General features: G+C 66.4%; 56 protein-coding genes, 3 tRNA genes and 1 pseudogene (2 of these 60 cut by a window edge). 26 read left to right on the top strand and 34 right to left on the bottom strand.

Annotation, left to right across the window (positions count from 1 at the left end; translation table 11 throughout):
• Together hemL and hemB are read right to left on the bottom strand one after the other, a co-directional pair.
• Positions 1-453: the 5' portion of a glutamate-1-semialdehyde 2,1-aminomutase gene (gene hemL, locus B7R24_RS00925; RefSeq protein WP_116417095.1), read on the bottom strand. It extends 888 nt beyond the left edge of the window; the window shows 453 of its 1,341 coding nt (coding positions 1-453); the start codon lies at positions 451-453; its stop codon lies beyond the left edge, outside the window.
• A gap of 32 nt (positions 454-485) precedes the next feature.
• Positions 486-1,418 carry a porphobilinogen synthase gene (hemB, locus tag B7R24_RS00920; RefSeq protein WP_253259214.1) on the bottom strand — a complete coding sequence of 311 codons (933 nt, stop codon included), beginning with the start codon at positions 1,416-1,418 and terminating at the stop codon, positions 486-488.
• 260 nt (positions 1,419-1,678) lie between these two features.
• Here hemB and B7R24_RS00915 point away from each other — a divergent pair, with 260 nt between their 5' ends.
• Positions 1,679-2,107 (top strand): VOC family protein, encoded by a 429-nt coding sequence (locus B7R24_RS00915; protein ID WP_116417093.1) that lies wholly within the window; start codon positions 1,679-1,681, stop codon positions 2,105-2,107.
• Positions 2,108-2,257: 150 nt separating this feature from the next.
• Here the strand turns inward: B7R24_RS00915 and B7R24_RS00910 are convergent, their stop codons facing one another.
• From B7R24_RS00910 to hemE, 9 genes are all read right to left on the bottom strand, one after another.
• Positions 2,258-3,043, bottom strand: coding sequence for a uroporphyrinogen-III synthase (locus B7R24_RS00910; RefSeq protein ID WP_116417092.1), 786 nt, complete (start codon positions 3,041-3,043; stop codon positions 2,258-2,260).
• Complete coding sequence (hemC, locus tag B7R24_RS00905) at positions 3,043-4,014, bottom strand: hydroxymethylbilane synthase (protein WP_116417091.1); 972 nt, start codon at positions 4,012-4,014, stop codon at positions 3,043-3,045. The genes B7R24_RS00910 and hemC overlap by 1 nt, the downstream gene beginning before the upstream one ends.
• Positions 4,011-5,180 (bottom strand): ferrochelatase, encoded by a 1,170-nt coding sequence (locus B7R24_RS00900; RefSeq protein WP_253259213.1) that lies wholly within the window; start codon positions 5,178-5,180, stop codon positions 4,011-4,013. The genes hemC and B7R24_RS00900 overlap by 4 nt, the downstream gene beginning before the upstream one ends.
• 89 nt (positions 5,181-5,269) lie before the next feature.
• Positions 5,270-6,064: a hydrogen peroxide-dependent heme synthase gene (gene hemQ, locus B7R24_RS00895; RefSeq protein ID WP_172582650.1), complete on the bottom strand. Its 795-nt coding sequence runs from the start codon at positions 6,062-6,064 to the stop codon at positions 5,270-5,272.
• 170 nt (positions 6,065-6,234) lie between these two features.
• Entirely contained in the window at positions 6,235-6,594 is a 360-nt protein-coding gene (locus B7R24_RS00890; protein ID WP_116417090.1) for a DUF3618 domain-containing protein, read from the bottom strand.
• Positions 6,587-7,021, bottom strand: coding sequence for a phage holin family protein (locus B7R24_RS00885; RefSeq protein WP_116417089.1), 435 nt, complete (start codon positions 7,019-7,021; stop codon positions 6,587-6,589). The genes B7R24_RS00890 and B7R24_RS00885 overlap by 8 nt, the downstream gene beginning before the upstream one ends.
• Positions 7,022-7,029: 8 nt before the next feature.
• A complete protein-coding gene (locus B7R24_RS17910; RefSeq protein WP_253259188.1) occupies positions 7,030-7,392 on the bottom strand; it encodes a YtxH domain-containing protein in 363 nt (120 codons plus the stop codon).
• Between the two features lie 46 nt (positions 7,393-7,438).
• On the bottom strand, positions 7,439-9,154 hold the full coding sequence (locus B7R24_RS00875; RefSeq protein ID WP_116417299.1) for a protoporphyrinogen/coproporphyrinogen oxidase: 1,716 nt from the start codon (positions 9,152-9,154) through the stop codon (positions 7,439-7,441).
• Between the two features lie 4 nt (positions 9,155-9,158).
• Positions 9,159-10,346: a uroporphyrinogen decarboxylase gene (gene hemE / locus B7R24_RS00870; protein WP_437123490.1), complete on the bottom strand. Its 1,188-nt coding sequence runs from the start codon at positions 10,344-10,346 to the stop codon at positions 9,159-9,161.
• Between the two features lie 94 nt (positions 10,347-10,440).
• On the opposite strand from hemE, the gene B7R24_RS00865 reads away from it, so the two are divergent.
• From B7R24_RS00865 to B7R24_RS00855, 3 genes are read left to right on the top strand one after another with little or no spacing between them, the layout of a single operon-like run.
• Positions 10,441-11,757: a glutamyl-tRNA reductase gene (locus B7R24_RS00865; RefSeq protein ID WP_116417088.1), complete on the top strand. Its 1,317-nt coding sequence runs from the start codon at positions 10,441-10,443 to the stop codon at positions 11,755-11,757.
• A 22-nt stretch (positions 11,758-11,779) separates the two neighbouring features.
• Complete coding sequence (locus tag B7R24_RS00860) at positions 11,780-12,520, top strand: GNAT family N-acetyltransferase (RefSeq protein WP_116417087.1); 741 nt, start codon at positions 11,780-11,782, stop codon at positions 12,518-12,520.
• Positions 12,517-12,924, top strand: a complete 408-nt coding sequence (locus tag B7R24_RS00855) for an NUDIX hydrolase (protein WP_253259187.1) — start codon at positions 12,517-12,519, stop codon at positions 12,922-12,924. Before B7R24_RS00860 ends, B7R24_RS00855 begins: the two co-directional genes overlap by 4 nt.
• A gap of 130 nt (positions 12,925-13,054) precedes the next feature.
• Here B7R24_RS00855 and B7R24_RS00850 read toward each other — a convergent pair whose 3' ends face one another.
• Entirely contained in the window at positions 13,055-13,963 is a 909-nt protein-coding gene (locus tag B7R24_RS00850; RefSeq protein WP_253259186.1) for a serine hydrolase, read from the bottom strand.
• Positions 13,964-14,051: 88 nt separating this feature from the next.
• Positions 14,052-16,037 (bottom strand): M13 family metallopeptidase, encoded by a 1,986-nt coding sequence (locus tag B7R24_RS00845; protein ID WP_116417085.1) that lies wholly within the window; start codon positions 16,035-16,037, stop codon positions 14,052-14,054.
• Between the two features lie 105 nt (positions 16,038-16,142).
• Here B7R24_RS00845 and B7R24_RS00840 point away from each other — a divergent pair, with 105 nt between their 5' ends.
• Positions 16,143-17,474 (top strand): MATE family efflux transporter, encoded by a 1,332-nt coding sequence (locus B7R24_RS00840; RefSeq protein WP_116417084.1) that lies wholly within the window; start codon positions 16,143-16,145, stop codon positions 17,472-17,474.
• A gap of 149 nt (positions 17,475-17,623) precedes the next feature.
• Here B7R24_RS00840 and B7R24_RS00835 read toward each other — a convergent pair whose 3' ends face one another.
• The 3 genes from B7R24_RS00835 to B7R24_RS00830 form a co-directional block, all read right to left on the bottom strand.
• Positions 17,624-18,448 carry an MBL fold metallo-hydrolase gene (locus B7R24_RS00835; protein WP_116417083.1) on the bottom strand — a complete coding sequence of 275 codons (825 nt, stop codon included), beginning with the start codon at positions 18,446-18,448 and terminating at the stop codon, positions 17,624-17,626.
• A 62-nt stretch (positions 18,449-18,510) separates the two neighbouring features.
• On the bottom strand, positions 18,511-18,669 hold the full coding sequence (locus B7R24_RS17465) for a hypothetical protein (protein ID WP_172582649.1): 159 nt from the start codon (positions 18,667-18,669) through the stop codon (positions 18,511-18,513).
• Positions 18,670-18,884: 215 nt separating this feature from the next.
• Entirely contained in the window at positions 18,885-19,985 is a 1,101-nt protein-coding gene (locus B7R24_RS00830; RefSeq protein ID WP_253259185.1) for a LacI family DNA-binding transcriptional regulator, read from the bottom strand.
• Positions 19,986-20,086: 101 nt separating this feature from the next.
• On the opposite strand from B7R24_RS00830, the gene B7R24_RS00820 reads away from it, so the two are divergent.
• Both B7R24_RS00820 and nucS read left to right on the top strand, forming a co-directional pair.
• Entirely contained in the window at positions 20,087-21,442 is a 1,356-nt protein-coding gene (locus B7R24_RS00820; protein ID WP_216363582.1) for an MFS transporter, read from the top strand.
• A gap of 21 nt (positions 21,443-21,463) precedes the next feature.
• Positions 21,464-22,159, top strand: a complete 696-nt coding sequence (gene nucS, locus B7R24_RS00815; protein ID WP_116417081.1) for an endonuclease NucS — start codon at positions 21,464-21,466, stop codon at positions 22,157-22,159.
• On the opposite strand, the gene B7R24_RS00810 is transcribed toward nucS, so the two are convergent.
• Together B7R24_RS00810 and B7R24_RS00805 are read right to left on the bottom strand one after the other, a co-directional pair.
• Positions 22,151-22,531 carry a hypothetical protein gene (locus B7R24_RS00810; protein WP_116417080.1) on the bottom strand — a complete coding sequence of 127 codons (381 nt, stop codon included), beginning with the start codon at positions 22,529-22,531 and terminating at the stop codon, positions 22,151-22,153. The genes nucS and B7R24_RS00810 overlap by 9 nt on opposite strands.
• Positions 22,532-22,554: 23 nt before the next feature.
• Positions 22,555-23,805, bottom strand: coding sequence for an SLC13 family permease (locus tag B7R24_RS00805; protein WP_253259184.1), 1,251 nt, complete (start codon positions 23,803-23,805; stop codon positions 22,555-22,557).
• Positions 23,806-23,883: 78 nt separating this feature from the next.
• Here B7R24_RS00805 and B7R24_RS00800 point away from each other — a divergent pair, with 78 nt between their 5' ends.
• Positions 23,884-24,561 carry an HAD hydrolase-like protein gene (locus B7R24_RS00800; protein WP_116417079.1) on the top strand — a complete coding sequence of 226 codons (678 nt, stop codon included), beginning with the start codon at positions 23,884-23,886 and terminating at the stop codon, positions 24,559-24,561.
• A 243-nt stretch (positions 24,562-24,804) separates the two neighbouring features.
• Positions 24,805-25,473: a peroxiredoxin-like family protein gene (locus tag B7R24_RS00795; RefSeq protein ID WP_116417078.1), complete on the top strand. Its 669-nt coding sequence runs from the start codon at positions 24,805-24,807 to the stop codon at positions 25,471-25,473.
• A gap of 21 nt (positions 25,474-25,494) precedes the next feature.
• Here B7R24_RS00795 and B7R24_RS00790 read toward each other — a convergent pair whose 3' ends face one another.
• A complete protein-coding gene (locus B7R24_RS00790; RefSeq protein ID WP_116417077.1) occupies positions 25,495-25,797 on the bottom strand; it encodes a helix-turn-helix domain-containing protein in 303 nt (100 codons plus the stop codon).
• A gap of 184 nt (positions 25,798-25,981) precedes the next feature.
• A tRNA-Leu gene (locus B7R24_RS00785) sits at positions 25,982-26,065 on the bottom strand.
• Positions 26,066-26,263: 198 nt separating this feature from the next.
• Here B7R24_RS00785 and B7R24_RS18495 point away from each other — a divergent pair.
• The 7 genes and pseudogenes from B7R24_RS18495 to pknB form a co-directional block, all read left to right on the top strand.
• A pseudogene (locus B7R24_RS18495) lies at positions 26,264-26,932 on the top strand (FhaA domain-containing protein); the annotation flags it as partial.
• Positions 26,933-27,291: 359 nt separating this feature from the next.
• On the top strand, positions 27,292-27,954 hold the full coding sequence (locus tag B7R24_RS00775) for an FHA domain-containing protein FhaB/FipA (protein WP_116417075.1): 663 nt from the start codon (positions 27,292-27,294) through the stop codon (positions 27,952-27,954).
• 12 nt (positions 27,955-27,966) lie between these two features.
• Positions 27,967-29,214 carry a Stp1/IreP family PP2C-type Ser/Thr phosphatase gene (locus tag B7R24_RS00770; RefSeq protein WP_116417074.1) on the top strand — a complete coding sequence of 416 codons (1,248 nt, stop codon included), beginning with the start codon at positions 27,967-27,969 and terminating at the stop codon, positions 29,212-29,214.
• 28 nt (positions 29,215-29,242) lie between these two features.
• Complete coding sequence (locus B7R24_RS00765; RefSeq protein ID WP_253259183.1) at positions 29,243-30,613, top strand: FtsW/RodA/SpoVE family cell cycle protein; 1,371 nt, start codon at positions 29,243-29,245, stop codon at positions 30,611-30,613.
• A 4-nt stretch (positions 30,614-30,617) separates the two neighbouring features.
• Positions 30,618-32,072 carry a penicillin-binding transpeptidase domain-containing protein gene (locus B7R24_RS00760; protein ID WP_116417073.1) on the top strand — a complete coding sequence of 485 codons (1,455 nt, stop codon included), beginning with the start codon at positions 30,618-30,620 and terminating at the stop codon, positions 32,070-32,072.
• Positions 32,069-33,901, top strand: coding sequence for a serine/threonine-protein kinase (locus B7R24_RS00755; RefSeq protein WP_116417072.1), 1,833 nt, complete (start codon positions 32,069-32,071; stop codon positions 33,899-33,901). The genes B7R24_RS00760 and B7R24_RS00755 overlap by 4 nt, the downstream gene beginning before the upstream one ends.
• 106 nt (positions 33,902-34,007) lie before the next feature.
• A complete protein-coding gene (gene pknB, locus B7R24_RS00750) occupies positions 34,008-35,777 on the top strand; it encodes a Stk1 family PASTA domain-containing Ser/Thr kinase (RefSeq protein WP_116417071.1) in 1,770 nt (589 codons plus the stop codon).
• Here the strand turns inward: pknB and B7R24_RS00745 are convergent.
• Together B7R24_RS00745 and B7R24_RS00740 are read right to left on the bottom strand one after the other, a co-directional pair.
• On the bottom strand, positions 35,774-36,412 hold the full coding sequence (locus B7R24_RS00745; RefSeq protein WP_116417070.1) for an anthranilate synthase component II: 639 nt from the start codon (positions 36,410-36,412) through the stop codon (positions 35,774-35,776). The two genes, pknB and B7R24_RS00745, sit on opposite strands and share 4 nt — an antisense overlap.
• Positions 36,413-36,573: 161 nt before the next feature.
• Positions 36,574-37,473, bottom strand: a complete 900-nt coding sequence (locus tag B7R24_RS00740; protein WP_253259182.1) for a class E sortase — start codon at positions 37,471-37,473, stop codon at positions 36,574-36,576.
• 104 nt (positions 37,474-37,577) lie between these two features.
• Here B7R24_RS00740 and B7R24_RS00735 point away from each other — a divergent pair, with 104 nt between their 5' ends.
• Positions 37,578-37,817, top strand: a complete 240-nt coding sequence (locus B7R24_RS00735) for a cell division protein CrgA (RefSeq protein ID WP_116417068.1) — start codon at positions 37,578-37,580, stop codon at positions 37,815-37,817.
• Positions 37,818-37,975: 158 nt separating this feature from the next.
• On the opposite strand, the gene B7R24_RS00730 is transcribed toward B7R24_RS00735, so the two are convergent.
• On the bottom strand, positions 37,976-38,860 hold the full coding sequence (locus B7R24_RS00730) for a rhomboid family intramembrane serine protease (RefSeq protein ID WP_116417067.1): 885 nt from the start codon (positions 38,858-38,860) through the stop codon (positions 37,976-37,978).
• A 44-nt stretch (positions 38,861-38,904) separates the two neighbouring features.
• On the bottom strand, positions 38,905-39,444 hold the full coding sequence (locus B7R24_RS00725; RefSeq protein WP_116417066.1) for a peptidylprolyl isomerase: 540 nt from the start codon (positions 39,442-39,444) through the stop codon (positions 38,905-38,907).
• 142 nt (positions 39,445-39,586) lie between these two features.
• On the opposite strand from B7R24_RS00725, the gene B7R24_RS00720 reads away from it, so the two are divergent.
• Positions 39,587-40,117, top strand: coding sequence for a hypothetical protein (locus B7R24_RS00720; RefSeq protein WP_147303926.1), 531 nt, complete (start codon positions 39,587-39,589; stop codon positions 40,115-40,117).
• 264 nt (positions 40,118-40,381) lie between these two features.
• Here the strand turns inward: B7R24_RS00720 and B7R24_RS00715 are convergent.
• From B7R24_RS00715 to dnaA, 10 genes are all read right to left on the bottom strand, one after another.
• Positions 40,382-40,454: transfer RNA gene (locus B7R24_RS00715), tRNA-Ala, on the bottom strand.
• Between the two features lie 11 nt (positions 40,455-40,465).
• Positions 40,466-40,542, bottom strand: a tRNA-Ile gene (locus tag B7R24_RS00710).
• 52 nt (positions 40,543-40,594) lie between these two features.
• The gene (locus B7R24_RS00705) at positions 40,595-41,005 is read right to left on the bottom strand and encodes a DUF3566 domain-containing protein (protein ID WP_116417064.1); all 411 of its coding nucleotides are present in this window, start codon (positions 41,003-41,005) and stop codon (positions 40,595-40,597) included.
• A complete protein-coding gene (gene gyrA, locus B7R24_RS00700; protein WP_116417063.1) occupies positions 41,002-43,581 on the bottom strand; it encodes a DNA gyrase subunit A in 2,580 nt (859 codons plus the stop codon). Before gyrA ends, B7R24_RS00705 begins: the two co-directional genes overlap by 4 nt.
• Positions 43,582-43,590: 9 nt before the next feature.
• Positions 43,591-45,552, bottom strand: a complete 1,962-nt coding sequence (gyrB, locus tag B7R24_RS00695) for a DNA topoisomerase (ATP-hydrolyzing) subunit B (protein WP_116417062.1) — start codon at positions 45,550-45,552, stop codon at positions 43,591-43,593.
• Between the two features lie 121 nt (positions 45,553-45,673).
• A complete protein-coding gene (locus tag B7R24_RS17900) occupies positions 45,674-46,000 on the bottom strand; it encodes a DUF721 domain-containing protein (protein ID WP_253259181.1) in 327 nt (108 codons plus the stop codon).
• Positions 46,001-46,184: 184 nt separating this feature from the next.
• Positions 46,185-47,372, bottom strand: coding sequence for a DNA replication/repair protein RecF (gene recF, locus B7R24_RS00685; protein ID WP_116417060.1), 1,188 nt, complete (start codon positions 47,370-47,372; stop codon positions 46,185-46,187).
• 58 nt (positions 47,373-47,430) lie between these two features.
• Complete coding sequence (gene gnd / locus B7R24_RS00680) at positions 47,431-48,318, bottom strand: phosphogluconate dehydrogenase (NAD(+)-dependent, decarboxylating) (RefSeq protein ID WP_116417059.1); 888 nt, start codon at positions 48,316-48,318, stop codon at positions 47,431-47,433.
• 9 nt (positions 48,319-48,327) lie between these two features.
• Positions 48,328-49,473 carry a DNA polymerase III subunit beta gene (dnaN, locus tag B7R24_RS00675; RefSeq protein WP_116417058.1) on the bottom strand — a complete coding sequence of 382 codons (1,146 nt, stop codon included), beginning with the start codon at positions 49,471-49,473 and terminating at the stop codon, positions 48,328-48,330.
• 384 nt (positions 49,474-49,857) lie between these two features.
• Entirely contained in the window at positions 49,858-51,288 is a 1,431-nt protein-coding gene (gene dnaA, locus B7R24_RS00670) for a chromosomal replication initiator protein DnaA (protein WP_116417057.1), read from the bottom strand.
• A 323-nt stretch (positions 51,289-51,611) separates the two neighbouring features.
• Here dnaA and rpmH point away from each other — a divergent pair, with 323 nt between their 5' ends.
• From rpmH to B7R24_RS00630, 8 genes are all read left to right on the top strand, one after another.
• Positions 51,612-51,749, top strand: coding sequence for a 50S ribosomal protein L34 (rpmH, locus tag B7R24_RS00665; protein WP_055810406.1), 138 nt, complete (start codon positions 51,612-51,614; stop codon positions 51,747-51,749).
• A 34-nt stretch (positions 51,750-51,783) separates the two neighbouring features.
• Positions 51,784-52,122, top strand: coding sequence for a ribonuclease P protein component (rnpA, locus tag B7R24_RS00660; protein ID WP_116417056.1), 339 nt, complete (start codon positions 51,784-51,786; stop codon positions 52,120-52,122).
• 5 nt (positions 52,123-52,127) lie between these two features.
• Positions 52,128-52,475, top strand: a complete 348-nt coding sequence (gene yidD / locus B7R24_RS00655; RefSeq protein ID WP_116417293.1) for a membrane protein insertion efficiency factor YidD — start codon at positions 52,128-52,130, stop codon at positions 52,473-52,475.
• 8 nt (positions 52,476-52,483) lie between these two features.
• Complete coding sequence (yidC, locus tag B7R24_RS00650; RefSeq protein ID WP_116417055.1) at positions 52,484-53,458, top strand: membrane protein insertase YidC; 975 nt, start codon at positions 52,484-52,486, stop codon at positions 53,456-53,458.
• Between the two features lie 14 nt (positions 53,459-53,472).
• Complete coding sequence (locus B7R24_RS00645) at positions 53,473-54,165, top strand: protein jag (RefSeq protein WP_437123497.1); 693 nt, start codon at positions 53,473-53,475, stop codon at positions 54,163-54,165.
• A 9-nt stretch (positions 54,166-54,174) separates the two neighbouring features.
• Positions 54,175-54,810: a 16S rRNA (guanine(527)-N(7))-methyltransferase RsmG gene (gene rsmG / locus B7R24_RS00640; protein ID WP_116417054.1), complete on the top strand. Its 636-nt coding sequence runs from the start codon at positions 54,175-54,177 to the stop codon at positions 54,808-54,810.
• A gap of 125 nt (positions 54,811-54,935) precedes the next feature.
• Positions 54,936-55,847 carry a ParA family protein gene (locus B7R24_RS00635; RefSeq protein WP_116417053.1) on the top strand — a complete coding sequence of 304 codons (912 nt, stop codon included), beginning with the start codon at positions 54,936-54,938 and terminating at the stop codon, positions 55,845-55,847.
• Positions 55,840-56,595 carry the 5' portion of a ParB/RepB/Spo0J family partition protein gene (locus B7R24_RS00630; RefSeq protein WP_116417052.1) on the top strand. The gene runs 213 nt beyond the window's last position, so 756 of the gene's 969 nt are visible here — the first part of the coding sequence; the start codon lies at positions 55,840-55,842; its stop codon lies off the right edge, out of view. Before B7R24_RS00635 ends, B7R24_RS00630 begins: the two co-directional genes overlap by 8 nt.

The raw sequence follows: 56,595 nt of genomic DNA, 5'->3' as shown, positions 1-56,595 counted from the left end.
CGAATGACCGTGGTAGTGCCCGGCGAACTTGACGAGCAGATCGCGACCGGTGAAACCCCGTGCCAGACGGATGGCCGTCATCGTCGCTTCGGTACCGGTCGACACAAGCCGGACCTTCTCGACGGGCGAGAGGCCCGCCGCAGAGATCCGCGCCCGCACCGCCTCGGCCAGTTCGGTCTCGCCGGGGGTCGACGCACCGAACGACAGACCGCGGGCGGCAGCATCCTGAACTGCTGTGACAACCTCCGGATGCGCGTGCCCCAGGATCGCCGGGCCCCACGAGTTCACGAGGTCGACGTATTCGATCCCGTCGGCGTCGGTCACATGGGCGCCTTTGGCCGCGACCAGGAAACGCGGCGTACCTCCTACCGAACGGAACGCCCTCACCGGGGAATTGACCCCACCCGGAATGGAAACGCTCGCACGGGCGAACAGAACGTCGGACTCGGACACGTCAGGCCTTTCAAAAACGGTTGGGGAATATGTCACTGCTGCTCGCGCAGCGTGCGCGCGATCTCGGGCGCGTAATACGTCAGCACCGCGTCGGCGCCGGCACGGCGAATGCCGGTCACCGATTCGAGGATCGCCCGTTCGCGGTCGATCCAGCCATTGGCCGAGGCCGCCTCGATCATCGCGTACTCGCCTGACACCTGGTAGGCCCACACCGGAACAGGAGACATGGCCGCCACGTCGGCAAGCACGTCGAGGTAACTCATGGCAGGTTTCACCATGACGATGTCAGCACCCTCCTCCAGATCGAGCAGGGTCTCGCGCATGCCCTCGCGCCGGTTGGCCGGGTCTTGCTGATAGGTCTTGCGGTCGCCGCGCAGTGTGGATCCGACGGCCTCGCGGAACGGGCCGTAGAACGCCGACGCATACTTCGCCGTATACGCCAGAATCGCGGTGTTCTGAAAGCCGTGGGCGTCGAGCTCGTCGCGAACGGCAGCGACCTGGCCGTCCATCATTCCCGACAGGCCCAGCAACTCGCTCCCGGCCGAGGCCTGCGCCACCGCCATGTCGCGATACCTCAGCAGTGTCGCGTCGTTGTCGACGCGCCCGTCAGCGTCGAGCACACCGCAGTGACCGTGGTCGGTGAACTCGTCGAGGCAGAGGTCGGTCTGCACCACCAGCGCATCGCCCACCTCGGCGACCACGACGCGCGTCGCCTGGTTCAGGATGCCGTCTGGGTCTGTGGCCCCCGACCCGATCGCATCCTTCGCGTCGGGAACACCGAAGAGCATCACCCCACCCAGCCCGAGGTCAGCCGCCTCGTTCACGGCGGCACGCACGCTCTCGGTCGTGTGCTGCATGATGCCGGGCATGGAGTTCAGGGCACGCGGCTCGGCACCCTCCTTGACGAAGATCGGAAGGATGAGGTCGGCCGGGTGCAGACGCGTCTCGGAGACGAGCCGCCGCATCGCGGGCGTCGCACGCAGGCGCCGGGGTCGAACAGTCAGACCGGCCGAGGGGCCGTTCCCGTGAGAAGTCATACCGCAAGCCTACGCTTCGTCGCTGGGAATGCTTCCGCGGGGCTGCCAGGGCTCAGGATGCCCGTTCCAGGGGTCATGCGCAAGGGTCTGGTCGCTCCCAGCCTCCGCTGGCATAGTCGGTCGAACGAGGCCGGGGCGCAGCCCGACGCCCACGATCATCCATCGCCCACCCCAAGGAGCACCCCACTATGCCCGTCGCCGCCGTGGACTATGCCCACCTCCGTCTCACTGTCACCGACATCGCCGTCTCCCGCAGGTTCTACGACGCGGTGTTCGGGTTCGATGTGCTCGTCGAGGCACCTCCCGCCGACGCGGACCAGGCCACGAAAGACCAGCTTGCCTTCGTCTTCGGCGGGGTGATCTACCAGTTCGGCGGCGGGGTTCTGGGTCTTCGCCCCGTCGCGCCCGCGGGTGACCGCTACGACGAAGACCGGGTCGGGCTCGACCACCTCAGTTTCGCCGTGCCGGCCCGCTCCGACCTCGACGATGCAGCCGGGCTGCTCGATGGGCTCGGCATCGAGCACGGGGGAGTGAAGGACATCGGATCGGGCTTCATCCTCGAGTTCCGCGACCCCGATAACATCGCCCTCGAGCTGTTCGCCCCCGCCGCGAACTGACCCCGAACCCGAGCCTCGAACACCTCGGCAGACGCACCCCGGCACGCCGAACGGATACGGTCTGGGCGATCCGCACCCCTATGCGGCTCGGACCCCGGAAACTGTGTCCGTTCCTGCGGTGCCAGACGAAACGGCGTCAGCACGGCCGCGTCAGCGCAGGGCGGCCGCCGCGCCGATGAGGGACTCGATGAGCGACTCGGCCGAGCGCTTCGCCGCGATGAGGTCGACGCGCAGACCGTAGCTGCGGGCATCCTGTGCCGTCACCGGGCCGATGCACGCCACGATCGTCGACTCGGGGATGGGCCCGAGCTGAAGCTGGACCTGCTCCGCGACGCTGCCCGACGTGACGAGGATGGCGCGGATCAGGCCCGCCTCGACCTCTTCGCGGAGGGCCGGGTCGACGGCGACCCCGATGGTGCGGTAGGCCACGACCGACTCGACGGCGTGCCCGCGCTGCGCGAGCCCGAGGCTGAGAACCGGCTTCGCGATCTCGCTGCGGAGGGTCAGGATGCGAAGGGACGCACCCGCCTCCTCGAACTGCTTCATCTCGCTGAGCAGGCCCTTCGCCGAGTTGTCTTCGAGCGGCACGAGATCGACCCGGTAGCCCGCCGACGACAGCGCTGCTGCCGTCGTCTCGCCGACCGCGGCAATCCGCGTGGATGCGGGCACCTCGGCCTGGTGCGCCGAGAGCACGTCGACCGTCGTGGCGCTGGTCACCGTGAGCCAGTCGAAGTCACCGGCCGCCAGACGTTCGAGCGCACTCTCGAGCGCCGCCGAATCCGCCGTCGGGGCGAAGTTGATGAGGGGCGCCACGATGGGCACGGCCCCGACGGTTCGGAGGTCGGAGGCGACTCCGTGGCCCCAGGGCCCGCCGCGCGGAACGAGGACGCGCCAACCGGCGAGGGGTTTGGGGGTCGAGCCGGTCGAGACGCCCATCAGGATGCCGCCCCCAGCGCCGCGAGCTCGCCAGCGCCGCCGTCGAGAAGCTGCCGCGCGACCGCCGAGCCGAGCTCTGCCGCGGCGGCCTCGCCCGCCGAGCGCGAAAGGCCAGACGAAGAGACGCCCGCCGACACCCCGGAAGGCAGAACGGCACTGCGGTTGCTTTCCAGCTCCGAAGATCCATCCGCCGCGTACACGACGGCCGAAAGATTCAGCGACGAGCCCTCCAGCACTGCGGAAGCTCCGACCGGCGCACTGCAGCCAGCCTCGAGGGCGGCCAGCACGGCGCGCTCCGCAGCGATCGACAGGCCTGTGTTCGCGTCGTGGATCGTCATCAACTCGGGAATGCTGTCCTCCTCGCGCGCTTCGATGGCCAGAGCCCCCTGACCGGGTGCGGTGGGCCAGATGGCGAGATCGAAGAACTCAGACACGGCGTCAAGCCTCTGAAGCCTCGTCAGACCGGCGGCAGCAAGCACCACAGCGTCCAATTCCCCGCTCGACACCTTTGCCAACCTGGTGTCGACATTACCTCTAATGTCGACCACCGTGACATCCGGGCGCAGACTAAGCAGCTGGGCGACTCGCCGGGGCGAGCCCGTTCCGATGCGCGCGCCCGGTGGGAGCTCCGCAAGTGTGAGGCCGTCGCGGGCGCACAGCGCGTCGCGCGGATCTTCGCGCCGCGGAATCGCTCCGAGCACGAGACCCGGATAGTTCGCCGTCGGCAGGTCTTTCAGCGAATGCACGACGAGGTCGCACGACCCCTCGACCAGCGCCGCGCGCAGCGCACTCGCGAAGACTCCGGTACCGCCGATGCTCGCGAGCGAGGCCCGCGACGTGTCACCCTCGGTCGTGATGACGGTGATCGTCACGTCGACACCGGTGAGTCGTGTGAGCTCGGCCCCGATCATCCCGGTCTGGGCCAGAGCGAGAGCGCTGCCCCTCGTCGCGATCCTGAGCTTTCGGGTCATGGGGCCAAACCGGCGAGGGCAGGCCTGAACCCGAGTCGCACGTTCTCGCAGCAGCCGGTGCGGCACACGTCGTACCAGGGCCCGAGCTCGGTCAACGATGGCCGGTCGGCGGTCTTCACGCCATTGACACGCTCGAGAACGAGGTCGATGAGGCCGCTGACGTACTTCTGGTGAACACCCGGCGTCGGAACGCGAACACTGTACAGCGCGTTCTCATTGGCCGTGTCGGTGGCCTCCTTGTCTAGGTCCCACTTCACCTCCATGTGGTCGCTGACGAAGCCGAGTGGAACGATCACGACGGCCCTGATGCCCCGCGCGGGCAGCTCGCCGATCGCGTCGTTCACGTCGGGCTCGAGCCACGGCTGGGTGGGCGGGCCACTGCGGCTCTGGAAGACCAGCTGCCACTGCGGCATGGATGACCGGCCGACGCCGACCGCCTCCATGACCACTTCGGCCACGGCACGGTGCTGAGCCTGGTATGCACCGCCCGGACCGAAGCCACGTTCGGGCGGGCCCGAGCGGTCGGCATCCGTCGACGGAATGGAATGCGTCGAGAACAGCACCTCGACCTCGGAGCCCAGGTCGATGCCGGGCAGCGCCGCCTCGATCTGGTCGAACGCTGCGGCGACGCCGTCGATGAACGGCGCCACGAAACCGGGGTGGTCGAAGAACTGGCGCACCTTGTCGATCTGCAGGGTGCCCTCGAGCCCGGTCTCGGTGAGGGCCTTCGCGTAGTCCTCGCGGTACTGGCGGCAACTCGAGTAGGAGCTGTAGGCGCTGGTACCGATGGCGATGAGCTTGGTGAACCCGCGCTCGTTCGCCTCGCGAAGAGCTTCGGGCAGGTAGGGCGCCCAGTTACGGTTGCCCCAGAGCACGGGCAGGTCGATGCCGCGACGGGCGAGTTCGGCCTCGAGGGCCGCCTTCAGCTCACGGTTCTGCTCGTTGATCGGGCTGATGCCGCCGAACGCGCGGTAGTGGTGCGCGACCTCTTCTAGGCGCTCGTCGGGGATACCCCGGCCGCGCGTGACGTTGCGGAGGAACGGGATGACGTCGTCCTGCCCCTCAGGCCCGCCGAACGACGCGAGCAGGATGGCGTCGTAGGCGACGGCCTCCTCGACGTGCTCTGCTCCGGATGCTGCGGCCGGGGTCGCTGCGCGAACGAGCACGCCCTCGGGGAAGGCGTTCGGGTCTGCGGCAGGGGCCGCATCCGTCGCCGGGGCGACGGGCACGGCCGCGTCTACTGCTGTTGCGTCGCTCACTGTAAAACCTCCACGATCTCGGCGCTCGTGATACGGCGCCCGGTGTAGAACGGAACTTCTTCGCGTACGTGCCGCCGGGCGTCTGTCTGCCGGAGGTCTCGCATCATGTCGACCAGGTTGAGCAGCTCGTCGTCTTCGAGCGCAAGGATCCACTCGTAGTCGCCGAGCGCGAAGCTCGCGACAGTGTTGGCGAGTGTGGTGCGGAAGGCCGAACCCTTGATGCCGTGGTCGCGCAGCATGGCGCTGCGCTCCTCTTCGGGCAACAGGTACCACTCGTAGGAGCGCACGAACGGGTAGACCGTGACCCAGCCCTGCGGCGGCTTGCCGAGCATGAACGAGGGCATGTGGCGCTTGTTGAACTCTGCGTCGCGGTGCACGCCGAGCGCGTTCCAGACCGGCAGGAGCCCCTTCAGCAGAGTGGAGCGACGCAGCTGCCGGAGGCCCCACTGCAGTGTCTCGGGCGTCTCGCCGTGGATCCAGACCATCACATCGGCGTCGGAACGGAGGCCCGAGACGTCGTAGAAGCCGCGCACGGTGACGTCTTCGGCCTCGAGGCTGAGCACCGCATCATCCAGTTCGGCGACGGCGGAGGGAACGTCATAGCCGTCGAGTTCGAAGGGCGACGCGGGATTTCGACGAAAGACCGCCCACAGGGCGTACGCCGTCACCATGACGGGTTCGGTTGTCGATTCGATGGTGCTGGGCGCAGGGCCCGTCTGGGTGGGTGATTCCGCTCCGGGAGCGGCGGACTCGGCCGGGCTGTCAGCCCGATCGGATGTCGGGATTGTCATTGTCTTCTTTCGTAAGCGGGCCACCCCGGCCCGCTGATTCGGTGGGAGGTCTCCCCCGCTTGGTGCGGTCGTGCTTTCGTGCTGTCGTGCTGTCGTGTTGTCTGTCGCCGGTCGTTCGGGTCGGTGGTCGTGCGGGCCGGTGGTCGTGCGGGCCGGTCGTGCGGGGGGTGTCAGTCTCGCCGGGCTGCACGGATGCCGAGGAAAACGCCCGTGCCGAGCAGCGCCACGACTCCCGCTGCCCCGGCAACCAGAACAGCAGGCTGTTCGTCGCGAAGCGTCACGAGCCGGGCCTTGACCCTGTCGACCCTGAACCGCACCTGCCTGGGCACATTCAGCTTGAACTCGATGGCGTCGAGGGTCATAGCCAGATCGTCGCGGTTCTTGACGACCGCGTTCTTGATCTCGTCGTGCGAACGTGTGTCCTCCGGTTTCTCGACGGCGTCGGGAGCGTTCTTACGGATGCTCTTCGACGCGGCCTTCGACGCCTTCATCGTTCGTGCGCCGGCGCTGGGGGCCTTCTTGTCACTCATGGGTCTCACCCAGTCCCTTCACGGCGTTTACGTCTTTCTTGAGGCTTTCGATCGACTCGGCGGGCACGGGAGGCACGCCCTTCTTGATCGATCTGATGCCGATGAGAATCAGGATGATCGCGACGATCAGCAGCGCACCCGCGACGATCAGCGCCGAGAGCCAGGCCGGCAGCGCCGTGGCGATGCCGAGCACCGCGGCCGCGACCAGCACGGCGAACACGAAGAACAGCAGGAAGAGGGCCGCAGCGATGAGCCCGGCACCGATACCCAGCTTCGAGACGCGGCTGATGACCTCGGACTTGAGCAGGGTGATTTCGTCTTTGACGAGGGTGGTCAACAGGCTCGGAAGCGCGCTGATGAGTTCGGGCAGGGACTGTTTCGTCTTGGGGTTGCTCGGTTTCGTGAGCGAAGCGCCGGGTTCAGCCATGGTGTCGACTACTCGACGAAGCCGGTCAGCGGGGGAATGACAGCGTCGGAGTCGGGCGACGCGGCACCCGATCGCGTGGGAGCCTTCGTCGACGGGGAGCTCGCCGAACGCTTCGACGCGCTTGCCGCGTTCTTGTCGAGCCGGAGAACAGCACCGAGACCCTTCCGAACCTGGTCGGCGATCTTGCCCGACGCGGCGTCGAGACGCTGGTTCGCGAAGCCGTGAACCTGGGTGACACCCGCCTGCACCGGCTGGGACTGCCATACTCTGTCGGCACCCGCCTTGATCTGCTCGTACCGCTGGCGGCCGGCTCGTGAGCCGAGAACGTAGCCCGCACCGATGCCGACCACGAAAAGCAGCTTTCCGCGCATGATTACTCCGATCAGTCGTGAATTGCCTGTGGTGTAAATCGTAGACCTATGAACTGAGCAGGCTGACAGCAAGCTCCGAGGCCTTGACGCTTGATCCGTCGATGACGTAGGCCAGGCCGGTTCCCGAGATCCAGGCACCCACGACTTCGAGCCCCGGATGCTCGTGCACCGCTTCGACGAGAGCGTCGACCCGCGCGCGGTGGCCGCCGGTCGCGAACGCCAGCGAATCGCGCCATTCAAACAGAGCGAACCCCTCCACCTGCTCGGGGCGGAGTGGGATGCCGAGCAGGATGCTCGCATCCCGGAGCGCCTGGGCCTCGGAGACGGTGGGCGCGGGGGCGTCGTGCGGGGCAGCGGCGGTTGTCGCGCCGGCAGCCGCGACGCGCCGACCGGTGGCGGCGGGCGCACCGCGCCCATAGGAGAGGCGCACGACGTGCCGGCCCGGGCCGGCGGCCGAAGCCAGCCACGACCACTTCGCGGTGGCGTGCGTCAGAGCCTTCGCCCCGACCGTCCGGACGTCTTCGGCGACCAGAACGCCGGTTCCGCGCGGGGCGGCATCGAGCTCCGGGGCGGCCAGCACCAGAGTCGCGAGTGTGACGGCCGAGGAACCGGGCCAGGCCGCATCCGTGCTCTGATCGCGCAGGCCGTCGAAACCCTGCAGCAGCGTCAGCGCTGCGCGGAACCCGGCCGCGACGATCACCCCGTTCGACCCCAGCACCTGGCCATCGTCGAGCACGGTCATCCACTCGGCCGGCCTGCCCTCGCCCGCACTGCCCTCGCCCGCACCCGCACCGTCACTTTCGAGCCCTTCGAGTCCTCTCGCGGGCCCGAGTGCGTCAGCGTCAGCGTCAGCGGACGCCGGCGCACCAGCAGAGGAGTGCGACATGTCGACGCGGCGGATGCTCCGCACTTCGACCCCGAACCGCAGGTCGACGCCGAGCCGCTCGCAGTCTGCCACGAGAGCCTCGACGAGGCGGAACATGCCCCCGTCGATCCCGCCCACCGCGGAGCCGGCCCTCGCACCCTCTGTCCCGGCGGCATGCGGGCGCCCGCCACTCGTCTCAGATCCGCGCACTGTCTCGGCGTCGCTCGGGCTGCCCCCGGGTGCCTTCGAGGCGGCCGGGCGAACGCCATGCGTACCGCGACGTGCGATGAGCGACATCACAGCGCCCGAGAGAGAGCCCTGCACGCCCATCGCAGCGGTCAGTCCGGGTGCGACGGCGTCGGTGTCGATCAGGTCGGGATGCGCCGAGTGCACGCCGGAGACGATGGGCGCGACGAGACGGTCGAGCACCTTCTGGCCCATGCGGCGACGGACGAGGTCGCCGAGATCGGTCGACTTCTTCACCCGCACGAGCGGGATGTAGCGGTCGAGCTGCGCGCGCAGTGCACCCGACCAGCCGATGATGCGGCGCACGTCATCGGCGAGCGGAACGCCGGGGATGCCCAGCACCGTGTTCTTCGGAAGCGGTGCGGCATCGCCGTCGAGCTGTACCCACGCGCCCTTCGGGTTGGGGGTGACGACCGCCCCGCCGAGCCCCAGGCCGGCCAGGTAGGCTGCCACAGTTCCGCCCCGGGTCGCGAAACTCTCGGCCCCCGCATCGAGCCGGATGCCCGCCACAGTGTGGGTGGCGACGCAGCCGCCGGGTGTGGGCGCGGAATCGACCACCGTGACGCGAAAACCTGAGCGCGCGAGCGTTCGAGCGGCCACGAGCCCGGCGACCCCCGCGCCGACCACGACCACGCTCTGCCCTGTCGGCATGGGCTCAGGCGACCGGGCCGGCGAACGCGGGAGCAGACCCACCGGCGGCGGCGCCAGCGGCGGCATGCCCCTCGCCGGCGACGTCGTGTACGAACCGCACGACGCGCGAGAGCACGTCGGGGTCTGCGTCGGGCGGAACCCCGTGCCCCAGGTTGAGCACGTGCGACGGCGCCGCCTTGCCCCGCGCGAGCACGTCGAGCACGTGCGCCTCGAGCACCGACCAGGGTGCCCTGAGGAACGCGGGATCGATGTTGCCCTGCAGCGGAACCGTGCCGCCGAGACGACGCGATGCCTCGTCCAGGGGGATGCGCCAGTCGACGCCCATCACGTCAGCGCCGACGTCGTGCATCGCACCGAGCAGCTCGCCCGTTCCCACGCCGAAGTGCACCATCGGAACCGTGCGGGTCGAAGCATCCGGAGCCGTGTACTGCAGACCGTGCACGCGCGAAAGGGCGAGCGCGGAGGCGGGCGCGACATGGGCCGTGTAGTCGGCGAGCGAGAGCGCACCGGCCCAGGAGTCGAAGAGCTGCGCGGCGCTGGCGCCCGCGATGATCTGAGCGCGGAGGAACGCACCGGTGATCGTGGCGGTCCAGCGCATCAGCGCCTGCCAGGTGTCGGGGTCGGAGTGCATCATCGTGCGCGCGGCGAGGTGGTCCTTCGACGGACCGCCCTCGACGAGGTAGGCCGCCAGAGTGAAGGGCGCTCCGGCGAACCCGATCAGCGGGGTCTGTCCCAGAGCCGCGACGGTTAGGGCGACGGCCTCGGAGATGGGAGAGAGTGCGGATTCGTCGAGCTCGGGCAGATTTCGCACGTCGTCGGCCGTGCGCACCGGATGCGGCAGCACCGGGCCCCTGCCGGCGACGATCGAGACATCGACCCCGGCGAGCTTGATCGGTACGACGATGTCGCTGAAGAAGATGCCTGCGTCGACACCGTGGCGCCGCACCGGCTGCAGGGTGATCTCGCTAGCCATCGCAGGGTCGAGGCAGGCGTCGAGCATGTCGGTACCGACTCGCAGCGCGCGGTACTCGGGCAATGAGCGGCCGGCCTGGCGCATCATCCACACCGGCGTCACGGGCCCGCGAACGCCCTGGTAGGTCGACACGAGCGCGCTGCCCGATGTTCGGCCGGCCTGAAGCGGATGCGAGGCCGGCAGCACCCGCAGGTCGGCGTCAATCGTCGGAGAAGTCACGTGCTCCAGTGTCTCACGCGGGCGAAGGGGGGATCCTGTGTGTGAGTTCTACAAGACGTCGTAGTGGGCGGCTTTCGTCGCATACGATGTATTGGTGCTGATCTGCCTGACTGCGAGCCATCGCAACGCCAGCTTCACCCTTCTGGAGAAGTTGTCCATCGGCGCACCGTCCGTGGCTCCGTCGCTCGTCGGTGACAGCGATTTCATCCAGGGCGCCGTCGTGCTGGCGACCTGCAACCGCTTCGAGGCCTACCTCGATGTCGACGAGCCTCTCACCGCCGGCAGTGCCCTCGCGGCCAGCGAGGTCATCGAGGCCGTGAGCCGGGCATCCGGAGTCGAAGCGGCCGACGTGTTCGACGTCGTCACCGTTCTCTCGGGCGACACTGTCGCCGAACACCTCTTCTCGGTATCGAGCGGACTCGAATCGGTCGTCGTCGGCGAAGACGAGATCGCCGGCCAGGTAAGGCGCGCGCTGCAGACCGCCCGCGTCGAGGGCACCACATCGTCGGCTCTCGAGCGCCTGTTCCAGCGCGCCTCACACACCTCCCGCGACGTCAAGACGAAGACCGGCGTCGGTGGAGCGGGCCGATCGCTCGTACGCCTCGCCCTCGAGCTGGCCGAGAGCCGCGTCACCGACTGGTCCCAGACGCGCGTGCTGGTCGTCGGCACCGGCAAGTACGCCCGGGTCAGCCTCACCGCCCTGCAGGAGCGCGGCGCCACCGACTTCACGGTCTACTCACCCTCGGGTCGCACCGCGCCGTTCGCCGCCCGCCTCGGCATTCCACAGGTCTGGGCCGAGGGTCTCGCCGCGGCGATCGGCCGCTCCGACGTGATCGTCACCGCCAGCCAGTCACCCGTCGCGGTTCTCACGGCCGCCCACTTCGTCCGGGCGGCTGCGGCTCCGGATGCCCTGCAGCGCCGCCTCGTCATCGATCTCGGCCTGCCCCGCAACGTCGACGCGGCGGTGGCCTCCCTCGCCGGAGTCGAGCTTCTCGATCTCGAAACAATCAGCCTGCACGCCCCGATCGACGAATTCGCCTCCACCACCAGCGCACGGGCGATGGTGGATGAGGCGGCTGCCGAGTACAGCGCGGCCCGCGTCGAATCCGAGGTCACCCCGGCCGTCGTGGCCCTGCGCTCGCACTTCTTCGACGCCCTCGACGCCGAACTCGCGCGGGCCCACGCCCGCGGAGACCACTCGCCCGAGACCGAGGCGGCGCTCCGCCATCTCGTGGGAGTGCTGCTGCACACCCCCTCGGTACGCGCCCGCGACCTCGCACGCTCCGGCAACGGCCCGGCCTTCGTGGCCGCGCTCGAGTCGCTGTACGGCGTGAAGCCGGCCTCTGCGGTCGCTCCGTTCGCGATCCTTCCCGCAGCGACACCCGCCGACGGGGAATCCGCCGCCTCCTGAACCGGTCTGGCAGGGTGGGGTCATGACCTCCTTCCCGTCGGTGCGCACCGAACGCCTCCTGCTGCGGCCCCTGCGAGCGGACGACGCCGAGGCCATCAACTCCTACCAGAGCCTGCCCGAGGTGGTTCAGTACATGTTCTGGGAGGTGCGCACCCTCGCCGAGACCCGTGAGCATCTCGAAAAGCGTCTGCTCACGACGGCGCTCGAGAACGATGGCGATGTGCTGGTCGTCGGGGTCGAGCTGGCGGGCCCCGAGCATCCGGCCCGCCTGATCGGCGAGATCACCCTCTTCCTGCACAGCGTCGCAAACGGTCAGGCGGAGATCGGCTGGGCGTTCCATCCCGACTTCCAGGGCCACGGGTTCGCCTCCGAGGCGGCGAGCGGGATGCTCGACTGGGCCTTCGCCGAGCTCGACGTTCATCGGATCGAGGCCCACCTCGATCCCCACAACGCGGCCTCGGCGGCGGTGTGCCTGCGGCTCGGGATGCAGCGGGACGCCCTGCTCCGCGAGAACCTCCTGTTCAAGGGTGCCTGGGGTGACACCGCGGTCTACGGCATCCTGCGTCACGAGCGCGCGACACGCGTCGCGGGGCGTTCGCAGGGGGACGCGGGCGCAGGCGGCTCAGGCGGCGCGCCTGGCGCGGGCAGCGTGGATCACGCGGACAACGCAGCTGGCGCGGGCAGCGTGGATCACGCGGACAACGCAGCTGGCGCGGGCAGCGTGGATCACGCGGGCAGCGCAGCGAGCGCGGGCAACACGTGAGCGCCCTGGCGCCGATCCGCGTGGCCGCCGTCGTGCTGCTGCGGGAGCGCTGCGTGCTGATGGTCACCGCCCGCGCCCGCGACGTGCTGTACCTCCCCGGCGGCAAGATCGATCCCGGCGAGACCTCCGCCGCTGCGCTCGTGCGTGAGTGCCGCGAGGAGATCGCGGTCGCACTCGATCAGCCGAGCATCCGGAGCCTCTTCACCGTCACCGTGCAGGCGCACGGCGAACCCGAAGGGAGGATGGTCGAGATGGAACTCTTCGCCGCCACGACACCCGACGAGCCCACCGCGTCGGCGGAGGTCGACTCCGTGCACTGGGTGACCTCCGCCGACGCGCACCGCTGCCCCCCGGCCGGCGTCGAAACCCTGGCCCGCCTGCGCGCCCTCTCCCTGATCGACTGATGAGGGCCGCACCCTGACGCACCGCAATTCAGGCAGAGGGCGACGACGAAGCCACCACGAGCGCCGCAGCGCTGCCTGCCTGCCTGCTTGCCTGCTTGAAGAGAGTGCGCGCGGCGGCCGGGGCGATGCGTCAGTACACGTACTCCAGGATGTCGGTGCCCAGGGTTCGCATGCCCTCGAGCACCGCGAGGCGACCGGTGAGCTCCGAGTCGTTGAACCGCATGGTGATGGCGTAGGCCACGCTCGCGCGCTGGCCGCGGAGAACGCCGACCTCCGAACGGATGCCCTCGCCCGAGCCGGTCTTGTTGATGAGCAGCAACCCGTGATCGGAGTGCTGGTGCGACAGCGGATCGAGCCCGAACGCGCTGGCCACCATCGACAAGTCGCTGCCGAGCCCGAGCCAGGCGAGCACCTGCTGGCTGGTCGCGACATCGACCACGCTGCCCTCGGCGAGGTTGCGGAACAGCGTGGCCAGTTCGCGCGCCGAACCGACAGAGAAGTGCGGGGCGTCGTCGGGGCCACGGAAGTCGCGCACCTTGTCGAGCAGAAAAGTGCGGTGCAGCCCCAGCGCCTCACCGCGCGCCCGCACCGCGTCGAGCCCGATGTGCCGGAGCAGAACATTCGTGGCGAGGTTGTCGCTCGTCGCTCCGACCAGAACGGCGAGATCGGCGACCGGGAGGGTGGGCACCTGCAGGTGCTGCCAGAGCCCGGTGTCTGCGGCCGAGTCGACCACCGTGCGGTCGAGGAGCCCGTGTGCCGAGATGTCGCGCTGGGTGAGTCGCGCGGCCACCTCGATCAGCAGCAGCACCTTGCCCAGGCTGGCGGTCGGAACCGACAGGTGGTCGTCGATCGAGAACAGCACCTTCTCCGAGGTGACGTCGAGCGCCGACGCGGTGATCTGAACGCCCGACAGGGCAAGCTTCGTCAGCGAGACGAAGCCGCGCTTGAACGTCTCGGTGTCGTGTGATGCGCTCGATCGTCGCCCGCTCGGAAGACCGGACTGGGCCCTCCGCCGGTCTTTTCGCATCGCCTGTACCACCGTTGTCTTCCCTTGTCTGCAGTCGTCGCCAGCCGCATCGCAAGCACCTTGCCGGGGTCGCTCAACCCCCGCTGTCGGAACGTCGAACCTACCAGATGGTCACCCGATCATCCGGTGCCAACCAGAGCCCGTCGGTCTCGACGACCGAGAATGCTTCGTAGAACTCACCGATGTTGCGCACGATCTGGTTGCACCGGAACTCGTTCGGCGAATGCGGATCGATCGCGAGCAAACGGATCACCTCTTCGTCTCTCGACTTCTGCTGCCAGGCCTGTGCCCACGACAGGAAGAACCGCTGGGCGCCGCTCAGCCCCTCGATCACCGGCGGCTCTGCGCCGTCGAGCGAGATCAGATACGCCTTCCACGCTATGCCCAGCCCGCCGAGGTCGCCGATGTTCTCCCCGATTGTCAACGCACCGTTCACGTGATTGTCGGGCACCTGTGCCGGGGCAAGGGCGTCGTACTGCGCGATCAGCGAGGCGGTGAGCTTCTCGAAGGCTTCCCGGTCTTCGGATGTCCACCAGTCGGTGAGGCGGCCGCCTCCGTCGAAGCGCGAACCCTGGTCGTCGAACCCATGGCCGATCTCGTGCCCGATGACAGCGCCGATCGCACCGTAGTTGGCCGCGGCATCACGCGTCTCGTCGAAGAACGGATACTGCAGAATGGCCGCCGGGAACACGATCTCGTTGAACCCGGGGTTGTAGTACGCGTTGATCGTCTGCGGGGTCATGAACCATTCGTCACGGTCGAGCGGTCTGCCGACCTTGCCGAGCTCACGCTGGAACTCGAACTCGGCTGTCGCGCGAACGTTGTCGAACAGGCTCGACGCATCGAGGTCGAGAGCCGAGTAGTCGCGCCACTTCGCCGGGAAACCGATCTTCGGCGTGAACTTGGTCAGTTTCTCGAGTGCGCGTTCGCGGGTCGACGGCGTCATCCAGGCGAGCTCGGTGATCGACCGGCGGTAGGCCTCGATGAGGTTGGCCACCAGGACATCCATCGCGGCCTTGGCCGTGCCGCCGAAGTGACGCTCGACGTAGATGCGCCCGACGGCCTCACCCATGGAGCCCTCGACGAGCGAGACGCCGCGCTTCCAGCGGGCTCGGATCGACGGCGTTCCGGTGAGGGCGTGGCCGTAGAACTCGAAGTTCTCCTCCACGAAGACCGAGGGGAGGAAGGCCGCTGCGCCGTGGATGATCTTCCACGACAGCCAGCTCTTCCACTGCTCCAGGCGGTCTTCGGTGAGGAGCGACGACAGGCCCTCGAGGAAGCTGGGCTCGCGCACCACGACCTCGTCGAGCACGCCCACCGGCGCATCGAGGGCATCGCGCCACAGGGTGAGGGCGCCGGCGGGGGAGTCGTCACCGGCCGCACCGGAGAAGAGGGCCAGCAGGTCGGCCCACGAAAACAGGTTGTACGTGGCCTGGGCGTCGCGGGTCTTCACGTTGTCCCAATGCTTGCCCGCGACGGCGGTCTCGAGGTCGAAGACGAGCCGGGCGCGGTCGGCAGCGCTTTCCGGCCCGGACGCGCTGACCAGCTCGAACATGCGCTGGATGTGCGCGACGTACGCCTCCCGGATGCTCTCGAACTTCTCCTCGCGGTAGTAGCTCTCGTCGGGCAGCGTGATGCCGCCCTGCTCGACGAAGACGAGGTAGCGCTCAGGGTTGCCGGGGTCGTTGTCGACGAACAGGTGGAAGAAGCCGCCCACACCCTGGCGTTCGAGGCGCCCGACCGTACGAATGAAATCCTCGATCGAGTGGATGCCGGCGACCAGCGCCAATTGCCCGTCGATCGGCGCCGTGCCGAGCTGCTCGATGCGCTGCTCGTCCATGAAGCTCGTGTAGAGGTCGCCGAACTTGCGCTCTTCAGTACCCTCCGACGCCGCCTGGGCCTCGGTGATGATCTGTTGCACGGCCTTCTCGGCCTCTTCGGCGAGCTCGTAGAAGGAGCCGTACCGCGCCTTGTCGGCGGGGATCTCTGTGCGCTCGATCCAGCGGCCGTTGACGTGCCTGAACAGGTCGTCCTGCGCACGGGTCTCGGGGTCGAGTTCGGTGGTGTCGATGCCGGTTTCGCTCATACCCCCCACACTACCGACGCCGTCTGACACTCGGCAGAGCGGGGGCTCCGCGCATCCGAAGACCCCGTTGCACCGGGTGTCGGCGGTGATGGCTACGTTTGGTGGATGCCCGTTCCGAGCCTCGACCGCGACATCCTGGGTCTCGCCGTGCCCGCGCTCGGCGCCCTCGTGGCCGAGCCTCTGTTCCTGCTCACCGACACGGCTCTCATCGGTCACCTGGGGGAGGTACCGCTGGCGGCCCTCTCCATCGCGAGCGCAATCGTGCAGACGGTCATCGGGCTGTTGATCTTCCTCGCATACGCGACGACCCCCGCGGTGGCCCGGCGCCTGGGGGCCGGCGACCGCACGGGGGCCATCCGGGCCGGTGTCGACGGGCTCTGGCTCGCGCTGGGCCTCGGTGTGGTCGTGGTTCTGCTCGGCCTCCTCTTCGCGCGGCCCGTCGTCGGCCTGTTCACCGCCGATACTGCCGTGGCATCGGATGCCGTCACCTACCTCACCGTCTCGCTGGCCGGTCTGCCCGCCATGCTGCTGGTCATCGCGGCGACCGGGCTGCTGCGAGGCCTGCAGGACACCCGAACTCCGCTCGTGGTCGCGGTCGCCGGCTTCGCCGCGAATGCGGGCCTGAACGCGCTGTTCATCTACGGATTCGGGTGGGGAATCGCCGGCTCCGCGGCCGGAACGGTCATCGCGCAGTGGGGGATGGCAGCGGTCTACCTCGTCATCGCTGTGCGAGCGGCCCGGGCCAGTGGCGCGAGCCTCCGACCGGGCCTCGACGGAGTGGGGTCGGCCGCAGCATCCGGAGCCTGGCTGTTCGTTCGCACGGTGAGCCTCCGGGCAGCCATCCTCGCCACGGTCGCCGTCGCAGCGACGCTCGGCGTCGTCGAACTCGGCGCCTTCCAGATCGCGCTGACGCTGTTCACGACGCTGGCGTTCATTCTCGACGCTCTGGCGATCGCCGGGCAGGCGATGGTGGGCCACGGTCTCGGCTCCGGCGATGTCGCGCGGGTGAGGGAGGTCACGCGGCGGCTCGTGCTCTGGGGGCTGGCCGCGGGTGCCGTGCTCGGAGGGCTCCTGGCGCTGGTCGCCGCGCTGGGACTTCTGGGGCCTGTCTTCACATCGAGCAGCGAGGTGCAGCGGGCCCTCGGGGTGACGGCGCTGGCGATGGCGGCGGGCATCCCGCTCGCGGGATACGTCTTCGTGCTCGACGGGGTGCTGATCGGGGCGGGCGACGCGCGCTACCTGGCGATCAGCGGGCTCGTGAACCTGGCGGTCTACGCTCCGCTGCTCGGACTCGCAGTGGTGCTGGCGCCGGGTGGCGATGCGGCGCTGGTGTGGTTGTGGGCGGCGTTCGGGTACGGGTACATCGGCGCGCGTGCGCTGACGCTGGGGCTTCGGGCGCGCACGGAGCGCTGGATGATCGCCGGGGCGCCCGCGTAGCGCCGGCGTCGGCGCACCGCTGGTCGGCGGCGGGGCGGAGTCGCTGGCGGTCGGGTCGCTGGCGGGGCGAAGGCGTCGGCGGGGCGGGGTCGCTGGCGGACGGGGCATGTACGCGTGTCGCCGCACAGTGGGCCCCATAGGGTGCCGGTTCAGACGGCGAAGGTCGCGCCGGGTGTCGCCACCTGCACGGTCCCCTCGAAGGTGGTGCGCGCGCGTTCGACGGCGGCTGACGCCTCGAGGCCCTGAGCGAGGTGCGTGAGGATGAGGGTTTCGACGCCGGCTTCGGTCGCCTGGCGCCCGGCGTCTTCGGGCGTGCAGTGCACGTACTCGTCGTCCGGCGCCACAGAGTACCCGACCTCGCAGAGCAGCGTCGACGACTCCTCCGCCAGCTCGACGAGCGAGATACAGGGCGCCGTGTCGCCGGAGTACGTGAACCCGCTGCGCGGGGCAGCGCTGGCGGTGGTGGCGCCGCGAACGGTCAGCCCGAACGCCGGCACGCCGTGCGACACCGGACCCCACGCGAGTCCGAGCTCTCCGACCACCGCTTCGCCCCAGCCGTGCAACTCGACGAACTCGAACACCGTCAGAAGTCCCGCGAGCGAGCCCGGACCGAGAAAATCGGCCAGCCGCTCCGCAAGACCCTCGGGGCCGAACACCCGCACGCGCCGGGCCAGCCCCGACCCGCCGACACCGCCGGCGGCGGCGTCAGCCGCCCCCTCAACCCCGAACCTCAGCGCATACGAGGCCACGAGGAGGTCGGACGTGTGGTCTGCATGCCGGTGCGAGACGAACACCGCGTCGAGTTCATCGAGGGCGATGTGCCGCTGCAGCTCGGCGAGAGTGCCCGAACCGGCGTCGATCCAGAGGGCGGTCGGGCGGGCATCCGGAGCCGCCGCCGACCGCAACAGGTATCCCGAGCAGGCGTTGCCGGGCACGGGGAAGGGGTTGGCTGTTCCGAGAACGGTGAGAAGCATGCACCCATCCTGCCGTGCGCGCTTCTCCCAGGCCTCTGCGCACGGTCTGAATGCGCGTTGACCTAACGCTTCGCAGGTATGCAGATGGGCCCGGTCGTGCCGTGGGCGCTGCAGGTGAAGGCATTCGCCGCGCCCGCACCAGACGCAGAGATGGCTGCGGTGAGGGCGAGCGTGGTGGCAACGACGACGGCTTTGCGTGCAAACGAGTGATTGATCTTCACGGAGGTCTCTTTCGGGTTGGTTCTTCACCAGCGCACGAACTCAGTCACGATGTGTGACGGCGACCCGCTGGCCTGTCACAGACAGAGAGTCGTTGTGAGCCGCACTATTACGTCACTCTGCAGAATCGATGAGAAAAAAGTCAGAGTTGACGCCTCCGCGCCGCGTCGGTGGGGCGGGAGATCAGTGGCACTGCGGCATCAACGGGTCGCCGTCATCAGCGGTGCGGCGGCCCGGAGGTCGTGCCGATGTGCAGGTCGCAGGTGAAGGCGACGTCGGGCGGGTGCTCGCCCGCCAGCAGCTCGGTCACCGCACGCCCGGCGGCACGGCCTTTCTCGGTCGCGGGCTGAACCATGGTCGTCAGGTCGTGGTCGCTGAGGCCCTCGATACGGGCACCGTCGAAACCGACCACAGTCAGGTCGGCGGGCACGCGGAGGCCGAGCGACTCCGCCGCGCGGATGACCCCCACGGCGAGCAGGTCGCTCTGTGCCATGATCGCGGTGGGGCGCCCCGAGCCGCCGCCCGCCCCGAGCACCCTCAACCCAGCCGCATACCCCTCGTCGCTCGACGAGTTCGCCGCCACGAACCCGCCCAGCGCGGGATACACCTCACGCGCACCGGCCAGCCGGTCGATACTCACCGCCGTCGTGGCCCCGGCGACGACCGACGCATCGAGTTCCAGCAGCTCCCGCCGGGCATCCATCGGCAGGGTCACGGTGGCAACTGCACGGTGCCCAAGACCGTGCAGGTGCGCTGCCAGGCGAGCGGATGCCTCGCGATTGTCGAGCGCGACGCTCAAAACCCCGTCGAATGGTTGGCCCTCGATCGCGACCATCGGGATGTTGCGCTGCCGCATCACCTCGATCGACCGCCGGAGGTGAGGGCTGCAGCCGAGAAAGACGGCGGCATCGAAGACCGCGCTCTGGATTGTCGACTCCCCGACACCGGTCGACGTGAGCAGCAGCATCCCGCCGTGCTCCGCATCGAGTTCCTGCGAGATTCCGTCGAGCACTGCGATCGTCATGGGATCTCGGAAGGAGTGCAGCACACGATCCTCCAGCACCACGCCCACGATGCCCGACCGACCCTGCCGCAGGGAGCGTGCGCGCGGATCGGGCCCGAAGTACCGCAGCTCATCGGCCGCCCGCAGCACGCGCGAGCGCGTCGCCTCGGAGATGGAGCCGACGCCACTGAACGCGATGGACGCGGTGGAACCCGAAACCCCGGCACGTTTCGCAACGTCTGCGAGGGTCGGCCGAGCCTGGCCCGCCTTCGTCACCACGTCGCCGTCGACATGAGGTTGATTGTCTGCACCCACATCCCATAGCCTAGTCATGGGCCGATCGAATCGATTCGATAGCGGCCCTCCCGCACCGCATTCCCCCTGAACCCACAGCATCAGAGCCCCGAGGAACCCCCATGCCGAAGCCCGCCGACTTCACCGCACCGGCCGCCGACGCAACCCCGGGCACAGCCGACGCAACCCCGGACACCGCCGAAACACCCCGGGGCACAGCCGAAACACCCCGGGGCACAGCCGACGCAACCCAGGGCGCCGTCGCGAAGCTCTCGAGCACCCCCGGCCTCCGCGCCTGGCGAAACGCGATCTTCGTCGTCTTCACTCTCAGCGGTCTGGCGATCGCAACCTGGGTCTCCCGTCTTCCTGCCGTTCGCGATGACCTGCGCCTCGACACCTCTCAGGTGGGCCTGCTCATCCTCGGCCTCTCCGGCGGCGCGGTGATCGGCCTCATCGCCTCCCAGCAGCTGCTCTCCCACCTCGGCCCGCGTCGGGGCATTGCGTTCAGCATGGCCCTCGTCGCTGTCGGCATCGCCGGCGTCGGGGTCACGGCGACCTTCTTCCCCGAGCTCGCGCTGGGCATGATCTTCCTCGCCATCCTCGGCTTCGGCAACGGCGCCGCCGACGTCATGATCAACGTCGAGGGCGCCGCGGTCGAACGCGCCGTCGGACGAACGCTCCTCCCCCTCATGCACGCCTTCTTCAGCTTCGGCACGGTGGCGGGCGCAGGGATCGGCGCGGCCGCCTCGGCCCTCGACATCCCCGTCGCCTGGCACCTCGGGGTGATGGCCGTGCTGATCGCGGTGACCGGGGTCGTCATCGTGAGGTACATCCCCGAGCACATCGATGCGAAAGCGGCGGTCGATACTCCCCAGGCCCCCCTGGCGGTGCGGATGCGGGAGAACCTCTCGGTCTGGGCCGACACCCGCCTGCTGTTGATCGGCCTCATCATGCTCGGGATGGCGTTCGCCGAGGGTTCGGCGAACGACTGGTTGGCCATCGCCACGGTCGACGGGCATCACCAGAGCAACACGACCGGCGCCCTCGTCTTCGGCGTCTTCGTCGCGGCAATGACGCTCGGCCGCGTAGCCGGCGGGCCCCTCCTCGACCGTTTCGGGCGCGTGCCGATCCTCCGCTGGTCGGCGCTTTTCGGCGCGATCGGCCTGCTCGGTTTCATCCTCGCGCCGAGCTTCTGGATGGCTGTGGTCGGAGCTGTGCTGTGGGGCCTCGGCGCCTCGCTCGGATTCCCCGTGGGCATGTCTGCGGCCGCAGACGACCCCGTGAAGGCCACCGCGCGCGTCAGCGCCGTCGCGATGATCGGCTATCTCGCGTTTCTCGCGGGACCGCCCCTGCTCGGCTTTCTCGGTCAGCAGTTCGGCATCCTGAACGCCCTCTACGTGATTCTGGCGCTGCTCATCCTCGCCGCGCTGGCCTCCCCCGCCGCCCGCGAGCGTTCGGGGCGCTTCGTTCGGCCCTGAACCCACGCCTAAACTCGGGGGGTGCGTCTTGTCATAGCCCGATGCGCCGTCGACTACGCCGGTCGACTGAGCGCTCACCTGCCCCTCGCGACCCGCCTGTTGATGCTGAAGAACGACGGCAGCATCCTCGTGCACAGCGACGGCGGCTCCTACAAGCCCCTCAACTGGATGAGCCCGCCGTGCACGCTCCAAATTCTGGAGCCAGACGACGAGCAGCGGGATGCCGGTATCACCCAGCTCTGGAAGGTCACCCATGCGAAGACGGCTGATCTTCTCGTGGTGTCGATCCACGAGGTGTTCTCCGATGCGTCGCACGATCTCGGAGTCGATCCCGGTCTGGTGAAGGACGGAGTGGAAGCCCATCTCCAGAAGCTGCTGGCCGAGCAGATCGAGTTGCTGGGCGAGGGCCACGTGCTGGTACGTCGCGAATACATGACCGCGATCGGGCCGGTCGACATCCTCGCCCGAGATGCGAAGGGGGCCGCGGTCGCGGTCGAGCTGAAACGCCGCGGAGACATCGACGGGGTCGAACAGCTGACGCGGTACCTCGAACTAATGAACCGCGATCCGCACCTCGCTCCCGTGACCGGAATCTTCGCGGCCCAGGAGATCAAGCCGCAGGCCCGAACGCTCGCGCACGACCGCGGCATCCGTACCCTGCTGCTCGACTACGACGCCATGCGCGGCCTCGACGACAGCGAGAGCAGGCTATTCTGAGTCGCCACTGCCGCCCGCTGGCGCCGTTCGCGCCGCCCGGATCTTTTCGGCCGTCAGCATGAGTCTGCCCTGCAGGTCGCGAAACGCCCGGTTGAAGGCATCAACGGTCTCACTTCGGTTTCTGTCGGCGTCGACGGGATCGATGTAGTAGTCCGAGAAACCTCCCATGCCGCCCCAGCCCCAGAAGAACTGCTCCGGCTCGATGGAGCCTGTGCGCAAACCGACCGCCCACCGGGTGAGGAATTGCCGCCACGCTTCGTCCCCCTGGCTGGCCAGAAGCCCGCAGAGCTCCTCCGCGAGGCGATCGAGGTCGGTGAGGTCGGCGAGGTCTGCACGATCGTCGAGTTCAGCTATGCCGTCGTCGAGGTCCATCGCATCACATTAGCGAACAATGCTCACATCTGGGGCGCACCGGCGCTCAGCCAGAGCGCCAGTACAGCGAGCGGCACCGTCACCACGACCGCCACCAGCCCGGCAAACACGAAGCGGCCCCAGCGGATCGACACGCCCTGCGCGGTGACCTTCTCGTGCCACAGCAGGGTCGCGAGTGACGCCCACGGTGTGACGAGCGGGCCGAGGTTCACCCCGATCAGCAGCGCGACGAGCCTCACCGGCGATCCCGCCGCGGGCTCCAGCACCAGATAGGCGGGCAGGTTGTTGATGCCGTTCGCCGAGACGACGCCGAGCCCTGCGAGCTGCAGCAGGGCCGCGAACGACGATCCCGAGCCCGCAACCGCCGACACGGCCGCGCCCAGCCCGTGCACCTGCAGAGCCTCCACCAGCACGAACAACCCCGACGCGATGGCGACGGGCGACCACGGTACGAGCCCCACACCGAGCCCCACACCGAGCGCCGCCGGTCGCCGCCATGCGAACGCGATCACCAGGACCACCGCTCCGGCCGCTGCCGGAATCCACACCGGAATCCCCGAGACCAACAGCGGCAGCAGCACCACGACGACGACGGCCGACACCACGAGCAAGGGCCGGTCGACGACGGATGCCCGTTCCGGCACCCTGTACGTTCCGCGAAGCTGCCGGCGGAACAGCAGCGACAGCAGAATCACGGGTACGACGATGCCCACGAGGGCGGGAGCCCACACCAGCGACGCGAACCCCAGCGGGCTCGTCAGATCGATGGTCGCAGCATCCGGAGCCACACTCGCGAGCTCTGTCGCGGCCAACAGGTTGGTCAGATTCGAAATGGGCAGCAGCAGTGACGCCGTGTTCGCGAGCCAGACCGTGGCGAGCGCGAACGGCACGGGCGGCAGCCCGGCGTCGAGCGCCAGCAGCACGACGACCGGTGTCACGAGCACGGCGGTCGTGTCCAGCGAGAGGAAGATCGTACTCAGGGTGGCCAGCACGATGACGAAGAGCCAGAGCATCCACACCCGGCGTCGACCCCACCGGGCCAGCCAGCCCGAAACGACGGAGAAGAGGCCCGCCTCGGCCGCGAGTTCCGTGACGATGGTGATGCCCACCACAAACCCCAGCACCGGAACGACCCGGTCGGCGAGCGCGAGCGAGTCGGCGAGGGGCAGGATGCCCGTCAGCACCACGACCGCCGCGACGACAACGAGCACCAGCGTCAGGATGACCGCGGTGGAGGGTCGCTTGCGCGGTGCGTCGACGGAGCCGGTGTTCACGATGAGCCGATCCTATGTGCCAACGGGGCGGGCGCCAAGGCGAGCTCCGCTCACAGCCGCGCCCTAGGATTGTCGGTGATGACTACCCCAGCCCCGTCACCCCAGAAACCGTGGTCGTGCATCCTCTTCGACCTCGACGGAACGATCACCGACTCGGCCCCGGGCATCATCGGCCGACTCTCGCGAACGCTCATCGCCCTGGGTCGCCCGGTGCCGCTGCCCGCCGAGCTGGTGCACTTCGTGGGGCCCCCCATTCTCGAGGGATTCGAGCTCGTCGCGGGCATGAACCAGACCGAGGCCACCGAAGCGCTCGGTATCTACCGCGCGCTGGCGGCCAGCGAGGGACCGCAGGACGACGCGGTCACGTTCCCGGGCATGGTCGGGCTGGTGAGGTTCCTGCACAAGGCCGGGGTTCCCCTGGCCATCACCACCTCGAAGTCCGAGGTGCAGGCACACCGCATCCTCGAGCACCTCCGCCTCGAAGAGGCCTTCGTGGTCATCACGGGGTCGAGCGAAGACGAGAGCCGAAGCGCCAAGGGCGACGTGATCGCTGAGGCCCTGGTGCGGCTGCGTGAAGCCGGAGTCGACCTGTCTAACCTGGTGCTCGTGGGCGACCGCATTCACGATATGGAGGGAGCGGCCGAGCACGGCATCCCGCCCATCATGGTGGAGTGGGGCTACGGCTCGCCCGCTGAGGCGGCCGGCGCCATCGCGGTCGTGCACTCGGTCGACCAGCTCCGCTCCCTCCTGGTCTGACCGCCGCCGCTCTGGTCTGAGCCCCGCCCTGGTCTGACCGCCGCTCTGGTCTGACCGCCGCCGCTCGGGTCTGAGCCCCGCCCGCGCGGCCGCATTTTGCGCAAAAGCACCCAAGCCCGCACGTTTGCGTGCTTTTCCGCACAGCGGGCGGCGTGGGGGGGGTGCCGGATGCGCCCGGCGCGCTCATGACGAGTTGTTACGTCGCCGGGTGGCCTGCACAGTGCACCGACGTACTCTCGACCCATGTCAACCGCACCCGCCACCATCGCCGCACAGGTCACCGACTTCAATGAGGGCTTCACAGCCCAGATCGGCCCGGAACTCTCCTCCGTCTTCGCCGACGAACAGGTCGCCCTCAACGACGCCGGCACCCCGGACCACGCTGTGAAGATCGGCGACACGGTACCCGACGCCGACCTCCAGACCCCCGATGGAGACAGTGTCACGCTCACCGCAGCCCTCGCCGGTCGACCGGCGGTGATCGTCTTCTACCGCGGAGCCTGGTGCCCCTACTGCAACCTGACCCTCAAGACCTACCAGCGTGACCTGCTCCCGGCCCTGACCCAGAAGGGTGTCGCCCTCATCGCGATCAGCCCGCAGACTCCCGACGGGTCCCGGGCGGCGGTCGAGGGCGGTGAGCTCGAGTTCACCGTTCTCTCCGACGCCTCCAACGTGCTCGTGCGCCAGCTGGGAATCCTCACCGAGCCTTCTGCCGATGCCCGCAGGGCCCACACCGCGCTGGGTTTCGATGTGGCAGACAGCAACGCCGACGCGACCGGCGACATCCCGTTCCCCACCGTGCTGATCGTCGACGCTGACCGCACCGTGGGCTTCGCCGACGTGCACGTCGACTACACGACCCGCACCGAGGTCGAGACCATCCTCGACGCTCTGCCGGGCATCCTGGGCTGACGGATGCGCTGAGCCTGCGGCTCAGCCCTGGCGGCGCTTCTGCTCCCGGATCAGGTCGGCGGCGGTGAACTTGTGCGTGCGACCCGGAATCATGTCGGCGGTCAGACCTGTGACCCATTCGCCGGGGTCGGCGTTCATCGAACCCGCGATCGCCACGATGGTGGACAGGCTGGGGTTGGTCTGGCCCCGCTCGATCTTGCCCACGTTCGTGACGTGCATCTCGGCAAGCTCGGCAACGTCTTCCTGGCTCAGGCCGAGACGCAGTCGGGTCTCGCGCATGCGCTCACCGACGATTCTCGCCGCTTCGGAGTGGGGTTCGGCCATACCTCATGACTACCTGCCCGCATTCTGCGCAACCAGAGCCTGAATCACTGGTGATTCTGCACCTGATGACTCTGAACCTCATAGGAAGATGCAGTTCAGCAGCACAGCACGGCGGTCTTGTGCGGCCTGCCCATGAAAAATCCCCGCATCACCTGACTCTGCATGTGATGCGGTGATCTGTCTGTGCGCGAAGGGGGACTTGAACCCCCACGTCCTTACGAACACACGGACCTGAACCGTGCGCGTCTACCAATTCCGCCACTCGCGCCAACTCAGCGAGGTTAGCACCTAATGCCCTGATCCCGAAAACGACGCCCGCCCGGAACCTCTCCTCCACAGGTGCGAAAGACCGGTGAAGATGTGCACATCGACCCTTTGCCGCCCATGGCAAGTAACATCTGTCATAGCATTCATGCCGACGCCTTGTGCCAGACCCACTGTCTGACACACCAAATATGGGAGACGTGTGGGAATACTGGACAACTTCGAGAAGGGTCTCGAGCGCGCAGTGAACGGCGCATTCGCGAAGACCTTTCGCTCGGGGCTGCAACCGGTTGAGATCAGCTCCGCACTGAAGAGAGAGCTCGACACCAAGGCGGCCGTGGTCTCGCGCGACCGCATTCTCGTTCCCAACAGCTTTCGCGTGCTGGTGGGCACGAGCGATTTCGCGCGCATGAAGAGCCTCGGGCCGACCCTGGTCGACGAGCTCACCCAGGTCGTGCAGAAGCACGCTGCCGCCCAGAGCTTCCAGTTCGCGGGCAGTGTCAGTGTGACGCTCGTCGAGCAACCGCGCCTGAGCGCGGGCCTGCTCGAGATCGAGAGCTCGACCATCCAGCGCGACGTCACCTGGAGCCCGGTGCTCGACGTCGCGGGCAAGCGCTACCCCATCACCCGCGCGCGAACCGTGATCGGCCGCGGCCGCGAGGCCGACATCACGGTCGAAGACACCGGTATCTCGCGCAAGCACATCGAGATCCTGTGGGACGGCAAGAGGGCCGAGGTGCACGACCTCGACTCGACGAACGGCTCCCAGCTGAACGGGCAGGCGATCACCCGCTCGGTGGTCGAGCCCGACTCCGTCATCCAGATCGGTCGAACCCGTGTCGTGTTCCGGGTTCTGGCACAGGCGGCCGACGCGCCGGCCTTCGCTGAGGCAAAACCCGCTCCGGATGCTGCGGCCGCCCCCGCCCGGCGCGAATCCGCCGCGCCGGCGGCGGCCCCCGAAGCCGCACCCCGACCCTCCGAACAGCCGGCTGCGCCGCTCCCCGCCGCACAGTCGGCTGCGCCGCCCCCCGCCGCAGAGACCGCTGCGGCGGCTCCGCGCAAGTCCTTCCCCTCCGCCGACCCGCCCCGGCGCGCCAAGCGCGCTCCGCTCAAACCGAAACCCGCCGCCGACGAAGCGGCGATCCGCGCCGAGAAGCCCGCCTTTCCCCTCGACGAACCGGCGCCAGACGATCGCCAGCCTCCCGAGCCCGGCGCGTTCCGGTGGAATCTATGAGCGAACTCACCCTCCTGGTCCTGCGATTCGGTTTTCTCGCACTGCTCTGGGTCTTCGTCTTCGTGATCGTCTACGCCATGCGCTCCGACCTTTTCGGCCAGCGTGTGCGCAAGATGCGCGACCCGTCGGGTACAGCTGCCGCTGGAGCTGCGGGCAGCTCCTCGGCGCCGCCCGCAGCCGCTGTCGGAGCAGCAGCCCCCGCCCAGGCCGCTCCCGCGGTGCAGGGGGTCGTCGTCGGGGCAGCGGCCAGCGCGACCCGGCTGCCCGAACCCTCGCACCCGCCCACACCGGCACCGCAGTCGAAGGTTCCGGTGTTCACGCCCCTCGAGGGCTCGAGTGCGGGTGTGCATCCGCGAGCCACCACCAGCAACGCCCACAAACTGGTCATCACCTCTGGCACCAAGTCGGGCACCGAGATCGAGCTGGGCGTCGAACCGCTGACCATCGGTCGCTCCACCGACTCGAGCGTCGTCATTCGCGATGACTACACCTCCACCCATCACGCCCGTCTCCTGAACTGGAACAACGAGTGGGTCATCCAGGACCTCGACTCGACGAACGGCACCTACCTCGACGGCAAGCGCATCACCCAGCCCGCTCCCGTACCCCTGAACACCCCGGTCAGAATTGGTTCGACCAGTTTTGAACTGCGGCGCTAGGCGGAACACGACATGGCGTTGGTCACAGAGAGCGCGGCGGTCTCGCACGTCGGCCGAGTGCGCTCGAACAACCAGGACAGCGGGTACGCCGGCCAGTCGTTGTTCGCCGTCGCCGACGGGATGGGTGGCCATGCCGGCGGAGACGTGGCGAGCGCCCTCGCGCTGAACAAACTCCTCGAGATCGACGGCGAGTACAGTTCTGCCGTCGATGCCGAGTTCGCGCTGCAGGAGGCGATCGTGAGCGCCAACGCCATTCTCGCCGAAGCGGTGTACGAACATCCGGAGCTCACCGGAATGGGCACGACGCTCTCCGCCCTCGTGCGGGTCGGCCACAGCGTCGCCCTGGCGCACATCGGAGACTCACGCATCTACCGGTTTCGCGACAGCAAGCTCACGCAGATCACCACCGACCACACCTTTGTGCAGCGCCTGGTCGACAACGGTCGCATCACTGCCGAAGAAGCCAAGGTGCATCCGCGCCGCTCGGTGCTGATGCGCGTGCTGGGCGACGTCGATTCCACGCCGGATGTCGACCTCCAGGTGATGGACACCCGCCCGGGCGACCGCTGGCTGCTCTGCTCCGACGGGCTGACCGGTGTGGTCGAGAACGACGACATCGCCCAGACGCTCGCCGAGCATCCGTCGCCCCAGGAGGTCGCCGACCTGCTCGTCAAGACAAGCCTCGACCACGGTGCACCCGACAACGTCACGGTCGTGGTCGTCGACATCAGCGAGTCGTTCACCGGCAGCACCTACATCGCCCAGACCGTCGGCGCGGCATCCCGGCCGATCGCCTTCGGTGGCGCACAGGGGCGCAAGGCGACACGGATGCCCGGGCTCCGCCTGCACCCGAGGGCGGCGGGTTCCACCGAGCCCTCGCACTTCGAGGCGCAGAGCGACGACTACCTCGACGAGTTGATCGACGAAGACCGTCGCCGCAGCCGCCGTCGCAAGCTGACCTGGCTCGCCGGCAGCATCGTCGTGGCGATCGCCATCGCCCTCTCGCTGCTGCTGGCCTACCAGTGGACCCAGACCCGGTACTTCGTCGGCCAGACGAACGGCCACGTGGCCATCTACCAGGGCGTTCAGCAGACCATCGGCCCGGTCTCCCTGTCACACGTCTACGAAGACACCGGCATCAGTGTCAGCCAGCTTCCGGCCTACATGCAGACCCAGGTGGAGAACACGATCAGCGCCGACTCCATCGACGCGGCGAAGACGACGGTGGAGAACATCGCCGCCACGGTGCCGGGTGGTTAGCGGCGGGCCCGGTGTGGCGGATTCCCCGGTGACGACGAGTGCGGCCGACAGGCCGGTTCGGCGCATCCATGTGCCCGAGAAACTCAGGAACCTCGAGATCTTCCTCCTGTTCTTCTCGTGCCTGATCAGCGCGGGCGCCGTCGTCATGGTGCAGCTGGGGGCCACCGGTGCCGTCGACTACAACCAGGTCGCGCTGCTCGGCGCCGGGCTGACCGTACTGGTCGTCGGCGCCCACATCGCGCTGCGGTTCGTCGCGCCGAACGCCGATCCATTCATCCTGCCCATTGCGACACTGCTGAACGGGATCGGTATCGCCGAGATCTATCGCATCGACCTGCAGGTGCCCGGCAACGTGGGCTGGGAGAGCACGGCCGTGCGGCAGGTGGTGTGGAGCGCGATCGCGATCGTTGCAGCCCTCGTGGTGATCATCGCGCTGCGAAACCACCGTGTGCTGCAGCGCTACACCTATGTCTTCATGGCGATCTCGGGCCTTCTGCTGCTGCTTCCCCTCCTCCCCGGCATCGGCAAGGAGGTCTATGGCGCACGAGTCTGGATCGGCGTCGGACCACTGTCGTTCCAGCCGGGCGAGGTCGCGAAGATCGCACTCGCCATCTTCTTCGCGGGCTATCTCGTCTCGAGGCGCGACAGCCTCTCGGCGGTCGGTCGCAAGTTCCTCGGCATGCGGTTCCCCCGGGCGCGCGACCTCGGCCCCATCCTGGTCATCTGGGCGGCCTCGATGTCGGTCATCATCTTCCAGCGCGACCTCGGTACGGCGCTGCTCTACTTCGGCCTGTTCGTCGTGATGATCTACGTGGCGACCGCCCGGCTCAGCTGGGTCGTTCTGGGAGTCGGTCTCTTCCTCGGGGGCGCACTCGTCGCGAGCCAGGTGCTCGTCTACGTGAATGATCGGTTCTCGAACTGGCTGAACCCCTTCGACCCGACCAACTACGACGCCGACGGCGGCAGCTACCAGCTCGTGCAGGGTCTCTTCGGCCTGGCCAATGGCGGGCTGATCGGCACCGGCCTCGGACAGGGCCAACCGAGCATCACCCCCCTCGCCCAAAGCGACTACATCGTCGCGAGTCTCGGCGAAGAGCTCGGTATGGCCGGCCTCTTCGCCATCCTCGCCCTGTACCTGCTGTTCATCGCCCGCGGGCTCCGCATCAGCTTCGCCGGCAACGACGACTTCGGTCGGCTGCTCGGCATCGGTCTCACGTTCGTCATCGCCCTGCAGTGCTTCATCGTCATCGGAGGGGTCACCAGGGTCATCCCGCTCACCGGCCTGACCACGCCGTTCCTCGCGGCCGGCGGGTCGTCGCTGGTCGCGAACTGGATCATCGTCGCCCTGCTGCTGAGACTCTCCGATACCGTGCGCAACCAGCCAAGACTGGTGGTCTAGACCGATGAACCGTGAACTGAAGCGCGTGACGATCGTCATTCTGGCGATGTTCGCCGCCCTCTTCCTCTCTGTCACCACCATCCAGTTCTTCTCGGCGGATGCGCTGGCCAATGATTCGCGCAACGCGCGCACCATCAACAACAGCTACTCCAAGGAGCGCGGGGCGATCCTCGTCGCGGGGCAGCCGATCGCGCAGAGCGTGCCGTCGTCGGATCAGTACAAGTACCAGCGCACCTACACGAACGGGCCGCTCTACAGCGCCATCACGGGCTACTTCACTCTCGACCAGGGCTCGAGCGGTATCGAGAGCGCGCTGAACGACGAGCTCAGCGGCACGTCGGGCTCGCAGTTCCTCAGCCAGCTGAACAGCATCGTCACCGGCCAGAACCCGCAGGGCGCGTCCGTCGAACTCACCATCGACCCCGCGGTGCAGCAGGCCGCCTACGACGCGCTCGGCGACCAGACTGGCGCGGTCATCGCTGTCGAGCCGAAGACCGGGCGCATCCTGGCGATGGTGTCCAAGCCCGACTACGACCCGAATGCCCTCGCCGCGCACGACACCGACCAGGTCATCCAGCAGTACAACGCTCTCATCAACGACTCCGGCAATCCTCTGATCAACCGCACGCTGGACGGCAACCTCGACCCGCCCGGTTCGACGTTCAAGATCGTCACTTCGTCTGCTGCCCTGCAGAACGCCGGACTCACCGAAGATCACCAACTGCCCAATCCCGCCCGGTACCTCCTGCCCGAGAGTGATCGAACGGTGCAGAATGCGGGGGGCGGCACCTGCGGTCCCGGCGACACGGTCAGTATCAAGGTCGCCTTCGTGCTGTCGTGCAACATCCCGATGGCCGAGCTCGGCGTCGAGATCGGCGACAAGGCACTGACCGACATGGCGGCGTCCTACGGGTACAACGCCGGGTTCGACTCCCCCATCCCCGTCCAGGCGAGCCAGTTCCCGCCCATCACCGACGACGCCACCCTCGCGCTGTCGTCGTTCGGCCAGGCCAGCGTGCGGTCCTCGCCCATGCAGATCGTCGAACAGTCGATGGCTGTGGCTAACGGCGGAACGGTGATGCAGCCGACCCTCGTCGACGATGTCAGGGCACCCGATCTGACCGTGCTGCAGCAGTTCGAAGCGAAGAAGCTGACCGAACCGATCACTTCTATAACAGCTTCGACTCTTTCGTCGTGGATGGTCGAGGCGGTCAATTCGGGCGCGGCGACTAATGCAAGAATAGATGGAGTCAGAGTGGCCGGTAAGACGGGAACTGCGGAGAACGGGGCGGGCGATCCGTACACCCTCTGGTTCACAGGTTTCGCTCCTGCAGACAACCCTCAGGTTGCCGTTGCAGTAGTGGTACAAAATGGCGGCGGACTAGGCGAATCCGGTTCAGGCAACGAGGTTGCTGCACCGATCGCCAAAAAAGTACTTGAGGCGGTGCTGAATAAATGAGACCCACAGCAGGGCTCACCTTCGGGGGAAGGTACGAGCTGTCCACGCGCATCGCGATCGGTGGAATGGGAGAGGTCTGGCAGGCGACCGACCTGGTCATCGGCCGCAACGTCGCGATCAAGATCCTGAAAGACGAGTACCTGGGCGACCCGGGCTTCCTCGAGCGGTTTCGCGCCGAGGCACGGCACGCTGCGCTCGTCAACCACGAGGGCATCGCCAATGTCTTCGACTACGGAGAGGAAGAGGGCAGCGCCTACCTCGTCATGGAGCTCGTTCCGGGCGAAGCCCTCTCGGTCATCCTCGAGCGGGAGCACGTGCTCTCGACCGACCGCGTGCTCGACATCATGGCGCAGACCGCATCCGCCCTGCAGGCCGCGCACAACGCGGGCCTCGTGCACCGCGACATCAAGCCGGGCAACCTGCTCATCACGCCCGACGGCCGGGTCAAGATCACCGACTTCGGTATCGCCCGCATCGCCGACCAGGTTCCGCTCACCGCCACCGGCCAGGTCATGGGCACCGTGCAGTACCTCTCGCCCGAGCAGGCCAGCGGCCAGTCGGCCTCCTCGACCACCGACATCTACTCGCTCGGCATCGTCGCCTACGAGTGCCTCGCGGGCAAGCGCCCCTTCAGCGGTGAGTCGCAGGTGGCCATCGCCATGGCCCAGATCAACGACGCGCCCCCGCCCCTGCCGGTGACCATCGCCGAACCTGTTCGCAACCTCGTTCTCTCGTGCATCGCCAAGAAGCCCGTCGACCGTCCGGCCTCCACAGCGGCGCTCGCACGCGCGGCGACCGCCCTGCGCCAGGGCGACATCGCTCTGGCGGCCGCAGCCGTTCCGGCGATCCTCGGCGGCGGGCAGGCCCCCGCCGACACAGCGACGGTACTCATGCCGACCGCGGGCGTCGGCGTCGATCCCACCGCCGCGACGACCGTGCTCGGTGCCCGTGGTGCCGCGGGTGCCGCCGGTGCGGGGGCCGCGTTCGGCTCGCTCATCGGGCAGAACACCGCCAGCGGGGCGTCGCTGAACGGCCCCTCGACGGCGTCCCTCAGCGCCGCCGGTCTCGATCAGGGCGAGGTCGAGAAAAAACGCAGCCCGTGGTTCTGGCCGCTCATCGTTCTGATCATCATTCTGGCCCTCGTTCTCGCGGGAACCGTCTACGCCCTCACGACGACCGCGAACAGCACCCCCGCCCCCGCCACCACCGCGGCCGCCGCGAGCACGGCTCCACCCAGCACTCCACCGCCCACGACGCCCACTCCCACGCAGACCCCGAACACGGTCGTCGTGACAGAGGGCGACCTGAAGGGCAAGAAGTTCGACGATGCCGCGAAGATCCTGCAGGGCCAGGGCCTGGCCGCAGAGCGGGTCACCAAGAACGCCGCCCCGAGCACCGATCTGGTCGACGTGGTCTACTCCGTGTCACCGGTCGGCAACATCACCAAGGGAACCACCATCAGCCTGACGGTCTACGGCGACACCGTCGCCCCGCCGGCACCCACCTCCACCCCGACGTCGACCCCGAAGACCGTGGCAGCAGGAGCCGAGTTCCGACTCTCGTGGGGCGCGTACAGCTGCCCGTCGGGTACTAATCTCACGAGCTATGACCTCGACCCGGGCGGCGCCACGGTGAACGTGCAGCCGGGAACGTCACCGGCCGCAGCCCTCACCGCACCGGAGACACCAGGGCAGATCAACATCTCGTACAAAGTGACCTGCACGGCGACCGGTGCGTCGAGCGGGCTGCAGTCTGCCTCGTCTCCCGCGCTGACGCTCGACATCTCCGCCCCGGTCACGATCACCCCTACCCCGACACCGACCAAGTAGCCCCACACCGAGAGCCTGCAGCCGGGCATCCGGAACAGCCCCCAACCCCGTCCGCCACCTTGACCCCCCGCACTGGCACGAAGCCAGCCGACCATGGAGCCACACCGTGACCGATGACAATCGCCTTCTCGCCGGGCGATACCGCATCGGTGACATCATCGGTCGCGGCGGGATGTCGAACGTCTACGTCGGCCGCGACGAACGGCTGGGGCGCCCGGTGGCGATCAAACTGCTGAAGTCGTCGCTGGCCGGTGACCCCATCTTTCGCACCCGTTTCCGCCAGGAGGCGCAGGCTGTGTCGCGCATGGCGCATCCGACCATCGTGCGGGTGTTCGATGCCGGCGAGGAGCGCGTCGCCGAGGCCGGGGGCAGCGAAGAGATCGTGCCGTTCATCGTCATGGAGTACGTGCAGGGCATCCTGCTCAAAGATCTGATCAGGCAGGGCCCGGTCGACCCGGCCGAGGCCGTTCGTATCACCGACGGCATCCTGACCGCCCTCGAGTACTCGCACCGTGCCGGGGTCGTTCACCGCGACATCAAGCCGGGCAACATCATGCTCACCAATTCCGGCCAGGTGAAGGTGATGGACTTCGGCATCGCCCGCGCGATCTCCGACTCTTCGGCGACTGTCGCGCAGACCACCGCCATCCTCGGAACGGCCCAGTACTTCTCACCGGAGCAGGCCCGCGGCGAGTCTGTCGATGCGCGCACCGACCTCTACTCCACGGGCATCGTGCTGTTCGAGCTCCTCACCGGGCGGGCGCCGTTCCGGGGAGAGACTCCGGTAGCCGTCGCGTACCAGCACGTCAGCGAAGCCCCTGTGGCGCCGAGTTCGATCAACCAGAAGGTCTCTCCCGCGCTCGACCAGGTCGTCGCACACGCCCTGGCGAAAGACCGGTTCGCTCGCTTCCAGAGCGCTGCCGACTTCAAGGTCGACCTGCAGATCGCCGGCGCGGGCAAGATCCCGTCGAAGCGTCTGCCCGCCGAAGACTTCCAGGCCTCCCTGTTCGGCGCCCCGCCGACACTGACGGGAGGGTCGGATGCCGCACTCACCCAGCTCGCCGGTGGGGACGACTACGCCGTGCGCACCCAGTCGCGGCCACCCGTCATCTGGATCTGGGCCGGCATCGCCAGCGTGGCCGTCATCCTCATCGCCATTCTGTTCTGGGTCTTCTCCCTGCGCGAGACCAACATCATCCCTGAGGCCTCGCGCATCATCCCGGCGACCACGGGGCAGACCTACGACGCCGCGAACGCGACGCTTCAGCAACTCGACCTCCTGACCCAGCGGTTCGACGTGAACGATCCGACGGTGCCCCTGGGCCAGGTCATCCGTACAGACCCGGTCGCGCTGACCGTGGTGCAGCCGAAAACGACGGTCAGCGTCTACGTCTCTCTCGGGCCGAAGCCTGTCGCGATGCCGAGCGTCGCCGGCAGTACGGTCGCGGCGGCGACACCCACGATCACCGCGCTGGGGCTCCTCATCGGCGCGACGTCGAAGGAGAACTCGGCCTCCGTTCCCGCCGATGTCATCATCAGCACGGCACCGACCGCGGGTGCCCAGAGCTTCGCCGGATCGACGGTGACGTTCGTGGTGTCGAACGGGCTCGTCACCGTTCCGAACGTCGTCAACATGCCGCTCGAGTCGGCCCAGCGGGCGCTTCAGCCCACGAACTTCGCCATCGCGGCCGAACTCGACCCCTCGTGTGCGTCGAACGACGACAACATCGTCACCAACCAGTCGATCCCGGCCGGAGACGCTCCCCAGGGCTCGCGGATCGTGCTGCGGTACTGCACCGGACCGAGCAGCGGCGGTACGCCCGGCCCGGCACCGACAGCGACGCCGACAGCGACAGCCACGCCGACAGCGGGCTAACCGACCCGAACGAGCGGGCTGAGCCCGTCGGCCGCGTGCTGCGCCGACTCGAGACCGGCGGCCGTGAGCCAGTTGGCGAGCATCCGGTAGCCCCCCTCGGTGAGCACCGACTCCGGGTGGAACTGCACCCCGAAGACCGGCTCGGTCGAGTGCCGCAGCCCCATGATGACGCCTCCCTGGGTGCGCGAGGTCACCACGAGCGAATCGGGCACCGTGCCGTCGACGACCGCGAGCGAGTGGTACCGGGTGGCGGTGAAGTTCTGGTTCACCCCGTCGTAGAAGGCGCTGCCGTCGTGCACGATGACCGAGGTCTTGCCGTGCATGAGTTCTTCGGCGTTCGTGACCGTGGCTCCCATCGCCTCGGCGATCGCCTGGTGCCCGAGGCACACGCCGAGCAGGGGTGTCGCCGACTCGACCGCGGCATGCACGACGGCGACCGAGACCCCGGCCTCGGAGGGTTTGCCCGGCCCCGGGGAGATCAGCACCGCGTCGTACTGTTCGATCGCGGCCGCAGCGTCTTCACCGGAGAAGGCGTCGTTGCGCACGACCGTGGTCTCGGCACCGAGCTGGTGCAGGTACCCGTTCAGCGTGTAGACGAAGCTGTCGTAGTTGTCGATGACGAGCACATGGGTCATGGATCAACCGTAACCGGTTGGCTCGGGGTCAACACCCCGTCGACCCAGGGAAACACCCACGTCGACAGAACGAACAGCAGAGCCGCCACCAGAACGACCAGCATCAGGACGCGCAGCCACACCGGCCCGGGCAGGCCACGCCAGAGAGCACCGTACACGCGCTAGGCCCCCTTTCCGGTGAGGCCTGCGATCTCTGCGGGCGCACCCGCACTCCGCGGGGTGAACGACTCGAGTACCCCGTAGGCGATGATGCGCTCGGAGGCGATGTACAGAGGGTTGCAGCTGGTCAGGGTGATCAGCCGATCGGTGGGCGCAGCATCCGGTACCTGCGGAACGGCGCTCAACACATCGACACCCTCGGGGGTGACGTACTCGGTATCGCGGTAACGGTAGGTGTACCAGCCGTCTTGTGTCTCGACGTAGATGGGGTCGCCGATCTGCAGCTCGTTGATCTTGATGAAAGGACTGCCCCACCCGTCGCGGTGTGCGGCGATGGCGAAGTTGCCCATGTCACCCGGCATCTGGCTTGTCTCGTAGTGCCCGGCGCCACCGGCGTTCAGCACCGCCTTCGCGTCGACGCCCTCGGCAACGGTGCGCTTGTAGTCTGCACCGAACCGCGGCACGTAGAGCACAGCGAACTGTTTCGTCTCTGCCGGTGCAGCCATGACCACCGGGGACGCTCCGGATGCGTCGACCGTACCCGCAGGCGGAGCACCCGTCGACGGGGCCCCCTTTGTCGAGCCATCGGGCGCGACCGGTCCGACGGGCGAGGCGTTCCACTGCTGGGAGAGCCCCGAAGCGTCGCTGTTTTGCGCGCTGTTCAGCGCGATGCCCTGGATCCACAGCTGCCAACCCAGGAAGAGGAACACCAGAACCCCCGCCGTGATGAGGAGTTCGCCAGCCACCCCGATGACCCCCCGCACCACGGAGCGTGGCCGCGGCCCCGGTGCCACGCGGGACCGCCGCCCGTGCTGCCGGGGCCGCTTGTCGGAGGCGGGCCCGCCCCTGGCCGCGGGCACCTCGTCGGGCTCATCGGGGGAAAGTGAGAATATGTCTGTCACGCCGGTCATCTTAGAAGAAGTGGTTTGCGAAAAGCTGAGTTACTCACAGCGTATCAAGGCGGCCATACTGCAACCCGCCAGTATTCCCAGCTAAGATCGTCGGCATGGCCCGCGAAAAGACCCGTTCCCAGCAAGCCGTTCAGCGAACGAGCGATGAGTCCGCTCCGAACCCGGTGTGGTTCAAGCCTGTCATGTTCGGTTTCATGCTCATCGGTCTCATCTGGATCATCGTCTTCTACGTCAGCCAGGGCGTCCTCCCGATTCCCGACCTGGGCAGCTGGAACATCCTCATCGGCTTCGGTATCGCCTTCATCGGCTTTCTCATGACGACCCGTTGGCGTTAACCTCACATCGAAGACGGCACGCCCTTAGAACGACCGACAATTACACTACTGTAATTATCCCCAATGTGCATAAGCCTGTGGATAACTCAGCAGCTCGCTGGCGGCGGCTCGCTGGCACAGTGCGACTGGCACAGTGCGACTGACGTTGTGCGGCCGACTCAGACCAGTGAACGAACGACCGTGGCGACGATGATCACCGCGAAGACTGCCGCCGTCAGCAGTGCCTGGATCCACTGCTGCTGCTTTTTGCGCGTTTCAATGTAGATGACGCCGACCAGCGCTCCGACGAGGAGGCCACCGACGTGCGCCTGCCACGAGATGCCCGGAACGAAGAACCCGATCGCGAGGTTCAACACAACGAGAACGACGAGCTGCGACGTATTGCCGCCCAGCCGCCTGGCAATGATGAAGTACGCGGCCATCAGGCCGAAGATCGCGCCAGACGCTCCGATGACAGCCTGGCCCGGGTCGTTGAGCAGGTCGACGGCGAAGGCCCCGCCGATGGCCGCGAGCACGTACAGCGCGAGAAACCGCCACCGGCCGATCATCGGCTCGAGAATGCGCCCGAAGATGTACAGCGAGTACATGTTGAAGAGAATGTGCAGGATGGTGAACGGCGAGCTGATGGAGAAGGGGGTGTGCACGAGCGCATACGTGAGCATGCGCCACGGCTCGAGGCCGACCGCGTAACCAGCGTCGGGCTGCACATACGCTCCGGCGAACTGCAGTGCGTCGGTGATGCCCAACAGAGGAACAAGCTGGAGCACGAAGACGAACACCGTCACGGCCATGATGCCGTAGGTCACGACGGGTGCTCCGGATGACCGGGTCAGCGATCGCGCCGCCCGAACGTACGCCGGGCGGCGGTTCGACGGGTGGGAGCGGCTCGCCTCGCGGGCACAGTCGACGCAGTGCACGCCGACCGCCGCCTGGACGGAGCACTCGGGGCACACCGTCTTGCCGCAGCGCTGGCACAGGATGTAGCTCTGCCGGTCGGGATGGCGGTAGCAGTGGCCGGCCGAGGGCACCGGAACGGAGGTCATGGTGCTCGAACCTCCGTCAGCGGCAGCTGTGTCTCGATTCGCACTTAGGCGTCGGCGACCTCGACGCTCTCGATCACGATGGCGTCGAGGGGGCGGTCGTACGAGTCTGTGGCGACAGCAGCGAGTTTGTCGACGATGCGCCGGGAAGAGTCGTCGGCCACCTCACCGAAGATGGTGTGCTTGCCCTGCAACCACGTGGTCGGGCCGACGGTGATGAAGAACTGTGAACCGTTCGTGCCCTGGCCGCCCTGGATGCCGGCGTTGGCCATCGCGAGAATGTACGGCTCGGCGAAGTTCAGCTCGGGGTTGATCTCATCGTTGAATCGAAAGCCGGGACCACCGGTTCCGTTGCCGAGGGGGTCTCCGCCCTGGATCATGAACCCCGGAATGATGCGGTGGAAGACGCTGCCGTCGTAGAGCTTGGCGCTGGTGGCGGCACCCGTCTTCGGGTCGGTCCACTCGCGCTCGCCCGTGGCGAGACCGACGAAGTTCTTGACGGTCTGCGGCGCGTGGTTGCCGAAGAGGTTGACAGAGATGTCGCCGAGGTTGGTGTGCAGGGTCGCGACGTGGGTGTGCTTGGCCATGCCTCAATTCTCACACATGGGCCGCAGCACACAGTCAAGGGTCAGCGTAAAGAAGGAGGATAGTCAGGTCTCGATGTTCGGCGGTTCGGATTTGCGTGGCAAGATTGGGTTCGACCGCGTTCTCAGCCGATGGAGGTTTCTGATGAGTTCCACCCGTAAACGCCAGAAGGCGCTCAAGAACTTGCGTTCAAGTGCCGACAGACTCTGGAATGACCAGCAGGAAATTCTCGACCGCGCCAACCACGTCGCGCGCGAGGCGTCTCTTCAACTCGGTGAGTACACCAAGGAGGAGGTCGTGCCGCGCGTACGCATCGCGACGAAGAACGCCTCCGACACGGTGGCAAAGGTCTCGGCCCGCAACCTGGCGAACGTGAAGGTCGCCGGCGAGCAGGCCAAGTCGAAGTTCAACTCCGATGTCCTTCCCGCCATCGGTGGCGGACTCGCCTCTGCTGCCGGCGCGGTGGGTCTCAGCGACAACAAGACGGTGAAGACCGCGATCTCCAAAGTGAGCCCGAAGGCCGCCAAGAAGCAGTCGCACGTCGGCACCTACGTGGCCTTCGCCACCGCAGCGGCCGCACTCGTCGGAATCGGTTACGCCGTCTGGCAGACCTTCCGCGCCGACGACGAGCTCTGGATCAGCGAAGACGAGATCGACACCGCCCCCACTGTCTAGACCACACCGATAAAGGCCCGGCACCTCGCGGTGACCGGGCCTTTTCCGTCCCCACGGACAGAGCTTGAACAACAATCACCGGCACGCCAAAACCATCGCCACCACTCACCAGAGGCGGTGGCCGCGAAGCGCAGGGCGTGGAGCCCGCGCGCGGCGCGCCCTGCGCGCTGCGCCGGGCAAGGACCGGCGCAGCCAGAAAATTAACACCAAGCGACGCTCGAACGAAAAATGACCGGCCCACCGGCCGGTCATTTTTTGATCGAGTGGAGCCTAGGAGAATCGAACTCCTGACCTCCTGCTTGCAAAGCAGGCGCTCTACCAATTGAGCTAAGGCCCCGTGGAGGGATGTGGTGGGGGTACCGGGATTTGAACCTGGGACCTCTTCATTATCAGTGAAGCGCTCTAACCAACTGAGCTATACCCCCGTTTGGGCGGTTGCAGACTCGTGGAATGCAACTTTTCTATCTTACCCACAACCTACTTGTTCGTGAAACCGAGCATCACTCCACCTGTGATCTTCACGGTGAGGTTGTACAGAACGGCCGCGATGGCGCCGAGCGCCGTGATCACGATCACGTCGAGGATCGCCACGATGATCGCGAAGCCCATCACCTGGCCGAGCGATGCGAAGGAGTTGATGTCGAAGTTGCTGCCCGTACCCGCGATCTCGGTGAGCACTTTGTTGACCGAGTCGAAGACCCCGGTCTGGTTGAGCAGCGACCAGATCAGGAAGGCGGCCACCACCGTGATGATGCCGAGGATGATCGACCACAGGAACGAGAGCTTCAGAATCGACCAGAAGTCGATGTACACCAGGCGCAGGCGTACCTGCTTCGTCTGGGCGGGCCGGGACGACTTCTTGGCGAGTTTCTCCGCTACGTTGCTCACAGGTCTTCGCTTTCCTCTCCAGCATCTGTGGAAGCTGTGTCGGGATCTGCCTCGGCGGTCTCCGCCTCGACAATCTCCTCCACCACGGTGCGTTCGGTGTTCTTGGCCAGTGCGATGATTCGGTCGTCTTCAGCAAATCGCGCGAAGACGACACCCATGGTGTCTCGGCCTTTGACCGGGACTTCGGCCACGGAGGAGCGTACCACCTTGCCACTGGCAAGAACCACCAGGACCTCGTCCTCCTCTTCGACGATCAGCGACCCGGCGAGGTCACCACGGGCATCCTGCAGCTTGGCCACCTTGATGCCGAGACCGCCCCGACCCTGCAGCCGGTACTGGTCGACAGAGGTGCGCTTGGCGAAACCACCCTCGGTGACGACGAACACGAAGCCGTTGTCGGAGACCATTGAGGCGTCGAGCAGGTAGTCGTCGTCTCTGAACTTCATTCCGATGACGCCCGCGGTCGAACGACCCATCGGGCGAAGTGCCTCGTTCGAGGCGGTGAACCGGATGCTCATACCCTTCTTCGAGACGAGCAGAACGTCGCTCGTCTCTTCGACGAGCAGTGCGGAGACCAGCTCGTCGCCCTCCCGGAGGTTGATCGCGATGATTCCACCGGAGCGGTTGGTGTCGTACTCGCTGAGCGCGGTCTTCTTGAGCAGGCCCTCGCGCGTGGCGAGCACCAGATAGGTCGCAGCTCTGTAGTCGCGAATGTCGAGGATCTGGGCGATCTGCTCGCCGGGTGCCAGCGCCAGCAGGTTGGCGACATGCTGGCCCTTCGCATCGCGACCGGCCTCCTGCAACTCGTAGGCCTTCGCCCGGTACACGCGGCCCGTGTTCGTGAAGAACAGCAGCCAGTGGTGGGTGGTCGTCACGAAGAAGTGCTCGACGACGTCGTCCGCGCGCAGCTGCGCACCCTTGACGCCTTTGCCGCCGCGGTGCTGGCTGCGGTAGTTGTCACTGCGGGTTCGCTTGATGTAGCCGCCGCGCGTCACCGTGACCACCATCTCCTCTTCAGGGATGAGGTCTTCCATGTTCATGTCGCCGTCGAAGCCGAACATGATCTCGGTGCGCCGGTCGTCGCCGAATTTCGCCGCGATCTCGGTGACCTCGTCGATGATGATCTCGCGCTGCCGCTCGGGGCTGCCCAGAATGACGTGGAAGCCGTCGATCTCGACCTGCAGTTCGGCCGCCTCGTCGACGATCTTCTGTCGTTCGAGAGCCGCGAGGCGCCGCAGCTGCATCGTGAGGATGGCATCCGCCTGGATCTCGTCGACCTCGAGCAGGTTCATCAGGCCCGTGCGGGCGTCGTCGACAGTGGACGAGGCGCGGATGAGCGCGATCACGTCGTCGAGAGCATCCAGGGCCTTCAGATACCCGCGCAGGATGTGCATGCGGTCCTCGGCACGGCGCAACCGGAACTGGGTGCGCCGAACGATGACATCGATCTGGTGGGCGACCCACTCGGTGATGAACCCGTCGACGGGCAGCGTGCGCGGGATACCGTCGACGATCGCCAGCATGTTGGCGCCGAAGTTCTCCTGCAGGGAGGTGTGCTTGTAGAGGTTGTTCAGCACGACCTTGGCAACAGCGTCACGCTTCAACACGATGACGAGGCGCTGGCCAGTACGGCCCGACGTCTCGTCGCGGATGTCGGCGATGCCACCGATCTTGCCGTCTTTGACCAGCTCGGCGATCTTGATCGCGAGGTTGTCGGGGTTCACCTGGTACGGCAGTTCGGTCACGACGAGGCAGGTGCGGCCCTGCAGCTCCTCGACGTTGACCACGGCGCGCATCGTGATCGATCCCCGGCCGGTGCGGTAGGCGTCGTGGATGCCCTTCACCCCGAGGATCTGGGCGCCGGTTGGAAAGTCGGGCCCCTTGATCAGCCCGATCAGGGCGTCCTGCAGTTCTTCCCGCGTGGCATCCGGGTGCTCGAGGCACCAGACCGCGCCCGAGACGACCTCGCGCAGGTTGTGGGGCGGGATGTTCGTGGCCATACCGACCGCGATGCCCACGGAACCGTTGACGAGGAGGTTCGGGAACCGGCTCGGCAGAACCACGGGTTCGAGGGTGCGGCCGTCGTAGTTGTCCTGAAAGTCGACGGTCTCCTCTTGGATGTCGCGCACCATCTCGAGCGCGAGGGGAGCCATCTTCGTCTCGGTGTACCGGGGAGCCGCGGCGCCGTCGTTGCCGGCCGAACCGAAGTTGCCCTGGCCGAGGGCGAGGGGGTACCGCAGACTCCAGGGCTGGATCAGACGCACCAGCGCGTCATAGATGGAGGTGTCGCCGTGCGGATGGAACTGGCCCATGACCTCTCCGACGACACGGGCCGACTTGGAGAAGGCCCGGTCAGGACGGTAGCCGCCGTCGTACATGGCATAGATGACACGGCGGTGAACCGGCTTGAGCCCGTCGCGCACATCGGGCAGCGCACGACCGACGATCACGCTCATCGCGTAGTCGAGGTAGGAGCGCTGCATCTCGAGCTGGAGATCGACCTGCTCGATGCGGTCGGTCGTCATGCCGCGTGAATCGGGAGCGATGGAGTCGTCGGGAGGTGTTTCGTCAGTCATGATTCTTTTCTAGATGTCGAGAAAACGGACGTCTTTGGCATTCTTCTGGATGAAGTTACGCCGGGATTCGACATCTTCACCCATCAGCGTCGAGAAGATCTGGTCGGCCGCGGCAGCATCGTCGAGGGTGATCTGGCGAAGGGTGCGTGTCGCCGGGTCCATCGTCGTGTCCCACAGCTCGCGGTAGTCCATCTCGCCGAGACCCTTGTAGCGCTGGATGGCATTCTCCTTCGGAATGCGCTTGCCGGTGGCGGCGCCGTGCTCGAGCAGGGCATCTCGCTCGGCGTCGGAGTACACGTACTCGTGCGGCGCATTCGACCACTTGAGCCGGTAGAGCGGGGGCATGGCGAGGTACACATAACCGAGTTCGATGAGCGGCCGCATATAGCGGAACACCAGGGTGAGCAGCAGCGTCGTGATGTGCTGGCCATCCACGTCGGCATCGGCCATGAGCACGATCTTGTGGTACCGGGCCTTGTCGGGGTTGAAGTCCTCGCCGATGCCGGCGCCGAACGCCGTGATCATCGCCTGCACCTCATTGTTGCCGAGGGCGCGGTCGAGTCTCGCCTTCTCGACGTTCAGGATCTTGCCGCGGAGGGGCAGGATGGCCTGGGTCTCGGGGTTTCGGCCCTGGATGGCCGAGCCACCGGCCGAGTCACCCTCGACGATGAAGATCTCGCTCTTCACCGGGTCACGGCTCGAGCAGTCCTTCAGTTTGCCGGGCATGCCTCCACCCTCGAGCAGGCCCTTCCGACGGGTCTGCTCGCGCGCCTTGCGGGCTGCCATTCGGGCCTGCGACGCCTGGATGGCCTTGCGGATGATCTCGCGGGCCTCTGTCGGCTTGCGGTCGAACCAGTCCGCGAGTTCTTTGCCGGCCACGCGCTGCACGAACGCCTTCGCCTCGGTGTTGCCGAGCTTGGTCTTGGTCTGGCCTTCGAACTGGGGCTCGGCGAGCTTGACGGAGATGACGGCGGTCAACCCTTCACGAACGTCGTCACCCGTGAGGTTCTCGTCTTTCTCCTTGATGATGCCCTTCTCACGGGCGTAACGATTCACCAGCGAGGTCAGAGCAGCACGGAATCCCTCTTCATGGGTACCGCCCTCGTGCGTGTTGATGGTGTTCGCGTAGGTGTGCACACTCTCGGTGTATCCGTTCGTCCACTGCATCGCGACCTCGAGCGAGATCTTGCGATCGGCGGCCTCGCTCTCGAACGAGATGACCTCCTCGTGGACCAGCTCGTTCTTCTTCGCCCGGTTGAGGTACTCGACGTAATCGACGAGGCCTCTTTCATAGAGGTAGCTGACGACGACATCGTCTTCGCCACGCTCATCGGTGAGCGTGAGACGCAGCCCCTTGTTGAGGAATGCCATCTGCTGGAAACGCGCGCGGAGTGTCTCATAGTCGAACTCGACGGTCTCGAAGGTCTGACGGCTCGGCCAGAACGAGATCGTCGTGCCCGTCTCGGTCGAAGCCTCGCCCTGCTCGAGCGGCGCCTGCGGCACACCGTGCTTGTAGCTCTGGCGGTAGACGTGCCCCTGGCGGCGCACCTCTACGTCGAGCTCGGCAGAGAGCGCGTTCACGACAGAGCTGCCGACCCCGTGCAGCCCGCCCGAGACGGAGTACCCGCCACCACCGAACTTTCCGCCGGCGTGCAGGATGGTCAGGACGACCTCGACCGTCGACTTGTTCTCGTGCTTGTTCAGGTCGACCGGGATTCCGCGGCCGTTGTCGACGACGCGAAGGCCGCCGTCTTTCAGAATCGTGATGAGAATCGTGTCGCAGTAACCCGCGAGCGCCTCGTCGACCGAGTTGTCGACGATCTCGTAGACCAGGTGGTGCAATCCCCTCGGACCGGTCGAGCCGATGTACATGCCGGGCCGTTTGCGAACCGCCTCGAGCCCCTCGAGAATCTGGATGGCATCGGCGCCATATTCCTCTTCGGAGTCGGACTGGTCAAGTGGGGATGTCATAGATATATGGGCTCCAACGAGGGGTGAGAAGACCCTTCATTCTACCAAACCATCGCTCGCCGCCGTCGCTTTGAAGGCGTTCTGGGGCGTTTATTTTTGGTCGGTGACCTGTTTTGCCTTGCTACCCATAGGTATCGCGTGGACCCCGCCCTGGAATTGATCTGGAGCCTCTTTTCCACGATGGGGCGTCCGGGGCCAAAAACCTCACAGACTCGATACCCGCGTCGGGGTACTCCTGGGCGATGCGCGTCATGATCATCGTGCGCATATGTCTCAACTGTGTGGCCCACGCTGTCGAATCGCACTGAACGCTCAGAACAGCGTCGGTGATACCTACCGGATGACTGTGTTCGGCTGTTTCGGCCCCCGCAATCTGCGACCACGCCAACATGAGGTCGGATTTGGCGAGCGAACCCGACCAGCCCAGCTCATTCGTCAGGGAATCCATGACCGAACTGATGCCCCGGGGGTCTCTCCCCGTTCCATACGGAATCGTTTCACCGACCGGTTGCCGACGCTGCCGCAGTCTCGTGCGACTCATCGACTTCGCGTCGCCGAACGCGCGCTTGAAGCGCAGGTAGACAGCCTGGGACTCTGTCTCCGGAACGGCCCCTTCGTCACCCGCAGTCTCGTCAGGCATCGGTCGGTTCCCCAACGATCGTGCCCGCTGCGATGTGCACGGTTCGGGCGGTCAGTTCGACGGGAACATCGCCGAACACCGCAGCCGTGATCAGCACCTGCTCATAGTCGGCCACGGCAGCTGCCAATCGTGTTCGCCGAGCCTTATCGAGCTCGGCGAACACGTCGTCGAGGATGACGACGGGATCCCCCGTCGACGAGTCCGCCCTGAGCAGGTCGGCCGAGGCGATCTTGAGCGCCAACGCGAAAGACCACGATTCACCGTGGCTGGCATACCCCTTGGCAGGCAGCCCGTTCAGTTCGAACACGATGTCGTCGCGGTGCGGCCCGCAGAGAGTGATTCCCCGTTCCAACTCCTGGCGACGCACACCGGCGACAGCTGCCCGGAACTGTGCCTCGACCGACTCACGTCGGAAAGGTGAACCGAGAGAGATCGAGGAGGCTGCGGTCTGGTCGTCCAAGTCGTCGTCCGTTGGTGCCGGTGACAGAATGCTCAGTCTGCTGGTGAGCTTCGGGGAATGGTCTGAACCGGCCACCGCACGGTAGGCCGCTTCGACGTGGGGTCGCAGGAGGGCTACCAGGGCGTCGCGTTCGGTGATGATCTCGGCGCCGAGGGTGATGAGTCGGTCATCCCAGATCTCCAGTGTGGAGAGCTGGTTGCCTTTGACTCCCGAGCTGCGCACCGACTTCAGCAGAGTGTTTCGTTGGCGGAGCACCCGGTCGTAGTCGCTCGCGACCCCGGCCAGCCGCGGACTCCGCGCGAAGAGCAGCTGGTCGATGAACCGTCGACGGCCGGAAGGATCGCCGCGCACCAGGGCGAGGTCTTCGGGTGCGAACAGCACGCTCGAGAAGAACCGGGGAATCTCCCGCACCTTGGTGACCGAGCGATTCACCTGGGCCCGGTTCGCCTCGGACCTGTTGATCTGAACCTCGACGAGAATCTCCCGCCCGGCATGCTCGAGCCGGGCCCGGATGACCGCTGACTGCTGCCCACTGCGGATCAGGGCCTGGTCGCTCGACACCCGGTGCGAACCGAGCGTACTGAGGTAGCCGAGTGCCTCGACGAGATTGGTCTTGCCCTGACCGTTGCTGCCGACGAACAGATTCGGCCCGGCGCTCAACTCGACCTCGGCAACGGGATAGTTGCGAAAGTCGGTGAGGCTGAGGTGACGGACTAACACGGATACCTGGCGGGTTCAGGCCCCGCAGAACGACGGCGAGCGGGTGCCAGAACTCGGGTCAGTCGGCCTTCTTGACGGCGTGGCCACCGAACTGGTTGCGGAGTGCGGCGACGGCCTTCATCGACGGTGAGTCCTCCTGGCGGGAGACGAAGCGAGCGAAGATGGAAGCGCTGATCGTGGGGACGGGCACCGCGTTGGCCAGGGCCTCCTCGATGGTCCACCGGCCTTCGCCGGAATCGTCGACGTAGCCTTCGATGTCTTCGAACTCGGGATCCTGTTCGAGGGCGAGAACCAGCAGCTCGAGCAGCCAGGAGCGAACGACGGTTCCGCGCTGCCAGGCCTTGAAGGTTCCGGTGACATCTTTGATGATGTCCTTCTTGGTGTCGAGAAGTTCGTACCCCTCGGCGTATGCCTGCATCAGCGCATACTCGATGCCGTTGTGCACCATCTTGGCGTAGTGGCCGGCGCCGACCTCACCCGCGTGCACGAACCCTTCTTCGCGCGGACCCTCAGGACGGAGGGCGTCGAAGATGGGCATCGCGCGCGCCACATCTTCGTCACGGCCGCCGACCATCAGGCCGTAACCGTTCTTCAGACCCCAGATACCGCCCGAGACACCAGCATCGACGAAGGTGATGCCCTTCGGAGCGAGAAGCTCGGAGTGCGCGAAGTCTTCGGTGAACCGCGAGTTGCCACCGTCGATGATGAGGTCGCCCTCGTCGAGAACCTCGGAGAGGTCACGGATGACGGAGTCGGTGATCTTGCCGGCCGGCACCATGACCCAAACGATGCGGGGGGCGGGCAGGGCCTTGGCGAGCGCTGCCAGGTCGGCCACGTCGCTCACCGCAGGGTTGCTGTCGTAGCCGACCACGTCGATGTCGGCCGCGCGCAGACGCTCACGCATGTTGTTGCCCATTTTTCCGAGGCCGATGAGTCCGAGGTTCATTTTGTCTCCCTAGCGCAGAAGCAGGTTCGGTTGGAGCAGGTACTTGTAGTCGTCGGAGCCCGGCTGGTCTTTCGACGACTGGCTCGTGATCAGCACGGGACCGGGCTTGTTCGGGTTGTCGGTCTTGGTGAACGAGATGCGCACGTACTCCGACTTCACCGCCCCGAGCCCGTCGAGCAGGAACTGCGGCTTCAGCGACACCACGGTGTCGGTGCCGGTGAGCAGCGCGTCGATCGACTCCGACGCCTGTGCCTGCTCCGATCCGATGGCTTCGAGGGTGACACCGTCGATGGTGAACGTGAAACGCAGCGCTGCCTCGCGCTCGAGAACCAGGGAGACACGCCTCGTCGCCTCGATGAGGTCGGCCGTGTTGATGACGGCGTAGTTGTCGACCGACTCGGGAAAGAGCCTCTTGACCGGTGGGAAGTTTCCCTTGATCAGCAGCGATGTGACCGTCTTGCGGTCGGCCTTGAACGCGATCAGTTCGCGGTCGTCGGTGTTGGTGATGGCCACCGAGATGGTGCCGCTGTTTCCGAAGGTCTTGCCGATCTCCTGCAGCGTCTTGGCCGGAACCAGCGCGGTCGCGGTGTCGATGCTCGACGTGCCTGAGTCCCAGTCGATGTTGCGGACCGCAACGCGGTAGCGGTCCGTTGCCACGAGGGAGAGGCTGTTGTCGGAGATCTCGAGCTGTACGCCGGTGATGACCGGTGTGACATCGTCTCGGGAGGCGGCGACGGCCACCTGGGCGATCGCAGCCGAGAACTCGTCGGATTTGAGCAGGCCGGACTGGTCACCCACGACGGGCAGGCTGGGATATTCCTCGACCGGCATGTTCAGCAGGGTGAACTTGGCAGAGCCGGCGGTGACGATGATGTGGGTGTCTTCGGTGTAGAAGCGCACGGGGGCATTCGGGAGACGGTTCGCGATGTCTGACAGCAGACGGCCGGAGACGAGAACGCGACCGGGCTCCTCGACATCGGCGGTGATCTGCGTCTGGGACGACACCTCGTAGTCGAAGGACGACAGAGTCAGCCCGTCACCGCTCGCTTCGATGAGCACGCCGCTCAGGATCGGCAGGGTGGTTCGTTGCGGCAGCAGCTTGACGGCGAACGATACGGCTTCGCTGAAAACGTCTCTGTTGGCTTGGAACTTCACTCTTCACCTCAGTTTGTCCGTGTCGGTCGGTCAATGTTAGCCCGTGGCGTCGGACTGCATGTGCGCTTCTTCGAAGAGCTGGGCACGACGCAGTTCGGCGCCTGTAGAAGTTATTGGCCGGATTGTTTAATGGATTTCTTGTTAATCTTCTTAACCGACGTGGATATGTGGATAACCCGTTCGGATCACAGCATTCAGCGGGAAACTACAGCCGTGTGACTTGTTGAATGACCGAGTTAACTTCTTGTAATTACCGGGGTGAAGAGCTGTGGCCGTGCACCCCGATCCCACAGGCCTCCACAACCGTTCAACATGTTGACGGCAGTTATGCACAGGGTTGTGCACAACATGTGGAATCAGGAATACCGCCGTGTGAAAAGCGGCTCAGATGCCCTTGTACCGCTGGTTGTGCTTGATGCGGCTGCTGATTTCGGTGACCTGGTTGTAGATCGAACGCTTCTCGGTCATGAGTTTGCCGATCTTGTTGTTCGCGTACATGACGGTGGTGTGGTCGCGACCACCGAAGAGTTGCCCGATCTTGGGCAGCGACAGACTCGTCAGCTCCCGGCACAGGTACATGGCGATCTGGCGGGCCGTGGCTATGGCCTGCGACCGTGACGAGCCGTACAGGTCGTCGACGCTCAGTTTGAAGTACTCGGCGGTGTGGCCGATGATGTCGACCGGCGCGATCACATTGTCGTCGTCGAGCGTGATCAGGTCTTTCAGTACCGTCTGTACCAGGGCGAGGTCGACCGGATTGCGGGTGAGGCTGGCATACGCGGTCACGCGGATGAGGGTGCCCTCCAGTTCCCGCACGTTCGAGGAGACCTTGGAGGCCATGTACTCGAGGATCTCGTCGGGAACCTGGAGGCGCTCGCTCTGCGCCTTCTTGCGAAGGATGGCGATGCGCGTCTCGAGGTCGGGTGTCTGCACATCGGTGATCAGACCCCACTCGAAGCGTGTGCGCATCCGGTCTTCGAAGCCCGTGAGGTGCTTCGGCGGGAGGTCGCTGGTGATGACGACCTGTTTGTTGTGGTCGTGCAGCGTGTTGAAGGTGTGGAAGAAGGCTTCCTGGGTCTCCGCTTTGCCCTGAAGGAACTGGATGTCGTCGATCAGCAGAAGATCGATGTCGCGGTACCTCGAATGAAACGCAGCACCGCGGTTGTTGGCGATCGAGTTGATGAAGTCGTTCGTGAATTCCTCGGAACTCACGTAACGCACTCGCACTCCCGGGTAGAGGCTCATCGCGTAGTGGCCGATGGCGTGCAACAGGTGTGTCTTGCCGAGGCCGGAGTCACCGTAGATGAAGAGCGGGTTGTACGCTTTCGCCGGCGCTTCGGCCACGGCGACGGCGGCGGCGTGCGCGAACCGGTTCGAGCCACCGATGACGAAGTTGTCGAAGCTGTACTTCGGGTTCAGCCGGGTGTCGTTGTTGCGCAGCGGCCCGACGGTCTCCTGTACCGGGGTGGTCTCGACGTATCCGGCCGCGGGGGCGGGAACGATTTCGATGACCTCCGCCTGCTTGAGGTAGTCGTTCCCACCGATATCGGGATTGACCACCACCGCGAAGTTGCTCACCCCGTACGACTCGTCGAGTCTGCCGAGCGCAGACAGCAGGGGGACCCGGATGCGCTGCTCGAGCATCCCGCGGGTCAGATCGTTGGGCACTTCGAGGTAGAACGATCCCGCCATGATGCCCTTGGGAACGACCAGGCCGAGAAAACCGTGCAACTGGGGAGTGATGCGCTCGTCGGTGGAGAGAGTGTCGAGAACAGTGCGCCAGTTGGCTTCCGGTGAACCGGGATCGTCGGCCATGGAACTCCTGTCGGAACGGATGTGTGAGCCCAAGCGGCTGCGGGGAACTGCAGGACGTGCGGATGACCGCGCCCCCCGGGATCGCCGTCACAAACCTAAGGACCTAAGCTAGTGACTGGCGAGACCGAGATCAAGTTGATTGTGTCGGGGTTTGGCGTGTCTTCGACACCCACTGGTAAACGACTGTGGATAATTGGGCGTTTGGGCCGATCCGGTTTGACCATTCCCGCCTCAGGCCGTAGTTTTAATCAGTTGACTTGTGTGCATCGGCACACCTTACGAAGCTTCCCGGCGCTTGCCGCCCGGGTCACGGAGAACACATCATGAGCAAGAGAACCTTCCAGCCGAACAACCGTCGTCGCGCCAAGGTGCACGGCTTCCGTCTGCGTATGCGTACGCGCGCCGGCCGTTCGATCCTTTCGGCACGTCGTCGTAAGGGCCGTACCGAGCTCTCCGCTTAGGCCTCCGCCTCCTTCCACGCGATTTCCGCTTCAGGTGCTGGCCAAGACCGCTCGGGTGACGACAGCAGATGACTATCGTGCTGCCGTACGTCGCGGTGCCAGGTTCGTGGCCCCGAACACGGTGACCTACGTTCGCCGACCCGGCGGGGCTACGGCGAGGTTCGGTTTCATCGTGTCGAAGGCGGTCGGTGTCGCCGTGACCCGAAACCTCGTCCGCCGTCGGCTGAAGGCGGTCTGTTACGCGCTGCAGGCGCAGGTCGAGCCTGGCGCCGAGATTGTGATCCGCGCCCTTCCGGGTACGGCCGTCCTGTCATATGAGGCGCTGCGCGCCGAGGTCAGCCGGTCGTTCACCAAAGCGGCGGTGCTCTCGTGAGCTCCATGACGGCGGTGGCCCCGCCGGCTCTTCTGCCGATCATCCGTACGCTCGTCATCGGCGCTTATCTTCTGCCCCGGAACATTGCGGTGTTGCTTCTGCGGACCTACCGGGCTGTCATCTCCCCGCTCTACGGCGACGTCTGCCGCTACTACCCCTCATGTTCGTCGTATACCCTGCAAGCGATCCAGCAGCGGGGCCTCTTCGTCGGCACAGCGCTCGGAGCGTACCGTCTCGTGCGGTGCAATCCGTGGGCGGCGGGCGGGATCGATGACGTTCCTCCCCTCCGCAGACAACACTTCCGTGTCACCAGATTCGGTTTCGTCGTAGCCAGTAGCCAAGGAAAGGGCTAACCCGAAGCATGGACATCCCCGGTTTTATCAGCACCATCCTGTGGCCCATCAAATGGGTGGTCGAGGGACTGCTCGTGCTGTTCCACACCATCCTCTCGGGTCTCGGCATGGAGCCGGCCGAAGGCCTGACCTGGGTTCTGTCGATCGTCGGCATGGTCCTCGTGATCAGGGCGGCTCTGATTCCGATCTTCGTCAAGCAGATCAAGAGCCAGCGGAAGATGCTCGAAGTCGCGCCGCAGCTGAAGAAGATCCAGGACAAGTACAAGGGCAAGAAAGACCAGTTCTCGCGCGAGGCGATGTCGCGGGAGACGATGGAGCTCTACAAGAAGACAGGCACGAACCCCCTGAGTTCGTGCCTGCCGCTCTTGCTGCAGATGCCGATCTTCTTCTCCCTGTTCTCTGTGCTGAACGATGCCCAGAAGGGTACGGCCGGCGTTTTCTGGCTGAACTCCGACCTGGCCCTGCAGTTCGGTAACGCCAAGCTCTTCGGTGTGGCCCCGCTGCACGAGAGCTTCCAGCAGGCGACGGTCACCGGGGATGTCGCGGTGATGATCATCGCGGTCGTCATGGTGATTCTGATGACCGGTTCGCAGTTCATCACCCAGCTGCAGATCATGTCGCGCAACCAGTCCCCCGAGGCCAAGAACAGCCCGATGTTCAAGCAGCAGCGCATTCTGCTGTACATCCTGCCGCTCGTGTTCGCGTTCTCGGGTTTCAGCTTCCCGCTCGGCGTGATGTTCTACTGGCTGACCTCGAACTTCTGGACCATGGGGCAGCAGTTCCTGGTGATCCGCAACATGCCGACACCCGGTAGCGAGGCGGCCAAGGCGCGCGAAGCCCGGTTGGCGAAGAAGGGTAAATTGAACGTTGTCGCGGCAGCCGACGGCACGGTCAACCACGTGATCCTCGAGGCTCCGAAAACGACCCAGCGCCAGCAGCCGGTGGGCAAGACCAGAGCCAAGAAACAGGGTGAGAAGAAGTGAGCGACGTGAGTGAGATCACCACGACGGGGGTCGACAGCGAGGTCGATGTCAGCGCTGCGGCCGGCGGCTATGCCGGTTCAGGGGCTGGTGCGACCGGTGAGGCGACTGGCGTGATTGACGGGGCGCCCGACGGTGCTGCGGAGGCCACTGGTGGCGCTGCGGGGGCCACTGGTGGCGCTGCGGGGGCCACTGGTGGCGCTGCGGAGGCGCCCGGTGGTGTTGCGGAGGCGACCGGTGGCGTTGCAGAGGGCACCCTCGAAGAGGAGGGCGACATTGCAGCGGACTACATCGAGGAGTTGCTCGACATCTGCGATCTCGACGGAGACATCGACATCGACGCTCGTGGTGGTCGTGCCTACGTGTCGGTGAACTCCTCGGAGGACAGCAACCTCAGGCTGCTGTCGAACCCCGACACGGTGCAGGCCCTGCAGGAGCTCACGCGTCTGGCCGTACAGACCAAGACGGGTGGGTTCTCCCGCCTGATCCTCGATGTGGGGGGTAGTCGCCAGATCCGTGAGGCGGAGCTGGGGCGGCTTGTGGCGTCGGCCATCGATCGCATCGAGGTCGGTGGAGAGTCCGCCGTCGCCCTTGCGCCCATGTCGTCGTACGAGCGCAAGGTGGTGCACGACATCGTCGCTGAGCGCGGGTTCGTCTCCAATTCGGAGGGTGAAGGCCGGGATCGTCACACTGTGGTCAGTGCGGCCTGAGTTGGATTTGTGAACCTACCTGATGAACTCGAGGCTGAACCCTCGGCGGCTGCCACGATCTTCGGTCCGACACTCGACGTCGCCCGTCAGTTCACTGCCAATCTCGCCGTCCACGGCGAAGAATACGGCCTGATCGGGCCACTGGAGCTTCCGCGTCTGTGGAGCCGCCACATCCTGAACTGCGCGATCGTCGCCCCCCTGATGAAGCCTGGCCGCGTCGGTGACGTCGGGAGTGGCGCGGGCTTGCCGGGGTTGGTTCTGGCCATCGCCCGGCCCGAGGTCGACTTCGTTCTGATCGAGCCGATGGAGCGTCGGGTGAAGTGGCTCAACGATCAGGCTGCCGAACTCTCCCTGAGTAATGTCACCGTGATGCGTGGCCGTGCTGAAGACGTGGGTTTCACCGGCGGGCTGGATCAGATCACTGCGCGCGCGGTGAGGGCTTTCGCGAAGCTCATCCCGATGTGCGCACCTTTGGTGCGTCCGGGTGGCGAGTTGGTGCTCATGAAGGGCGCGGGCGCAGGCGCGGAGATCGAGGCGGCCGGTAAGCAGATTCGCCGCTTCGCGTTGAGCGACGTTGAAGTGCATGAGCTTGGCCTGGGAGTTCTCGACGATGTCACACGGGTCATCACCGCTACTGTGAAGTAGCGAAGAGCACGGATGTTTCACGTGAAACATCCGTCAGTGGATTCTGGTGACCGCTCACCACCCCCGCTCCGGCAATGTTTCACGTGAAACCCTCCTCCGAATCACGAGCAACACAGAAAGACGACATGCCAGCTGAGTCCTCCGGTTACGACGCTTCCACGCCGCTGGCCCGTGAAATCGCAGACCTATCCAAACGCCGTCGTGCTGTAGTGGCCGCGGAGTACCCTCTCCCCCACGAGACACGCGTATTCACCATCGCGAATCAAAAGGGCGGAGTGGGGAAAACGACCACGACGGTGAACCTGGCGGCAGCCCTGGCTAAGACGGGCGCAAAGGTCCTCGTCATCGACCTGGACCCGCAGGGCAACGCCTCCACGGCCGTCGGAGCAGACCATCGCTCAGACACCCCCAGTGTGTACGACCTGCTGATCCATGACCTGCCACTCGAAGAGGTCGTGCAGAAGAGCCCTGAGTTCGACCGCCTGTACTGCGCCCCCGCCACGATCCATCTCGCGGGCGCGGAGATCGAGCTGGTTCCGATGGTCGCTCGCGAGTTGCGTCTTCGCGAGAGCCTCGACGGCTATCTTCAGCGGAGCGCAGATGCCGGCGAGCCGTATAACTACGTCTTCATCGACTGCCCACCGTCACTCGGGTTACTGACGATCAACGCCTTCGTTGCAGCGCGCGAAGTGCTCATCCCGATACAGTGTGAGTACTACGCCCTCGAGGGGCTCAGCCAATTGCTCTCGAACATTGCGCTCATCGAGAAGCATCTCAATCCCAAGCTTGCGGTCTCGACCATCCTTCTGACGATGTATGACGGGCGGACGCGTCTGGCAACGCAGGTCGCAGAAGATGTGCGCACCCATTTCCCCGCGCAGACTCTGACGGCCATCATCCCCCGTACCGTCAGGATCTCGGAGGCCCCGAGTTACGGCCAGACGGTCATCAGTTACGATCCACAGTCGACAGGTGCACTTTCGTACCTCGAGGCCGCATCAGAAATCGCACGACGAGGAGCAGAGACGAATGGCTAATCCGAAGAGGACCGGGCTCGGACGGGGTATCGGTTCACTGATCCCCACACAGGACGAATCCCGTTCGGGCAGCCCAGTGGACGTGTTCTTCGCCGACCGCGGCGAACCCGAGACCGAGCTGCTGTCGGTTCCTGGCGCGAAACTCGCGAGTCTCGACCCGAAATCCATCGTTCCGAACGCAAAACAGCCGAGAACCGACTTCGACGCCGACGATCTCGCCGAGTTGGTCGATTCCATCCGCGAAGTGGGCGTGCTGCAGCCGATCGTCGTGCGCGAGCTGCCGACGATCGCTGGAGAACCCCTCCAGTACGAACTCGTCATGGGGGAGCGGCGGCTGCGGGCCAGCAAGGAACTGGGACTCTCGGCGATTCCCGCGGTGATCAAAGACACCGCAGACGAGAACATGCTGCGCGATGCGCTGCTCGAGAATCTCCACCGCTCGCAGTTGAACCCCCTGGAAGAGGCATCGGCGTACCAGCAGCTGCTCTCGGACTTCGACATCACCCAGGACGAGCTCGCCAACCGCATCGGCCGCTCCCGGCCGCAGATCACGAACACCATCAGGTTGCTGAAACTTCCGACGGCGGTGCAGAAACGCGTGGCGGCGGGCGTACTGAGCGCAGGACATGCCCGAGCTATCCTCTCAGTGGTCGACGTCGACGAAATGAGCCGCCTCGCCGACAAGATCGTCAACGAAGACCTTTCCGTGCGAGCCGCCGAGGCCGCCGCCTCCCGGGCTCCGCGTGCC

It is taken from the genome of Subtercola boreus (genome assembly GCF_003399645.1).
GTDB classification, from domain to species: domain Bacteria; phylum Actinomycetota; class Actinomycetes; order Actinomycetales; family Microbacteriaceae; genus Subtercola; species Subtercola boreus_A.
The sequence above is the reverse complement of the archived record's forward strand: the minus strand, read 5'-3'. Positions and strand labels throughout refer to the sequence as shown.

Excerpts from the sequence above, each read along its gene's own strand:
- hemB (WP_253259214.1), bottom strand. The coding sequence starts at position 1,418 with ATGCGGCGGCTCGTCTCCGAGACGCGTCTGCACCCGGCCGACCTCATC.
- B7R24_RS00915 (WP_116417093.1), top strand. The coding sequence starts at position 1,679 with ATGCCCGTCGCCGCCGTGGACTATGCCCACCTCCGTCTCACTGTCACC.
- B7R24_RS00910 (WP_116417092.1), bottom strand. The coding sequence starts at position 3,043 with ATGGGCGTCTCGACCGGCTCGACCCCCAAACCCCTCGCCGGTTGGCGC.
- hemC (WP_116417091.1), bottom strand. The coding sequence starts at position 4,014 with ATGACCCGAAAGCTCAGGATCGCGACGAGGGGCAGCGCTCTCGCTCTG.
- hemQ (WP_172582650.1), bottom strand. The coding sequence starts at position 6,064 with ATGACAATCCCGACATCCGATCGGGCTGACAGCCCGGCCGAGTCCGCC.
- B7R24_RS00890 (WP_116417090.1), bottom strand. The coding sequence starts at position 6,594 with ATGAGTGACAAGAAGGCCCCCAGCGCCGGCGCACGAACGATGAAGGCG.
- B7R24_RS00885 (WP_116417089.1), bottom strand. The coding sequence starts at position 7,021 with ATGGCTGAACCCGGCGCTTCGCTCACGAAACCGAGCAACCCCAAGACG.
- B7R24_RS17910 (WP_253259188.1), bottom strand. The coding sequence starts at position 7,392 with ATGCGCGGAAAGCTGCTTTTCGTGGTCGGCATCGGTGCGGGCTACGTT.
- B7R24_RS00875 (WP_116417299.1), bottom strand. The coding sequence starts at position 9,154 with ATGCCGACAGGGCAGAGCGTGGTCGTGGTCGGCGCGGGGGTCGCCGGG.
- B7R24_RS00860 (WP_116417087.1), top strand. The coding sequence starts at position 11,780 with ATGACCTCCTTCCCGTCGGTGCGCACCGAACGCCTCCTGCTGCGGCCC.
- B7R24_RS00845 (WP_116417085.1), bottom strand. The coding sequence starts at position 16,037 with ATGAGCGAAACCGGCATCGACACCACCGAACTCGACCCCGAGACCCGT.
- B7R24_RS00840 (WP_116417084.1), top strand. The coding sequence starts at position 16,143 with ATGCCCGTTCCGAGCCTCGACCGCGACATCCTGGGTCTCGCCGTGCCC.
- B7R24_RS00835 (WP_116417083.1), bottom strand. The coding sequence starts at position 18,448 with ATGCTTCTCACCGTTCTCGGAACAGCCAACCCCTTCCCCGTGCCCGGC.
- B7R24_RS00820 (WP_216363582.1), top strand. The coding sequence starts at position 20,087 with ATGCCGAAGCCCGCCGACTTCACCGCACCGGCCGCCGACGCAACCCCG.
- B7R24_RS00810 (WP_116417080.1), bottom strand. The coding sequence starts at position 22,531 with ATGGACCTCGACGACGGCATAGCTGAACTCGACGATCGTGCAGACCTC.
- B7R24_RS00800 (WP_116417079.1), top strand. The coding sequence starts at position 23,884 with ATGACTACCCCAGCCCCGTCACCCCAGAAACCGTGGTCGTGCATCCTC.
- B7R24_RS00795 (WP_116417078.1), top strand. The coding sequence starts at position 24,805 with ATGTCAACCGCACCCGCCACCATCGCCGCACAGGTCACCGACTTCAAT.
- B7R24_RS00790 (WP_116417077.1), bottom strand. The coding sequence starts at position 25,797 with ATGGCCGAACCCCACTCCGAAGCGGCGAGAATCGTCGGTGAGCGCATG.
- B7R24_RS00775 (WP_116417075.1), top strand. The coding sequence starts at position 27,292 with ATGAGCGAACTCACCCTCCTGGTCCTGCGATTCGGTTTTCTCGCACTG.
- B7R24_RS00770 (WP_116417074.1), top strand. The coding sequence starts at position 27,967 with ATGGCGTTGGTCACAGAGAGCGCGGCGGTCTCGCACGTCGGCCGAGTG.
- B7R24_RS00760 (WP_116417073.1), top strand. The coding sequence starts at position 30,618 with ATGAACCGTGAACTGAAGCGCGTGACGATCGTCATTCTGGCGATGTTC.
- B7R24_RS00755 (WP_116417072.1), top strand. The coding sequence starts at position 32,069 with ATGAGACCCACAGCAGGGCTCACCTTCGGGGGAAGGTACGAGCTGTCC.
- B7R24_RS00745 (WP_116417070.1), bottom strand. The coding sequence starts at position 36,412 with ATGACCCATGTGCTCGTCATCGACAACTACGACAGCTTCGTCTACACG.
- B7R24_RS00735 (WP_116417068.1), top strand. The coding sequence starts at position 37,578 with ATGGCCCGCGAAAAGACCCGTTCCCAGCAAGCCGTTCAGCGAACGAGC.
- B7R24_RS00730 (WP_116417067.1), bottom strand. The coding sequence starts at position 38,860 with ATGACCTCCGTTCCGGTGCCCTCGGCCGGCCACTGCTACCGCCATCCC.
- B7R24_RS00725 (WP_116417066.1), bottom strand. The coding sequence starts at position 39,444 with ATGGCCAAGCACACCCACGTCGCGACCCTGCACACCAACCTCGGCGAC.
- B7R24_RS00720 (WP_147303926.1), top strand. The coding sequence starts at position 39,587 with ATGAGTTCCACCCGTAAACGCCAGAAGGCGCTCAAGAACTTGCGTTCA.
- gyrA (WP_116417063.1), bottom strand. The coding sequence starts at position 43,581 with ATGACTGACGAAACACCTCCCGACGACTCCATCGCTCCCGATTCACGC.
- gyrB (WP_116417062.1), bottom strand. The coding sequence starts at position 45,552 with ATGACATCCCCACTTGACCAGTCCGACTCCGAAGAGGAATATGGCGCC.
- B7R24_RS17900 (WP_253259181.1), bottom strand. The coding sequence starts at position 46,000 with ATGGATTCCCTGACGAATGAGCTGGGCTGGTCGGGTTCGCTCGCCAAA.
- gnd (WP_116417059.1), bottom strand. The coding sequence starts at position 48,318 with ATGAACCTCGGACTCATCGGCCTCGGAAAAATGGGCAACAACATGCGT.
- dnaA (WP_116417057.1), bottom strand. The coding sequence starts at position 51,288 with ATGGCCGACGATCCCGGTTCACCGGAAGCCAACTGGCGCACTGTTCTC.
- rpmH (WP_055810406.1), top strand. The coding sequence starts at position 51,612 with ATGAGCAAGAGAACCTTCCAGCCGAACAACCGTCGTCGCGCCAAGGTG.
- yidD (WP_116417293.1), top strand. The coding sequence starts at position 52,128 with ATGACGGCGGTGGCCCCGCCGGCTCTTCTGCCGATCATCCGTACGCTC.
- yidC (WP_116417055.1), top strand. The coding sequence starts at position 52,484 with ATGGACATCCCCGGTTTTATCAGCACCATCCTGTGGCCCATCAAATGG.
- B7R24_RS00635 (WP_116417053.1), top strand. The coding sequence starts at position 54,936 with ATGCCAGCTGAGTCCTCCGGTTACGACGCTTCCACGCCGCTGGCCCGT.